63 protein-coding genes (2 of these 63 cut by a window edge) are annotated in these 54,368 nt (G+C 68.2%); 29 read left to right on the top strand and 34 right to left on the bottom strand.

Going from position 1 to position 54,368, the window contains the following annotated elements:
* The 3 genes in view from ASF51_RS18090 to ASF51_RS18100 are tightly spaced (each overlapping or abutting the next) and all read left to right on the top strand, a layout consistent with a single transcriptional unit that may run on beyond the window.
* Nucleotides 1–580, top strand: the final stretch of a protein-coding gene (locus ASF51_RS18090; RefSeq protein WP_055933641.1) for a TIGR03364 family FAD-dependent oxidoreductase. The gene continues 587 nt to the left of window position 1, outside the view; the window shows 580 of its 1,167 coding nt (coding positions 588–1,167); the start codon falls outside the window, past its left edge; it ends in the stop codon at nt 578–580.
* Nucleotides 577–1,299: a phosphonatase-like hydrolase gene (locus tag ASF51_RS18095; protein ID WP_055933316.1), complete on the top strand. Its 723-nt coding sequence runs from the start codon at nt 577–579 to the stop codon at nt 1,297–1,299. Before ASF51_RS18090 ends, ASF51_RS18095 begins: the two co-directional genes overlap by 4 nt.
* Nucleotides 1,296–2,498: an alcohol dehydrogenase catalytic domain-containing protein gene (locus ASF51_RS18100; protein WP_055933319.1), complete on the top strand. Its 1,203-nt coding sequence runs from the start codon at nt 1,296–1,298 to the stop codon at nt 2,496–2,498. The genes ASF51_RS18095 and ASF51_RS18100 overlap by 4 nt, the downstream gene beginning before the upstream one ends.
* Here the strand turns inward: ASF51_RS18100 and ASF51_RS18105 are convergent.
* Together ASF51_RS18105 and ASF51_RS18110 are read right to left on the bottom strand one after the other, a co-directional pair.
* Nucleotides 2,495–3,235 carry a GntR family transcriptional regulator gene (locus tag ASF51_RS18105; protein WP_235497322.1) on the bottom strand — a complete coding sequence of 247 codons (741 nt, stop codon included), beginning with the start codon at nt 3,233–3,235 and terminating at the stop codon, nt 2,495–2,497. The two genes, ASF51_RS18100 and ASF51_RS18105, sit on opposite strands and share 4 nt — an antisense overlap.
* Nucleotides 3,236–3,353: 118 nt before the next feature.
* Complete coding sequence (locus tag ASF51_RS18110) at nt 3,354–4,790, bottom strand: MFS transporter (RefSeq protein ID WP_255354456.1); 1,437 nt, start codon at nt 4,788–4,790, stop codon at nt 3,354–3,356.
* A 207-nt stretch (nt 4,791–4,997) separates the two neighbouring features.
* Here ASF51_RS18110 and ASF51_RS18115 point away from each other — a divergent pair, with 207 nt between their 5' ends.
* Nucleotides 4,998–5,474: a hypothetical protein gene (locus ASF51_RS18115; protein WP_055933325.1), complete on the top strand. Its 477-nt coding sequence runs from the start codon at nt 4,998–5,000 to the stop codon at nt 5,472–5,474.
* A complete protein-coding gene (locus tag ASF51_RS18120) occupies nt 5,471–5,983 on the top strand; it encodes a hypothetical protein (protein WP_055933328.1) in 513 nt (170 codons plus the stop codon). Before ASF51_RS18115 ends, ASF51_RS18120 begins: the two co-directional genes overlap by 4 nt.
* 24 nt (nt 5,984–6,007) lie before the next feature.
* Here ASF51_RS18120 and ASF51_RS18125 read toward each other — a convergent pair whose 3' ends face one another.
* The 7 genes from ASF51_RS18125 to ASF51_RS18155 form a co-directional block, all read right to left on the bottom strand.
* Complete coding sequence (locus ASF51_RS18125) at nt 6,008–7,048, bottom strand: Lrp/AsnC family transcriptional regulator (protein ID WP_235497314.1); 1,041 nt, start codon at nt 7,046–7,048, stop codon at nt 6,008–6,010.
* Nucleotides 7,045–7,959 (bottom strand): alpha/beta fold hydrolase, encoded by a 915-nt coding sequence (locus ASF51_RS18130; protein WP_055933331.1) that lies wholly within the window; start codon nt 7,957–7,959, stop codon nt 7,045–7,047. Before ASF51_RS18130 ends, ASF51_RS18125 begins: the two co-directional genes overlap by 4 nt.
* Before the next feature lie 65 nt (nt 7,960–8,024).
* Entirely contained in the window at nt 8,025–9,245 is a 1,221-nt protein-coding gene (locus ASF51_RS18135; protein ID WP_082480583.1) for a Xaa-Pro peptidase family protein, read from the bottom strand.
* A 13-nt stretch (nt 9,246–9,258) separates the two neighbouring features.
* The gene (locus ASF51_RS18140; protein WP_055933334.1) at nt 9,259–10,182 is read right to left on the bottom strand and encodes an ABC transporter permease; all 924 of its coding nucleotides are present in this window, start codon (nt 10,180–10,182) and stop codon (nt 9,259–9,261) included.
* Nucleotides 10,179–11,141, bottom strand: a complete 963-nt coding sequence (locus ASF51_RS18145) for an ABC transporter permease (protein ID WP_055933336.1) — start codon at nt 11,139–11,141, stop codon at nt 10,179–10,181. Before ASF51_RS18145 ends, ASF51_RS18140 begins: the two co-directional genes overlap by 4 nt.
* A 21-nt stretch (nt 11,142–11,162) precedes the next feature.
* The gene (locus ASF51_RS18150) at nt 11,163–12,770 is read right to left on the bottom strand and encodes an ABC transporter substrate-binding protein (protein ID WP_055933339.1); all 1,608 of its coding nucleotides are present in this window, start codon (nt 12,768–12,770) and stop codon (nt 11,163–11,165) included.
* Between the two features lie 56 nt (nt 12,771–12,826).
* The gene (locus ASF51_RS18155; RefSeq protein WP_055933342.1) at nt 12,827–14,035 is read right to left on the bottom strand and encodes a dipeptidase; all 1,209 of its coding nucleotides are present in this window, start codon (nt 14,033–14,035) and stop codon (nt 12,827–12,829) included.
* 199 nt (nt 14,036–14,234) lie between these two features.
* On the opposite strand from ASF51_RS18155, the gene ASF51_RS18160 reads away from it, so the two are divergent.
* The 3 genes from ASF51_RS18160 to ASF51_RS18170 are packed head-to-tail and all read left to right on the top strand — an operon-like array spanning nt 14,235 to nt 16,977.
* Complete coding sequence (locus ASF51_RS18160) at nt 14,235–15,251, top strand: ABC transporter ATP-binding protein (protein ID WP_235497315.1); 1,017 nt, start codon at nt 14,235–14,237, stop codon at nt 15,249–15,251.
* On the top strand, nt 15,235–16,335 hold the full coding sequence (locus tag ASF51_RS18165; protein ID WP_082480589.1) for an ABC transporter ATP-binding protein: 1,101 nt from the start codon (nt 15,235–15,237) through the stop codon (nt 16,333–16,335). Before ASF51_RS18160 ends, ASF51_RS18165 begins: the two co-directional genes overlap by 17 nt.
* A gap of 51 nt (nt 16,336–16,386) precedes the next feature.
* Nucleotides 16,387–16,977: an LppP/LprE family lipoprotein gene (locus tag ASF51_RS18170; RefSeq protein ID WP_055933345.1), complete on the top strand. Its 591-nt coding sequence runs from the start codon at nt 16,387–16,389 to the stop codon at nt 16,975–16,977.
* A 98-nt stretch (nt 16,978–17,075) separates the two neighbouring features.
* Here the strand turns inward: ASF51_RS18170 and ASF51_RS18175 are convergent, their stop codons facing one another.
* A complete protein-coding gene (locus tag ASF51_RS18175; RefSeq protein ID WP_235497316.1) occupies nt 17,076–17,591 on the bottom strand; it encodes an N-acetyltransferase in 516 nt (171 codons plus the stop codon).
* A 120-nt stretch (nt 17,592–17,711) separates the two neighbouring features.
* On the opposite strand from ASF51_RS18175, the gene ASF51_RS18180 reads away from it, so the two are divergent.
* Complete coding sequence (locus tag ASF51_RS18180; protein ID WP_055933349.1) at nt 17,712–18,548, top strand: alpha/beta fold hydrolase; 837 nt, start codon at nt 17,712–17,714, stop codon at nt 18,546–18,548.
* 81 nt (nt 18,549–18,629) lie between these two features.
* On the opposite strand, the gene ASF51_RS18185 is transcribed toward ASF51_RS18180, so the two are convergent.
* Both ASF51_RS18185 and ASF51_RS18190 read right to left on the bottom strand, forming a co-directional pair.
* On the bottom strand, nt 18,630–18,899 hold the full coding sequence (locus tag ASF51_RS18185) for a DUF3253 domain-containing protein (protein WP_055933352.1): 270 nt from the start codon (nt 18,897–18,899) through the stop codon (nt 18,630–18,632).
* Between the two features lie 44 nt (nt 18,900–18,943).
* Nucleotides 18,944–19,543, bottom strand: coding sequence for a TetR/AcrR family transcriptional regulator (locus ASF51_RS18190; RefSeq protein ID WP_055933355.1), 600 nt, complete (start codon nt 19,541–19,543; stop codon nt 18,944–18,946).
* 148 nt (nt 19,544–19,691) lie between these two features.
* Here ASF51_RS18190 and ASF51_RS18195 point away from each other — a divergent pair, with 148 nt between their 5' ends.
* The 8 genes from ASF51_RS18195 to ASF51_RS18230 all read left to right on the top strand — a co-directional run bounded on the left by ASF51_RS18195 (nt 19,692) and on the right by ASF51_RS18230 (nt 24,321).
* On the top strand, nt 19,692–20,621 hold the full coding sequence (locus tag ASF51_RS18195) for a metal ABC transporter solute-binding protein, Zn/Mn family (RefSeq protein WP_055933358.1): 930 nt from the start codon (nt 19,692–19,694) through the stop codon (nt 20,619–20,621).
* A 91-nt stretch (nt 20,622–20,712) separates the two neighbouring features.
* Nucleotides 20,713–21,549, top strand: coding sequence for a metal ABC transporter ATP-binding protein (locus ASF51_RS18200; RefSeq protein ID WP_200926170.1), 837 nt, complete (start codon nt 20,713–20,715; stop codon nt 21,547–21,549).
* Nucleotides 21,546–22,436 (top strand): metal ABC transporter permease, encoded by an 891-nt coding sequence (locus ASF51_RS18205; RefSeq protein ID WP_055933360.1) that lies wholly within the window; start codon nt 21,546–21,548, stop codon nt 22,434–22,436. The genes ASF51_RS18200 and ASF51_RS18205 overlap by 4 nt, the downstream gene beginning before the upstream one ends.
* A gap of 66 nt (nt 22,437–22,502) precedes the next feature.
* The gene (locus ASF51_RS18210; protein WP_055933363.1) at nt 22,503–22,901 is read left to right on the top strand and encodes a Fur family transcriptional regulator; all 399 of its coding nucleotides are present in this window, start codon (nt 22,503–22,505) and stop codon (nt 22,899–22,901) included.
* Between the two features lie 187 nt (nt 22,902–23,088).
* Entirely contained in the window at nt 23,089–23,325 is a 237-nt protein-coding gene (rpmB, locus tag ASF51_RS18215; RefSeq protein WP_055782318.1) for a 50S ribosomal protein L28, read from the top strand.
* Entirely contained in the window at nt 23,325–23,492 is a 168-nt protein-coding gene (rpmG, locus tag ASF51_RS18220; RefSeq protein ID WP_055782315.1) for a 50S ribosomal protein L33, read from the top strand. Before rpmB ends, rpmG begins: the two co-directional genes overlap by 1 nt.
* A 3-nt stretch (nt 23,493–23,495) precedes the next feature.
* Complete coding sequence (gene rpsN, locus ASF51_RS18225) at nt 23,496–23,801, top strand: 30S ribosomal protein S14 (RefSeq protein ID WP_044443722.1); 306 nt, start codon at nt 23,496–23,498, stop codon at nt 23,799–23,801.
* Nucleotides 23,802–24,033: 232 nt separating this feature from the next.
* Nucleotides 24,034–24,321, top strand: coding sequence for an HU family DNA-binding protein (locus tag ASF51_RS18230; protein ID WP_044443721.1), 288 nt, complete (start codon nt 24,034–24,036; stop codon nt 24,319–24,321).
* A gap of 352 nt (nt 24,322–24,673) precedes the next feature.
* Here the strand turns inward: ASF51_RS18230 and ASF51_RS18235 are convergent, their stop codons facing one another.
* Nucleotides 24,674–25,423, bottom strand: coding sequence for a TetR/AcrR family transcriptional regulator (locus tag ASF51_RS18235; RefSeq protein WP_235497317.1), 750 nt, complete (start codon nt 25,421–25,423; stop codon nt 24,674–24,676).
* A 168-nt stretch (nt 25,424–25,591) separates the two neighbouring features.
* Here ASF51_RS18235 and ASF51_RS18240 point away from each other — a divergent pair, with 168 nt between their 5' ends.
* Nucleotides 25,592–27,493, top strand: coding sequence for a cytochrome c oxidase assembly protein (locus tag ASF51_RS18240; protein WP_055933663.1), 1,902 nt, complete (start codon nt 25,592–25,594; stop codon nt 27,491–27,493).
* Nucleotides 27,494–27,562: 69 nt separating this feature from the next.
* Here ASF51_RS18240 and ASF51_RS18245 read toward each other — a convergent pair whose 3' ends face one another.
* Complete coding sequence (locus ASF51_RS18245) at nt 27,563–28,606, bottom strand: hypothetical protein (RefSeq protein WP_055933366.1); 1,044 nt, start codon at nt 28,604–28,606, stop codon at nt 27,563–27,565.
* 101 nt (nt 28,607–28,707) lie between these two features.
* Here ASF51_RS18245 and ASF51_RS18250 point away from each other — a divergent pair, with 101 nt between their 5' ends.
* Nucleotides 28,708–29,979, top strand: coding sequence for an ATP-dependent RecD-like DNA helicase (locus tag ASF51_RS18250; protein WP_055933369.1), 1,272 nt, complete (start codon nt 28,708–28,710; stop codon nt 29,977–29,979).
* A 97-nt stretch (nt 29,980–30,076) separates the two neighbouring features.
* On the opposite strand, the gene ASF51_RS18255 is transcribed toward ASF51_RS18250, so the two are convergent.
* The 10 genes from ASF51_RS18255 to ASF51_RS18300 form a co-directional block, all read right to left on the bottom strand.
* Nucleotides 30,077–30,772 (bottom strand): alpha/beta fold hydrolase, encoded by a 696-nt coding sequence (locus ASF51_RS18255; RefSeq protein ID WP_055933666.1) that lies wholly within the window; start codon nt 30,770–30,772, stop codon nt 30,077–30,079.
* 200 nt (nt 30,773–30,972) lie between these two features.
* Complete coding sequence (locus ASF51_RS18260; protein ID WP_055933669.1) at nt 30,973–32,112, bottom strand: cysteine desulfurase family protein; 1,140 nt, start codon at nt 32,110–32,112, stop codon at nt 30,973–30,975.
* 91 nt (nt 32,113–32,203) lie between these two features.
* Nucleotides 32,204–33,061 carry a carboxylating nicotinate-nucleotide diphosphorylase gene (gene nadC, locus ASF51_RS18265; protein ID WP_055933373.1) on the bottom strand — a complete coding sequence of 286 codons (858 nt, stop codon included), beginning with the start codon at nt 33,059–33,061 and terminating at the stop codon, nt 32,204–32,206.
* Between the two features lie 2 nt (nt 33,062–33,063).
* The gene (gene nadB, locus ASF51_RS18270) at nt 33,064–34,743 is read right to left on the bottom strand and encodes an L-aspartate oxidase (protein ID WP_055933376.1); all 1,680 of its coding nucleotides are present in this window, start codon (nt 34,741–34,743) and stop codon (nt 33,064–33,066) included.
* A gap of 1 nt (nt 34,744) precedes the next feature.
* A complete protein-coding gene (gene nadA, locus ASF51_RS18275; RefSeq protein ID WP_055933379.1) occupies nt 34,745–36,061 on the bottom strand; it encodes a quinolinate synthase NadA in 1,317 nt (438 codons plus the stop codon).
* A 77-nt stretch (nt 36,062–36,138) separates the two neighbouring features.
* Complete coding sequence (locus ASF51_RS18280) at nt 36,139–36,816, bottom strand: NUDIX domain-containing protein (RefSeq protein ID WP_055933382.1); 678 nt, start codon at nt 36,814–36,816, stop codon at nt 36,139–36,141.
* A gap of 178 nt (nt 36,817–36,994) precedes the next feature.
* Nucleotides 36,995–37,321: a PRC-barrel domain-containing protein gene (locus ASF51_RS18285; protein WP_055933385.1), complete on the bottom strand. Its 327-nt coding sequence runs from the start codon at nt 37,319–37,321 to the stop codon at nt 36,995–36,997.
* Between the two features lie 59 nt (nt 37,322–37,380).
* Entirely contained in the window at nt 37,381–38,184 is an 804-nt protein-coding gene (locus tag ASF51_RS18290) for a hypothetical protein (RefSeq protein ID WP_157412225.1), read from the bottom strand.
* 165 nt (nt 38,185–38,349) lie between these two features.
* Nucleotides 38,350–39,003 (bottom strand): heme oxygenase (biliverdin-producing), encoded by a 654-nt coding sequence (locus ASF51_RS18295; RefSeq protein WP_055933388.1) that lies wholly within the window; start codon nt 39,001–39,003, stop codon nt 38,350–38,352.
* Nucleotides 39,004–39,082: 79 nt separating this feature from the next.
* Nucleotides 39,083–39,382 carry a DUF2470 domain-containing protein gene (locus ASF51_RS18300; protein ID WP_055933391.1) on the bottom strand — a complete coding sequence of 100 codons (300 nt, stop codon included), beginning with the start codon at nt 39,380–39,382 and terminating at the stop codon, nt 39,083–39,085.
* A 99-nt stretch (nt 39,383–39,481) separates the two neighbouring features.
* Between ASF51_RS18300 and ASF51_RS18305 the strand changes: the two genes are divergently transcribed.
* From ASF51_RS18305 to ASF51_RS18315, 3 genes are all read left to right on the top strand, one after another.
* Nucleotides 39,482–40,003, top strand: a complete 522-nt coding sequence (locus tag ASF51_RS18305; protein ID WP_055933394.1) for a DinB family protein — start codon at nt 39,482–39,484, stop codon at nt 40,001–40,003.
* Between the two features lie 71 nt (nt 40,004–40,074).
* The gene (locus tag ASF51_RS18310) at nt 40,075–40,314 is read left to right on the top strand and encodes a CopG family transcriptional regulator (protein WP_082480621.1); all 240 of its coding nucleotides are present in this window, start codon (nt 40,075–40,077) and stop codon (nt 40,312–40,314) included.
* The gene (locus ASF51_RS18315) at nt 40,311–40,628 is read left to right on the top strand and encodes a type II toxin-antitoxin system RelE/ParE family toxin (RefSeq protein WP_055933400.1); all 318 of its coding nucleotides are present in this window, start codon (nt 40,311–40,313) and stop codon (nt 40,626–40,628) included. Before ASF51_RS18310 ends, ASF51_RS18315 begins: the two co-directional genes overlap by 4 nt.
* A 35-nt stretch (nt 40,629–40,663) precedes the next feature.
* On the opposite strand, the gene ASF51_RS18320 is transcribed toward ASF51_RS18315, so the two are convergent.
* Nucleotides 40,664–41,311, bottom strand: a complete 648-nt coding sequence (locus ASF51_RS18320; RefSeq protein WP_055933403.1) for a dienelactone hydrolase family protein — start codon at nt 41,309–41,311, stop codon at nt 40,664–40,666.
* A gap of 271 nt (nt 41,312–41,582) precedes the next feature.
* Here ASF51_RS18320 and ASF51_RS18325 point away from each other — a divergent pair, with 271 nt between their 5' ends.
* Nucleotides 41,583–42,071 (top strand): SRPBCC family protein, encoded by a 489-nt coding sequence (locus ASF51_RS18325; RefSeq protein WP_055933407.1) that lies wholly within the window; start codon nt 41,583–41,585, stop codon nt 42,069–42,071.
* 113 nt (nt 42,072–42,184) lie between these two features.
* Here ASF51_RS18325 and ASF51_RS18330 read toward each other — a convergent pair whose 3' ends face one another.
* Together ASF51_RS18330 and ASF51_RS18335 are read right to left on the bottom strand one after the other, a co-directional pair.
* Nucleotides 42,185–43,777, bottom strand: a complete 1,593-nt coding sequence (locus ASF51_RS18330) for a chaplin family protein (protein ID WP_055933410.1) — start codon at nt 43,775–43,777, stop codon at nt 42,185–42,187.
* Nucleotides 43,778–43,890: 113 nt separating this feature from the next.
* Complete coding sequence (locus ASF51_RS18335) at nt 43,891–44,898, bottom strand: hypothetical protein (RefSeq protein WP_157412226.1); 1,008 nt, start codon at nt 44,896–44,898, stop codon at nt 43,891–43,893.
* Between the two features lie 272 nt (nt 44,899–45,170).
* Here ASF51_RS18335 and ASF51_RS18340 point away from each other — a divergent pair, with 272 nt between their 5' ends.
* Nucleotides 45,171–45,536 carry a DUF1801 domain-containing protein gene (locus ASF51_RS18340; protein ID WP_055933417.1) on the top strand — a complete coding sequence of 122 codons (366 nt, stop codon included), beginning with the start codon at nt 45,171–45,173 and terminating at the stop codon, nt 45,534–45,536.
* A 19-nt stretch (nt 45,537–45,555) separates the two neighbouring features.
* On the opposite strand, the gene ASF51_RS18345 is transcribed toward ASF51_RS18340, so the two are convergent.
* A complete protein-coding gene (locus ASF51_RS18345) occupies nt 45,556–46,155 on the bottom strand; it encodes an alpha/beta hydrolase (RefSeq protein ID WP_055933420.1) in 600 nt (199 codons plus the stop codon).
* 105 nt (nt 46,156–46,260) lie between these two features.
* Between ASF51_RS18345 and ASF51_RS18350 the strand changes: the two genes are divergently transcribed.
* Complete coding sequence (locus tag ASF51_RS18350; protein WP_055933423.1) at nt 46,261–47,328, top strand: Gfo/Idh/MocA family oxidoreductase; 1,068 nt, start codon at nt 46,261–46,263, stop codon at nt 47,326–47,328.
* Nucleotides 47,329–47,354: 26 nt separating this feature from the next.
* Here the strand turns inward: ASF51_RS18350 and ASF51_RS18355 are convergent, their stop codons facing one another.
* Complete coding sequence (locus tag ASF51_RS18355; protein ID WP_055933674.1) at nt 47,355–47,672, bottom strand: DUF3072 domain-containing protein; 318 nt, start codon at nt 47,670–47,672, stop codon at nt 47,355–47,357.
* Nucleotides 47,673–47,800: 128 nt separating this feature from the next.
* Here ASF51_RS18355 and ASF51_RS18360 point away from each other — a divergent pair, with 128 nt between their 5' ends.
* Nucleotides 47,801–48,463: a TetR/AcrR family transcriptional regulator gene (locus ASF51_RS18360; RefSeq protein WP_055933427.1), complete on the top strand. Its 663-nt coding sequence runs from the start codon at nt 47,801–47,803 to the stop codon at nt 48,461–48,463.
* Nucleotides 48,464–48,511: 48 nt separating this feature from the next.
* Here ASF51_RS18360 and ASF51_RS18365 read toward each other — a convergent pair whose 3' ends face one another.
* A complete protein-coding gene (locus ASF51_RS18365; protein WP_055933430.1) occupies nt 48,512–48,718 on the bottom strand; it encodes a hypothetical protein in 207 nt (68 codons plus the stop codon).
* Between the two features lie 131 nt (nt 48,719–48,849).
* Here ASF51_RS18365 and ASF51_RS19490 point away from each other — a divergent pair, with 131 nt between their 5' ends.
* Complete coding sequence (locus ASF51_RS19490) at nt 48,850–49,023, top strand: hypothetical protein (RefSeq protein WP_200926163.1); 174 nt, start codon at nt 48,850–48,852, stop codon at nt 49,021–49,023.
* Between the two features lie 21 nt (nt 49,024–49,044).
* Here ASF51_RS19490 and ASF51_RS18370 read toward each other — a convergent pair whose 3' ends face one another.
* On the bottom strand, nt 49,045–50,730 hold the full coding sequence (locus tag ASF51_RS18370; protein ID WP_082480591.1) for a RecQ family ATP-dependent DNA helicase: 1,686 nt from the start codon (nt 50,728–50,730) through the stop codon (nt 49,045–49,047).
* Nucleotides 50,731–50,871: 141 nt separating this feature from the next.
* On the opposite strand from ASF51_RS18370, the gene ASF51_RS18375 reads away from it, so the two are divergent.
* A complete protein-coding gene (locus ASF51_RS18375; protein WP_055933433.1) occupies nt 50,872–51,912 on the top strand; it encodes an NAD(P)-dependent alcohol dehydrogenase in 1,041 nt (346 codons plus the stop codon).
* A 70-nt stretch (nt 51,913–51,982) separates the two neighbouring features.
* Here ASF51_RS18375 and ASF51_RS18380 read toward each other — a convergent pair whose 3' ends face one another.
* The 3 genes from ASF51_RS18380 to ASF51_RS18390 are packed head-to-tail and all read right to left on the bottom strand — an operon-like array spanning nt 51,983 to nt 53,954.
* Nucleotides 51,983–52,333, bottom strand: a complete 351-nt coding sequence (locus ASF51_RS18380) for a DUF2834 domain-containing protein (protein WP_369797333.1) — start codon at nt 52,331–52,333, stop codon at nt 51,983–51,985.
* Complete coding sequence (locus tag ASF51_RS18385) at nt 52,330–53,289, bottom strand: hypothetical protein (protein ID WP_235497318.1); 960 nt, start codon at nt 53,287–53,289, stop codon at nt 52,330–52,332. The genes ASF51_RS18380 and ASF51_RS18385 overlap by 4 nt, the downstream gene beginning before the upstream one ends.
* Before the next feature lie 41 nt (nt 53,290–53,330).
* Nucleotides 53,331–53,954, bottom strand: a complete 624-nt coding sequence (locus tag ASF51_RS18390) for a MerR family transcriptional regulator (RefSeq protein WP_055933442.1) — start codon at nt 53,952–53,954, stop codon at nt 53,331–53,333.
* Nucleotides 53,955–54,026: 72 nt separating this feature from the next.
* On the opposite strand from ASF51_RS18390, the gene ASF51_RS18395 reads away from it, so the two are divergent.
* Nucleotides 54,027–54,368 carry the start of a SulP family inorganic anion transporter gene (locus ASF51_RS18395; protein WP_055933446.1) on the top strand. Its footprint extends 1,158 nt past the window's final position, so only the first 342 of its 1,500 coding nucleotides appear in the window; the start codon lies at nt 54,027–54,029; its stop codon lies beyond the right edge, outside the window.

Below are 54,368 nucleotides of genomic sequence, written 5' to 3' on the forward strand. Positions count from 1 at the left end.
GGTCGCCGTGAATCACGATATCGACCAGCTGTTTCCCGACCTCGCCGAACGGCACGGCGTCGTGCGGTGCGGTCTCGACATGCTGCGCGTCACCGCAGACCTCGGGCGTGCTGTGGCCGGGCCGCTTCTCACAGGATGGTCGCTCATCAGGTACAGCGCCTTCACCGGCACGGCCGCATCGGAGGCCGTGCGCAGGCGACTCGTCGACGCGCGGCCAGATCTGGCCGCTCTCGACCTCAATCAGATGTACACGCAGCTGCCCGACGGCTCGCTGATCGTGGGAGACAGCCACTGGAAGGGCCCGACGATCTCGCCCTTCCAGCCGGAGGGCGCAGCCACGGTGTTCCTCACGGAGTTCGAGCGGCTGTTCGGGTGCAGGCCCGACGTCGTCGAGCGCTGGCAGGGCGTCTACGCGACCGGGCCTCAGGAGTTTCTCATCGACGAGGTGTCTCCGGGGGTGCTTGTCACCGTCGTGACCACCGGAATCGGCATGACCACCGGGCTGGGCCTGGCCGAGCACGTGGTGGGCGGGCATCTCGACGCCGCCGCCATCCATCTGACAGAAAGCAGGGCATCATGACCATCACCAGCCACCTCTCCGCGGCATCCGCGACGGCTGACACCGACTCGATCGAACTCGTCGTTCTCGACATGGCCGGAACCACGGTCATCGACGACGGCATCGTCGAGCAGGCGTTCGAGCGCGCCGCCCGACGGGTGGGACTCGACCGGATGCGACCGCTCGAGGAGTCGCTGCAGTACGTGCGCGACACGATGGGCCAGTCGAAGATCGAGGTATTTCGTCACCTCACGGGCGGCGACGAGATCGCAGCCCATGCCGCGAACGAGGCGTTCGAGGCCGCCTATGCCGAACTCATCGACGAGGTCGGCGTCGACGCGATCCCGGGTGCCGCCGAGACCATCGTGGCGCTCCGATCGAATGGCTACCGTGTCGCCCTGACCACCGGGTTCTCACCCGAGACGCGAGACGCGGTGCTGGCCCGACTCGGCTGGGAGGTCGACGCGGTGCTCTCTCCCGCCGACGCGGGCCGCGGACGGCCCGCCCCCGACCTCGTGCTCGCCGCGCTGATCGCGACGGGAGCCAGCTCCGTCGCATCCGTCATCGTCGTCGGCGACACCACGAGCGATGTGCGCTCGGGGCGCAACGCCGGTGCCGGCCTGGTGATCGGGGTCATGACCGGAGCGCACAGCCGTGAGCAGCTCGACGCTGCCGGCGCAGACCTCGTGCTCGACAGCGTGCGAGACCTGCTCGCCCTTCCGCAGTTGGCGGGTCGATGACACTCCAGCGCGATGCACCGATCTCCCCGGTCGTGCGCGTGCAGCTCGAGCCTGCTCCCACCGCCATGGTGTGGCTGCAGCCGGGGCAGAAGCACGAGGCCATAGCCGTTCCCTCGGTCCTGCTCGCCCCGGGAGACGCGCTCGTCGAGGTCGAGCTGGCCACGATCTGCGGCTCCGACGTGCACACCACGCTGGGGCACCGAGCGGCTCCGGCGCCGCTCGTTCTGGGCCACGAGCAGGTCGGCCGCATCGTGGCCCTGGGCGACGGTGCCGTCACATCGACGGGCCGGCAGCTGACGCTGGGGCAGCGCGTCGTGTGGTCGTTGACCGTGGGGTGCGGGCAGTGCGCCCTCTGCCGACGCGGTCTCCCGCAGAAGTGCGAGACCGTGAAGAAGTACGGGCACGAGCGGCTCGAGCCGGGGTGGGAGCTCAGCGGAGGCTTCGCCTCGCACGTGCAGGTGCGCTCCGGCACTGCGATCGTTCCTGTCTCCGAAGATCTGCCCGCCACCGTGCTCGCACCCGTCTCGTGTGGCACGGCGACGGCCGCTGCCGCGCTCGAGGCGGCCGAGGCGCTCTCACCACTCGACGGCGCCGTGGTTCTGGTATTCGGGGCCGGTCTGATCGGGCTGACAGTCAGTGCCATGGCCGCAGACAGGGGTGCCTGCGTCATCGTCGTAGACCCGGCCAAGCGCCGCCGCGCCCTTGCCGCGCGGTTCGGCGCGGCCCTCGTCGCCGATCCCGGCGCCGAGCCGGGCCATCCGGATTCGCTTGAGGCCGCGCTCGATCGCTCGGGTGACCGGCCCCTGGTCGCGCTGGATGCGTCGGGGTCGCCGCCCGCCGTCGCCTCGGCCATCGACTCGGTGGGGATCGGAGGCGTCGTCGTGCTCGTCGGCAGTGTCTCGCCGTCGGCGCCCGTCTCTCTCGACCCCGAGAGCATCGTGCGGCGTCTAGTGAGCATCCGGGGCGTGCACAACTACGCCCCGCGTCATCTCGAGGCGGCGGCACGCTTCATCGAGACGCGATCCGCCTCCTATCCGTTCGATGAGCTCGTCGGAGCCACGGTCGCGCTCGCCGACCTCGACGACGGGCTCGAGGCGGCGGCCGGGGGACGCGCGGTACGCATCGGCGTAGCGCCGGGCCTGGCGCCTGTGCTGCCCTGCAGCCGCATCGCCCACGACGTGCCCGCTCGCGAGGACTAGCTGCCGATCGACCGAATGAAGTGGCTGCCCTCGCGGGCCCGACCCGATGCAGAGACGGTGAAGCGGATGATGTCGCTGCGATAGCGGTCGTCCGACGCCTCGAAGATGCGACCGTCGGCTCCACGCGTCACACGGTGCAGTCGCAGGATGGGTGTGCCGGCCTCGACGTCGAGCAGCCGGCTGTCGAGGTCGTCGGCTGCGACCGCGTCGATCTCGTGGTCGACGTCCTGGTAGCCGTAGCCCCGTTCGTTGAGGTACTCGGTGATCGAGACGGTATCGAGGTCGACATCGAACAGCACCCGTCCGACCTCCTCGATGAACGTGAGCCGCTCGAGCATGGTCGGCCGGCCGTCGAGAAGGCGAAGGCGTACGACGTCGACGATCGGGTCGCCCTTCGCGATGCCCAGGGCGAGCGCTTTGTCGTCGTCGGCTCGTCGCAACGACACTTCCTGGGTCTGGGCCCCGGGTCGCGTGCCGATCTGTTCGGCCCAACGTGTGAACGGAATGGAGACGTCGGCAGCCTGCTGGGCCTTGCGCTCGGCGACGCGCGCAGGTCGGCCCCGTCGCGTCTCGATCAGCCCCTCAGTGCGAAGCGCTGCGAGGGCGTTGCGGATGGGCCCGCGCGAGCTGCGCCAGACCTCTGCGAGCTCGCCTTCGCTCGGAACCTCGTCACCGGGAGACAGTTCGCCGCTGGTGATCCGGCGGCGCAGGTCGTCGGCGATCTGGACGTACAACATGGCAGACACGTAGGCATACTAGTTGCCGGGGGCGAACAGTCGGCAACGCGGCCACCGCGCCCGGCCGGTGGGCCAGCAGTACCCGCAGCGGACAGTATGCCCCGGTGCGCCGGTACCTCTAGTCCGCGGCGGTCACTGCTGTCGACGCCCTTTTCAGCCCGACCGCCACGAGGGCACCCGCGAACGCTGTCAGCGTGAGCCCCGCGATCGTGACTGCGGACTCGAACTGCCCCGCCTGAGCGGCGCTCCAGTCGGTGGACGCGATGCTTCCCGTGAACAGTGCCGAGAGGATGGTGCCCGTGGCCGCGATGCCGATCGCCGTGGCGAGCTCGCTCGACGTGTCGACCAGGGCGGCGCCCATCGAGGTGCGCGATTCGGGAAGCCCCTTGAGTACGTTCGTTCCCGCGACCACGCCGACCACGCGCATCCCGACCGCGACCAGCACGAGGGCCACGAGGATCCATCCGTAGCCGAAGCGGCCGAACAGTCCGAAGACCGCCAGGCCCGCGACCACGGCCGCCGAGCTGACGAAGGCGGCACGATCGAGCCCGACCTTCTGCACGAACGGCCCGACGAGCCTGCCGCTGGCGAGCAGCACCACGACCTGCGGCAGCATCGCGACGGCGGCAGCCACCGGAGGCCAGCCCCACGCGAACTGCAGCTGCAGCGTCACCAGGTAGCTCAGCCCGGCGACCGCGAGCCCGGCCGCCGCCTTGTAGGCCAGTCCGCTCGACACGAGAGGCAGCGCGAGCAGGCGCAGCTCGAGCAGCGGAGCCAGCGCCGTGCGCTCGCGCAGAACGAAGCCGACGCCCGCGGCGACCGTCGCGGCGAGACCGGCCCACGGCATCCACGACCCGGCGCCGAGGTCGACGAACAGGGTCGGGGTGACGAGCGCGAACACGATGGTGGATGTTCCGAGCACCGCCCCCGAGACATCGATCGGGTCGTGATGACGGTCGGCCGGATCGTCGGCCGCGATGCCCGCACGGATGCCGATGAACGCGAGGGCGGCGATGGGCACGTTGATCAGCAGCAGGACCTGCCAAGGGGCAACGGCGAGGGCGAGGCCTCCCGCCGTGGGACCGACGGCGAGGCCGACGAGCCCGGCCGTGGAGATCACGGTGATGGCGCGCACGCGCAGGTCGTCGGTGCCGAAGAGGCGGAACGCCAGCGCCATCGAGCCCGGGGTGGTCATGGCGGCGGCGATTCCCATGACCGCGCGCACGGCGATGAGCTGCTCGGTCGTCGTGACGAAGGCCGTGCCCAGGCTTGCGATGCCGAGGAGCACGAGGCCCGCGAGCATCACTCGGCGGCGCCCGAAGCGGTCGGCCACGGCGCCGAACAGCAGCATCAGGCCGCCGAAGACGACCGAGTACGCGCCCGTCACCCATTGCAGGCCGGCGGTCGTCGCATCCAATTCGCGCCCGATCGTGGGCAGGGCGACGTTGAGAATCGAGTTGTCGAGCATCTCGAACAGGAACACGGCCGAGAGGCCGGCGAGGGCGATCCACGCCTCGCGCAGGGTGCGAGGCGAACGGGGGATGGTGGTGGTCAAGGCACACTCCTTCATAACGAAGAAGTGGCGACTCACTCGAGACCGCGTGTCTGCGCCGGCCGCAGGAGCGGGTGGGCGTTTTTACCTCAGATGCAAAGACGCTACACCCGGCCGGATCGCTATGACAACGTCAGGATCACGACCACGCCCGTAAGGATCTCGTGAGGACGTCACCACCGCCCGACCCATCGGCGTAGACCTGCATCTGTGACCCTCACTTCTCTTCTCCCGTCGCTCCGCTCGAGCATCCCCGACCCGTTCGTCATCGACCGTTGGCCCGAGTGGACGCACCCCACCACCACCGACGTCATCGTCTCGGGAGTCTCGCTCCTGCGCCTCGTCGACCTCTGCGACACCCCGTGCGTGCACATCGCCGCGGCCGTCGTTCCGGGCACCCACGGCCGCCCGTCAGACATCGAGCAGTCGTCGGTGATCGTCACGCGGGTCGTCGAGATACCCCGCTCGGGCGCGCTGGTTCTGGATGCCGACATCTCGCGGGTTCAGGCCCACACAGCGGAGGCACGTCTCATCGGCCGTGCGTCGACGCGGCACTCCGCGCCGTTCATACTGGGCGACGGAACACCCCTGACCCTGCCCGAGGACATCGCCGTGGGCGACCTCATCGCCATTCCGTGCCGAGGCGCGGTGTGCCGCCGCCAGCTGCGATCGGAGCGCGCGTCATGAGCCTGATGCACACGCTCACGCACTACGCCCGCGCCCGGCGGCACCCCCTCGACCGACGGTTCTGGCCGGTGGCGGCCAAGGCGGTGGCCGACGACGTTCTCGTGGTGGGGGAGTCGATGGTCGACATGGCGCGCTCTGTCGGAACACCGTGCACCCGCGTCATCGAGATCGATGACCGGGGCGAGGGCGATCCTCGCCGGTTCTGCGCGGTGATCGTCGCCGCCGTAGAGCTGGTCGTTCCCGCGGCCGACGGCGTGGGCGCCGACATCTGGCTCGACGCCGAGCTTGACGGATGCGAGCCTGTCGCCGGCTCCGTGCGGCTCCTCGGTCGGCATTCGTCGGATGCGCCGCGCGTCTTCGGCGTCAGACCCTCGCCGCGCGCGGGCGAGCTGCACGCGGTGCTGCCCATCGACATCCGGCCCGGCGACCTGCTCGCCTTCGTCGTCGAGCGCCCGGTCGCACTCCACGACATCCGCCGCCGTTCGCGACACTGGGAGCGCCTGCTCTGAGGCACTACTGCCGCCGCAGCGAGGTCAGCTCGCCGGGTAGTTCACCTGCGTGCGCCACCACGGCGTCTCGATGAAGCCGCGCTTGAGGAACAGCAGCTCCATCGAGGCGGTCCAGCCCTCGACGCCCTCGAGCCGCGAGAGCGTCTGGTTGATGAACTCGTAGAGCCTCTCGGCCGAGGGCATGATGACCTCGCAGAACAGCGAGTTCTCGTCGAGCGTGGCGGCCAGGTAGCGAACGGCCGGCTGCTGCGCGAGCTCGCGAGCCACGGCATCCATGCGCGACGGAGCGACCTTCACGGTGAGCAGCGTCTCGGCGCCCATTCCGAGCGCGGGGGCGGGCACGAGGGTGAGGATGTCGATGCACTTCGAGCTGCGCAGGCGCTCGAAGCGCCGCCGCACGCTGGACTCGTTCATGCCGAGCTTGTCGGCGATCGCCTGGAACGTCTCGCGGCCGTCGTCTCGCAGCGAGTCGAGGATCTTCCAGTCGGCGGCGTCGAAGTGCGCGGGGCTGCACACCTCGGGCTCGGCGAACTCGGTGAGCCTGCGCGTCTCGTCGCTTCCGCGTGCCGCGTCGGGCAGGGCCAGGGTCTCGGCGAACAGCTGGCGGCCCCAGTCGAACGACACCTTGTAGACGTGCATGATGAGGTCGCTGCGCCAGCGCTCCACGCCCTCGATCGACTGCAGCTCCTCGATCAGCTGGGGGTAGTGGATGGCTCCGCCCTTGACCACGAGCTCGGCGATGATGTCGTAGCCTCCCGTGACCACGGTCACGAAGCGCACGTCCGCGTGCTCGACGAGCTCCGCCGCCACGACGAGCGAGGTTCCCGGCTCACACGTGATGCGGATGAGGAACGAGTCCACCTCGCCCGTCGAGCCGAGGGCGGGCATCACGCCCACCTTGATGGTTCCCGACTGGATGAGGTTCTGACCCCGCCTCGCGACCGTCGCCGTCGACGAGCCCACGGCATCCGCTATCGCCCGCCAGCTGGCCCGACCGTCGTTCTGCATGGCGACGACGATGCGACGATCGAGCTCGTCGAGGGTGTCGAGCACCGTGAGCGTCACCGCTCGACCGGACTCTCCTCGCGGGGAAGCCGTGTGCGGGTGAGAAACTCCCGAACGGTGCTCGTCCATAGTTCGACCTCTTCGATCTGGGGGGAATGCCCGGACTTCTCGAACACCACCAGCTCTGAGTTCGGGATCAGGTCGGCGATGGTCTGGCTACACGATACCGGCGTGATCCAGTCGTGTCGCCCCACTGTAATCAAAGTGGGAACCGTGACGCTGGGAAGCTGCGGCTTGAGGTCGTACGCGGGCAGGTTCACCGAGAACGCGTAGTTGTGCGCCTCGTAGCGATAGGGGGTGGCCTGCACCTTGCGCTCCACGCTCGACGGGTCGTAGCTGAAGTCGTAGAGGGGCAGGATCTCGCGCCAGCAGTCGCGAAGGTCGTCGTTGTCTCTGACCTGCCCGACGTCGATGCGGTCGAACTTCTCCATGTCCACTTTCACGCGGTCGCTGGCGAGGGCGTTCTCGCGGGCCAGGTGCGCGTTGCCGTTGTCGGGCGAGGTGTCGCGCAGCACCATCGCGGTGACCCGCTCGGGGTAGCGGATGGCGTACTCCATCGACATGAAGCCGCCGTACGAGCCGCCCGCCATGATGATGGTCTCGACGCCCATCCAGGCGCGCAGTCCGTCGATGTCGGCCGCCCACTGCTCGTGGCTGAACGTGCCCGATCCCTCGCTCTCGCCCGAGCCGCGGGCGTCGAAGACCACAACGCGGTACTCGTCGGCGAGGCGGCCGAAGCTCGCTCGCGGTTCGGCCCGCGAGCCCAGGCCCGGAGCGCCGTGGTGCGTGATGATCACGGGTGCGCCCTCGGGGCCGAGCACCTCGACGGCCAGCTCGTTGCCGTTGATGACCACGCGCTGGGCGGTGGTCGTGGCTGCGGCGAATTCGGGGGAGACGGCGTTCTCGGTCATGGTGCTCCTTGCAGTGGTGCGGGTGGTGGGTGGTTCGTTCGTCTGGTTCGTGCGGGCCGGATGGGTCAGAGGTCGATGGTGCAGTCGTCGAGGCCCCGCGGGTACGCCGTGAGCGGCTCGGAGCCCGACGCGGTCACGAGCATGCTGTCGCTGATGCGATAGCCGGCGTGCCCCGGAATGTAGATGCCGGGCTCGTTCGACACGACCATCCCCACCTCCAGCAGGGTGTCGTCGCCCGACTCGAGCCACGGCGGCTCGTGCATGCCCAGGCCGATGCCGTGTCCCTGCCGGTGCCGCAGGTACTGTCCGAGACCGGCATCCTCGATCACGGCGAGGCAGGTCGCGTTGGCCTCGCGGCATTCCGCGCCGGGCCGGATGGCTCCGCCGCCGATCTCCTGCGCCAGGCGCACCGCCTCGTGATAGCGCCGCTGCTCGTCGCTCGGGGTGCCGAGCACGAAGGTGCGCTCGCCCTCCACGAAGCGGCCGCCCACGGCGCATCCGAGCGACAGCATGAACGTGTCGCCCGGCTGCAGGCGGTAGCCGGAGGGCAGGCCGTGGGGAAATGCGGAGTTCGCGCCGGCGTAGATCAGTCCGCCGGCGAGTGGAGACACGACCACGACGTCGTCGTGCTCGGAGTACATGGTGCTCACGCCGGCCCCCGTGACGACCGAGGTGAGCTCGGCCTCGCTGGGCAGCCGGCCGCCGGATGCGATGGCCTCGCGCAGGTGGGCGACCCCGGCCTCGAGCATCAGGTCGGTCACGCGGGCCGCCTCGCGATGCAGCGCTATCTCCTCGTCGAACTTGAGGTAGCGGGCGCGGGTGACGATCGTCGACGGAGTGAACGACGCGTCGGGCAGCTCGGTGATGACGGCCGTGAGCCGCTCGTTCGTCATGTGGGTCGTGAACGCTACGCGCATCCGGCCCGCACCGACGGCCGACGCGAGCGACGCGAACGGCGGCCGGATGCCCGGGAACTCGGCGTACGACACGATCTCGGCGCGGGCGTGCTGGCGCTCGGCGTTCTCGCGCTCGAGCTCGGGGGTCATGAGCACCGCCCGCCCGTCGGCTCCGAGCCACACGGCGACGGGGCGCTCGCACGGGTGGTGGAAGAAGCCGGTGAGGTAGGCCACGTCCTCCGGGTCGTCGGTGACGAGCGCGTCGAATCCGTCGGCGACCAGGGCGTCGCGCACGCGCTGCTGCACGCGGTAGAAGAAAGCGGGCTCGAGGCGCTGCGAGAAGCGCGTGTCGGTGGCGGTGTCGGTGGCTGCGGTGTCGGTCGGTGTCATGATCCGGATGCTCCTAGCGGGCTCGGTTGCGCGGGTTGCGCGCGTCGTTGTACGCGATCGACAGCAGCGTCGCCGAGAGCACGAGCAGCAGGATCGCGATCGACGGGAACAGCGTCAGCCACCACGCGCTCGACATGGCGCCCGACTGCTGCGCCTCGTACAGGATGCGGCCCCACGACCACGTGGTCGGGTCGCCGAGACCGAGGAACGCGAGGCCCGCGGCCGAGAGCACGGCGCGCGACGCGGTGACTACCACGGAGACGACGATCACGGGAGTGACGGCGGGAATGATGTGCCGGCCGATGATCCAGACGGGCGAGGTCGTCATGAGCCTGGCCGCATCGACGTAGGGCAGGTTGACCACGGTGAGCGCCTGCGAGCGCACGAGGCGGGTGACCTCGGGCCACGAGAACGCGGCGACGACGCCGATGATCGTGGTGGTGCTCGGCCCGATGAGGGCGGCGATGAGGATCATGAGGGGAAGCACGGGCAGCGACAACGTGAGGTCCACGATCACGCTGATGAAGACATCCAGCCGCTTGAAATAGGCGCCGATCACGGCGACCAGCGTGCCGATCGCGATGGCGATGATCGATGCGGCGACCGCCACGAGCAGGCTCTGCTGCGTTCCCCAGATCACCTCGCCCAGAACGTCGCGGCCGAGGGAGTCGGTGCCGAAGAGGTACTGCAGGCTCGGCGGCTTCAGCACGTCGCTGCCGTAGCTGGCCGGGTAGCTGGCCAGCAGGGGAGCGGCGAGCGCCACCACGACGAGGAGCAGAAGCAGGCCGAGCGAGATCACGCCGAGCGGATCGCGGCGGAACACCCGCCAGGTGGCGGCGCCGGCCCGACCGGACTCGGCCACGGGCTCGGCAGAGAGCGCCTCGGAGGAGACGGGCAGGCCGGTGGGGGTGGCGTTCACTGGATCGAGAGAGGTCATGATGTCTTCACCCGGGGGTCGAGGAATCCGTAGACGATGTCGGTGAGCATGTTGGCGACGACGACGGTGATGGCCAGGAGGAGGAAGGCGCCCTGCAGCACCGGGAAGTCGAGCTGGGTGACCGCCTCGTAGATGCCGCGGCCGATGCCGGGGTAGGCGAACACGGTCTCGGTGAGCACCGCGCCTCCGACGAGGAAGCCGAGCTGCAGGCCGATGAGTGTGGTGGTGGGCAGCAGCGCATTGCGCAGCGCGTGCTTCCACAGGATGCGCCGGTACGGCAGGCCGTTGGCCTTGGCAAGCGTCACATAGTCCTCCCCGAGCGCCTCGATGAGGGTCGAGCGCATGGTGAGAACGTAGGAGCCGAGCTGGATGAGCATGAGCGACACGGCGGGCAGAACCAGGTGGCGTGCGACGCTGGCGTACCAGTCCATGCCGTACGCATCGGTGTCGTAGGCGCCGCCGATCGGCAGCCACTTGAGCGAGAGGCCGAAGACGAAGAGCAGCAGCACGCCGATCGAGGGAACGAAGATCGACTGGCCGGTGACCCCGATCACCTGGATGATCTTGTCGAGCACCTTGCCCCGTTTGGATGCCGCCAGCACGCCGAGCGGGATGCCGACGAGCACGGTGATCACCAGGGCGGTGAAGGTGAGCAGCAGGGTCCAGGGCAGGCGCTGCAGCAGCACGTCCATCACCGGAACCGACTGGGTGAACGAGACGCCGAAGTTTCCCTGCAGCATCTGCCACATATAGAGGCCGTACTGAACGATGAGGGGCTGGTCGAGCCCGTACTGGGTGAGAAGGGCCGCCCGCGCCTCCTCTGTCATGTTCGGACTCGCCACCGCCAGGGCCGGGTCTCCGGGCAGGAGACGCAGCAGCAGGAAGGTCACGGTCACGGCGAACCAGATCGTGAACACCCCCCGGCCGAGGCGGGGAAGAACGAAGAACAGACGAGACACGCGGACGGCCCTTTCGTGCGGCTACTGAGCCGCGGTCTTGTGAGCGCTGGCCACTGAGATCGGGTTGACGATCGACAGGAGCTCGCTGGGCTTCGTCACGAAGCCCTCCCACTCTGAACTGTGCGCGAAGTAAAGGTTCTGCGTGTACATGATGTTGTCGTAGACCTCATCGTGCACGATCTTCGCGGCATCCCGCATGATCGAGATCTTCTCGTCGGAGTCGGCCGTGACGGCCGCCTTCGCGATGAGCTCGTTCAGCTCGGGATCGTCGACCAGTGTGTAGTTGATCGCCCCACCGGGGAGGTAGGAGAGCGTGAAGTTGGTGACCGGGTCATCCATGATCGCGAAGTTGCCCGCGTAGATGTCGTAGTCGCCGTCGTTCGTCTGGGCGAGGTAGGTGTTGCGCTCCGTGCCCTGAAGCTCGATCGTGATGCCGGCCTCTGCCGCCGAGTCCTTCACCAGCTGCGCCCACTGGCTCGTCACGCTGTCCTGCAGCGAGTAGATGAGCCGGAACGAGACGGGGAAGTTGCCCGAGGCGTCTGCCGTGTAACCGGCCGACTCCATGAGCTCACGCGACTTGTCGACGTCGAAGTCGTATTCCTTGATCGACTTGTCGTAGTAGTCGCTCAGAACCGGCATCAGCGGGCTGGAGCCCGTCGAGACGGCCTGGCCCTGCAGAACGACGGTGCGGATGGCGTCGTAGTCGACGGCGTGGGCGAGTGCCTGGCGCACCTCGGTCTTCGCGAGGTCGGGGTTCGTCATGTTGTAGGTCATGTGGGCGTATCCGAGCCCCACGACCTCTTCCACGGTGATCCCGTCGGTGGCCTTCAGCTGCTCGACCTGGGCCGGCGGCAGGGCGTTCGCGATCACGTCGACCTCGCCCGACTGCAGGGCGAGGATCTCGGTGTTCACGTCGGGGAAGACGCGGTAGACGACCTTCGCCGCCACCGGTGTGCCGCCCTCGACGAGCGGGTACTCGTCGACGCGATCCATCGAGTAGCTCTGACCGACCTGCACGTCGGTCAGCAGGTACGGGCCTGCCGACACCCAGCCGCCGTCGCTTCCGTCGTTGGCGAACGTCGCCACCGACTCGGCCTTCTCGAACACGTGCTGCGGAACCACGTTGCCCCAGAAGCCGATCTCCTCGACGATCGAGGTGTCGGGCGTGGCCAGGGTGATCTCGACACGGGTGTCCGAGACCGCCTCTGCCGAGACGAAGTTGGCCAGCTGGCCGTAGAAGGTGCCCGAGGGCGCGTCCTTCTTCACGGCGTTCATGGTCCACGCCACGTCTTCGGCGGTGACGGGCTCGCCGTCGCTCCACGTCATGTCGTCGCGGATCTCGTAGAAACCGGTCAGCTCGTCGACGTAGCCCCACTCGGTGGCGAGCTGCGGCTCCTTCTTTCCGTCGTCGGCGATCGACAGCAGGTGCGGGTACATGAGGTTCGTGACCCAGTAGTCGCTTCGGCTGTTTCCGATGAGCGGGTTGTAGTTCACGACGTCGGTGGTCGTCGCGATGGTGAGCGTGTCGTTGCCGGCCTCGACCGGACCCGTCGACGCCTCGGGCGCCGACGGTGCGCAGGCGCTCAAGACGAACGTGATGGCCGCGGCGGCCGTCACGAGCGTGAGCACCCTGCCCCTTCGTCGCCCTGTGCGCATGGTGCCTCTGCGCGTGCTGTGATTGTGCATCAAACCCAAACCTCCTCTAGGACCCGCAAGGTGTTTCCTCCTACGACGGCGCGGATTTCGTCGTCGGAGTAGTTGTGCTTCACAAGCCAGCCGATGATGTTGTAGAACTCCTCGGCGGGGTTCTCGACGCCGTCCACATAGGGGACCTTGTCGAAGGTGACACCGCCGTGCGCCTGTCCGAGCGACAGGTTGCCGGCGAAGGCATCGTGCAGTCCGACGTGGTCGCCGAACAGCGTGTCGGGGCCGAAGCTCACGTGCTCGAGCCCGACCAGGTCGACGCAGTACTGGAAGTGGTCCATGACCGAGTCGAGCGAGTGCAGGGGGTGGTTCGGCGAGAGCGTCGTGTGCGGTGCGGCCTCGATGCCGATGACACCTCCGCGCTTGGCGCACTCGATGATGGTCTCGTCGGTCTTCATGCGGTTCGTCGGCCACAGGCCGCGCGCTCCGGCGTGCGTGATGAAGACGGGCTTGGTGGATGCCTTGATCGTGTCGACGCAGGTGCGGTCGCCCGAGTGGGAGATGTCGATGGCGATGCCGAGCTTGTTCATGCGGGCCACGGCGCGCTCGCCGAAGTAGGTAAGGCCTCCGTCGCCGCGCTCCTTGAGGCCCGATCCGAGCATGTTTGCCTCGGAGTAGGCGATGCCCATCTGGCGCACGCCGAACCCGTAGAGAACGTCGAGGCGGTCGACCTCGTTCTCGATCATCGTCGACGCCTCGAGGGCGAACACGTGCGCGATCTTGCCGTTCTCCTTCGCGTACTGGATGTCTTTCAGCGTCTCGCCCTTGATGACGTAGTCCTGGTGGGCGAGGTCCGCCATGCGCACTCCGAGGTCGAAGAGCACATCCTGGTATTTCCATCCGGCTTCGCTCGAGATGCAGCAGGTGCCGTCCATACCATTGTCGAACACGGCGGTGAGGCCCGAGCGCGCGAGGCCTGCGTAGCCCGTGGGTTCGCGGCCGTACCGGATGCTGTCCTTCACCTCGTCCATGTTCTTGGGGAAGACCTGCACGTGGTCGTGCAGCGAGATGACGGTCTCCTCGCGCAGCAGCGTGGTGGTGCGTTCCTTCTCGGCGTCACTCAGGTCGAGTCCGGCATAGGCCGGAACGCGGCCGATCTGCTCGGCATACTCGAAGGTGTGGTAATCCTTGCCGGCCTCCAGGTAGTCGTAGGCGGTGTAACCGGTGTAGCCCTCTGCGGGATCAAGCACTCGCGATCTCCTTCACGTCGTGGTTCTGTTCGGGATCGCGCGCTTTTGTCATGATTTCGAGGTCATGGTGCGACAACAAGGCGTCCCGAATGCCAATATGGGCGATATCCGGCTTGGATGTCAATCCAAGTGAGCGGATTCGGCATAGATTTATTACGCTTGAAACATTCCGGTAACGATGGCGGGTGAGGATGGGTTCGTGGACATACGAGAAACGACAGCAGTCGGTGAGGTTGCGGCCCTGCGCGTGCGCGACCTGTCCGTCACCTTCACGGGCGGCGGCCGCGAGGTGCGGGCGGTGCGGGGCATCGACCTCGACGTGGCGAAGGGCGAGTTCGTCGCCCTGCTCGGAGAGTCGGGCTCCGGCAAATCCGTGACCGCGCGGGCCATCATGGGACTCACCGACGAATTCACCCGCGTCGACGCGGCCGAACTGCGGGTGTCGGGCGTCGACATCCAGGCCCTCGGCGAGAACGAGCGCCGCATGATGCGCGGCGAGCGCATGAGCCTCGTGCTGCAGGACGCCCTGTCGGCGCTGAACCCCGTGATGACGATCGGCAACCAGATCGGCGAGCTGTTCCGGGTGCACCGCGGCTCGACGCGCAAGCAGGCCAGGGCGAGCGCGGTCGAGCTGCTCGGCCTCGTCGGAATCCCGGCTCCCTCGAAGAGGGTCGACGACTACCCGCACCAGTTCTCGGGGGGAATGCGCCAGCGCATCCTCATCGCCATGGCGATCGCCCTCGAACCCGAGATGCTGATCGCCGACGAGCCGACCACCGCGCTCGACGTGACCGTGCAGGCCCAGATCCTCGACCTGCTCGGCTCGCTGCGCGACCAGCTCGGCATGGGCATCCTGCTCATCACCCACGACCTCGGCGTCGTGATGGAGGTGGCCGACCGGCTCGCCGTGATGTACGCCGGGCGCATCGTCGAGCGGGGCGACGCCGACACCGTGCTCGACCACCCCGCTCACCCCTACACCGAGGCGTTGCTGCGGTCGGTGCCCGAGGCGGGAATCCGGGGTCGCGACCTCATGACCATTCCCGGCTCGCCACCGTCGCCCGCGCAGACCCCGCCGGGCTGCTCGTTCAACCCGCGCTGCCACATGGCGATCGACATCTGCCGCACCGTGCGCCCGCCGCTCGTCGACGTCGCCGAGGGCCGCGCATCCGCCTGCCACCGATCAGAGGAACTGCTTCATGCCCTCGTCAGTTGAGCCCGTTCTCGACCCGCTCTTCTCCACGCCCATCACCGAGCGCAAGCTCGTGCTCGAGGCGCGTGACCTGCGCCGCACGTTCACGAGCGGATCGCGGCTCAACCCCACGAAGGTCTCGGCCGTCGACGGCGTGAGCCTGCAGCTGCACGCGGGCGAGACCCTCGGCATCGTGGGCGAATCGGGCTGTGGAAAGTCGACGCTGGCCCGCATGCTCGTCGGCCTCGAGCGCCCCGACGGCGGCACGCTCACCTACCACGGCACCGACGTGACCCGCGCGAGGCGCAGCGACCGGCGCCTGCTGCGCACCGGCGTGCAGATGATCTTCCAAGACCCCTACACGTCGCTCGACCCCCGGATGTCGGTGGGCGACATCATCGCGGAGCCCATGGCGGCGACACGGTCGGCTTCTCCCGCCGCGCGCCGCGAACGGGTCGCCGAACTGCTCGGCCTCGTGGGCCTCGCGCCCGACATGATGTCGCGCTATCCGCACCAGTTCTCGGGAGGGCAGCGCCAGCGCATCGGCATCGCCCGGGCGCTGGCGCTCGACCCCGACGTGCTCGTGTGCGACGAGGCGGTCTCGGCGCTCGACGTCTCGGTGCAGGCCCAGGTCATCAACCTGCTGGGCGAGCTGCAGCGCCGACTCGGCGTGGCCATCATGTTCATCGCGCACGACCTCTCGGTAGTGCGGCACATCGCCGACAACGTCGCCGTCATGTACCTCGGCCGCATAGCGGAGCAGGGCGACACGGATACGGTCTACGGCTCGCCCGCGCACCCGTACACCCAGGCGCTGCTCTCGGCCACGCCGTCGCACAGCCGTGCCGATCGCGGCAAGCTCGCGCGCCGTCGCATCCTGTCTGGCGAGCCGCCGTCGCCGGTGAACCCGCCCACGGGCTGCCGGTTCAACCCGCGCTGCTGGCTGGCGACCGATGAGTGCCGCACCACGCAGCCCCCGCTCCGCGAGGTCGCGGCGACGTCTGCGACCGCCGCAGCGGATCTGGGCCTGCGCCCGGTGGGCGAGTCGCGAGTGGTGGCCTGCCACCACGCGGAGAAGGCGCTGCAGGAAGCCGCCCTCGCCGGCTAGTGATTCCGATCGTGACGAGACCTGACGTTTCATCGTGAGTAGCTTTGTCATATGAGAACGCTCAAAATCGCTTCCACAGTCGCGTTGAGTCTTGCTCTCGCGACCTCGTTTGTCGGATGCGCAGCCGAGGGATCGTCCCCCACGCCCTCCAGCGCCGGCAGTTCGTCGCCGGGCGAAAGCCAGGGCAGCGCTTCGGCGACCGGCGCGCCCACACCGACTGCCACCGAGCCCGCGTGCGACACGATCGACTCCAACGCCGTCGTTCTGGCCGCGGTCAGGACCTTGCCCGCCCCCGAGGGACTCGAGAGTGCCAAGTGGGACGAATCGAATGTCGACACGACCGGTTTCGATCCGTGTGCGGAGCTCTCCTGGGCCGTCGTCTCGCTCGAGATGGCGACCGTCAGCTCACCGACCGCGGTATTGCTCTTCCACGATGGTTCGTATCTCGGAACGACGACCTCGGAGGAGTACGGCTTCACGCCCCGCGTGGAACGCACTGCACCCGGCGCGATCAGCGTGACCTACCCCTTCGTGCAGGGCAACGAGTCGAACGCGGAGGCCAGCGGTCGCGCAACCGCGAGCTACACGTGGAACGACGCCACGCAGAGCGTCGACATGGCCGGCGAAACGCCTCCCGCCTAGGGAAGGCGGTCGAGAGAGGACGCCCGAGCGCGCCTCGTCCGGGCGAACGCGCGCGTAGAGACGGCGCGCTCGCCCGAAAACGGCGCGCTCGCGGCCGGTCAGCCGAGCGGGAGCGCCATCTCCAGCTCGTTCTGCGTGCGGTCGAGGGGGTAGGGGATCGTCCTGCCCGTGGTCACGTATCCGCGTCGGGCGTAGAAGGCCTGCGCGCGCGGATTCTGCTCGTGCACGTGCAGCAGCAGCCTGCCCTCGGGGACCGCGGCGCGCACCCATGCCTCCACGCCGTCGAGCAGCGCATCCGTGAGGCCCTTCGCCGGACCTCGCCAGGCGGGAGTCACGTAGACGCTGACCAGCATCGCATCGCCCTTGCCGTCGAGGTAGGCGCCCATGGTTCCGAGCCAGGCGCCTGTCGACGGGTCGACGGCGGCCAGGCCGAGGCTGCCTTCGCGCGTGGTGCGCGCCGCCCGGAAGCGCCACTCCTGTTCGGGCTCACGCCGCGCGTTCTCCAGGGTCTCGAGAAATGCCAAGGGGGTGTCGGCGAGCATCTCGAGCCGGAGTTCGCGCATGCGCGGCCAGTCGTCCTCGGCGATGCGCACGATATCGAAGCCTGATTCCACCGGGCGAGAGTAGCGGGCCGGCCCGCGGTGCGCAACCGGGTCGCCGCCTCCCATCCGATGACAGAGGGCGTCCGAATCACCCTCCGAGACGCCCGACGATGGGCGCGGAAAGGCACCACCATGACAGAGATCACTGCTCACCACGGACTCCTGAACGACACGAAGCTGCACGTCGACGACACCGGCGGATCGGGCCGACCCGTCGTGCTCATCCACGGCTGGCCGCTCAGCGGCGAATCGTGGAAGTACCAGGTCGGCGCGCTCCAGGCCGCGGGCTACCGCGTCGTCACCTACGACCGACGAGGCTTCGGACGCAGCGACAAGCCGCTCACCGGCTACGACTACAACACCCTCACCGACGACCTGCAGGCGGTGCTCGAAGCACTCGACCTGAGCGACGTCACTCTCGTGGGCTTCTCGATGGGCGGCGGCGAGGCTGCGCGCTGCTTCACGAAGTTCGGGGCGGAGCGCATCCACAGCGTCGTCTTCGCGTCGGCCGTGCCGCCGTACCTGCTGCAGACACCCGGCAACCCGGATGGACCCCTCACCGCCGCGCTCGCCGCGAAGATGACGGCAGGCCTCACCGCGAACCAGGAGTCGTTCTACGAGGACTTCACGACGCAGTTCTTCTCGGTCGACGAGAAACTGGTCGTGACCGAGGAGCAGCGCCAGGAGGCCCTGGCGCTCGCGCTGCAGTCGTCGAAGGTCGCCGCGCTCGAGGCGATGGCGTCGTTCGCGAGCACCGACTTCCGCGACGACCTGCCGAACGTCACGGTGCCCGCGCTGGTCATCCACGGCGACGGCGACGCAACGGTTCCGTTCGAGGGGTCGGGCGAGCGCACGCACGCCGCGCTCGCGAACTCCGAGCTGCACGTGGTCGCGGGCGGCCCCCACGGAGTGAACGTGAGTCACGCCGACGAGTGGAACCGGGTCGTCATCGACTTCCTGGCGAAGTAGCGCCGCTCGCTCGAACGCGGGTGTTCTCGCCCCGCGCGCCGGTTCTGCCGCCGCGCAGCGCGGGACCACCCGCGTTTGGCGTCACGGGCGAAGGCGACGGATGCGGATGGGTCCGCGCGCGGCAGCCAGGTCGACCGGCTCGCCGCCCTGGGTGATCTCGACCTCGCCGCGGGCGACCAGCCTCGAGGCTGCGCTGCGCGACGCATCCATCAGCCCGCGCCAGTCGTCGTCGCCGACGGCCCGTGCGGCATCCGACGGGCAGATCGTCGAGGTGGGCGCGCGCTTCTCGAGCAGCTCGAGGATCTTCGCCTCGAGGCGCTCGTCGATGTCTGGGGTCTGATATGCGGGCATGCGTCCAGTCTGCGCGTGTGCGTCTGGAGGCGTAGGGGGGTTGCTCAGGCCGGCAGCGGCCACCACGACGGCAGGAACACGCGGTAGGCCGACATGAAGGCGGCGGTGCTGCGCGGTATCGGGGTCGACAACCACACGTCGAGCGCGCCCACCGTGCCGTCGGCGATGAAGCGGGCCGCGGCATCCGCCACGAAGCCCGCGGGCAGGATGCTCGACGACTGGGGCACGGTGAGCGCGTGCCGTTCGAGGAGCAGCTCGATCGATCCGGCGAAGTGCTGGCTCAGCAGCGGCTGCAGGCTCGCCGATCCGCTGCCCTCGCCCAGCCCCCGGGTGTAGATGGCATCGTGCGAGTCGACGTGCTCGAGAACCGCGATGGTCACCCGCTCGATGGCCTCGGATGCCTGCGGCCCGGTATCGAAGTCGGCCTCGCCGAGATAGTGGTCGCGGATCTCGTCGAGTTCGTCGCGAAGCACCCCCTCGAGCAGGCCGACGGGCGACGTGGCGTGCTGGTAGAAGGTGGACCGGTTGATCCCCGCGGCTTTGGCGATCTCCGATGCGGTGATCTCGCTTGCCGGCCGCTCCGACGCCAGCGCCAGCACGACGGAGGCGAGCTTGGCGCGGGTCTTGATCTGGCGGGAGTCCATGCAGTGATCATAGGAGCGGATTCGCGCTGCCGACCGGTCGGCGACGAGACCGGGCGTCTCATGACTATCTGTTTTGACAATCATTATCAATAAGGCTACTTTCGAGAAGACCCGAATCGCATCCGACTTAGAACGGCTCACCCTTCCCGTGAAGAAACTCCTCACCCTCACCACCCTCGCCGCGGCCACCGCACTGGCGCTCTCCGGCTGCGCGTCCGCATCCACAGATGCCGGAGCGACCGACGACCCGACGAACGAGTCGGGCGTGCGCATCGTCGCCTCGACCAACGTCTACGGCGACATCGCGGAGCAGATCGGCGGAGACCGAGTGAGCGTCACGTCGATCATCGATAGCCCCGATAAGGACCCGCACGAGTACGAGGCCGACGCCCGCACCCAGCTCTCCCTCTCGAAGGCGCAGCTCGTGATAGAGAACGGCGGCGGCTACGACGACTTCGTCGACACCATGCTCTCGGCTGCCGATAACAAGATCGCCCCCGTGCTGAACGCGGCCGACATCTCGGGCTACGACGAGGAGCCCGCCGAGGGCGAGTTCAACGAGCACATGTGGTACGACTTCCCCACCGTGCAGAAGCTCTCCGACGAGCTCGTGAACCAGCTCAGCGCGATCGACCCCGAGGGTGCCGAGACCTACGAGAAGAACGCCGAGACGTTCGACTCGCAGCTCGCCGCGCTCGAGCAGCAGGAGAAGGACATCAAGGCCTCGTTCGACCAGACCGGCGTCGCGATCACCGAGCCCGTGCCGCTCTACATGCTCGAGGCCGCCGGCCTCGTGAACAAGACGCCGGATGCCTTCAGTGAGGCGATCGAAGAGGGTACAGACGTTCCCGCCGACGTTCTCAAGCAGACCCAGGAGCTGTTCTCCTCGGGTGCGGTGAAGGCACTGGTCTACAACGAGCAGACCTCGGGGGCCCAGACCGAGCTCGTGCTGAAAGCGGCGAAGGACGCGGGGGTGCCGGTCGTTCCCGTCACCGAGACCCTTCCCGACGGCACCGACTACATCAGCTGGATGACGACGAACCTCAACGCGCTTCAGGGCGCGCTCAGCGGCAAGTAGTCTTCACCGAGTGAAGATCTTCGGGGCGAAGTCGGCGCGAGCCGGCTTAGACAAGGCCCCCTCGCCCCGCAACGCGCCACGCCATGTCGTGCTGCGCGTTCGCGGCGGCGCGCTTCAATTCGGCGAGCGGCGCCTGTGGCACGACCTCGACTTCGACGTGCGCGCGGGCGAGTTCATCGCCGTGCTCGGGGCCAACGGGTCGGGCAAGTCGAGCCTGCTGAAGGTCATCCTCGGCCAGCAGCAGCTCAGCGCCGGAACCATGGCGTTCGAGGGGTCCCCGGTCACCCGGGGCAACCGCCGCATCGGATACATTCCGCAGCAGAAGCTCGCCGACGAGGGGGCCCCGCTCCGCGGACGCGACCTGGTCGCCCTCGGCGTCGACGGCCACCGCTTCGGGCTTCCGCTGCCCCGGGCCGCGCGCCGCCGCGAGGTCGACGTCCTGCTCGAATCGGTCGGCGCATCCGAGTTCGCGAATGTAGCCGTTTCGACCCTGTCGGGCGGCGAGCAGCAGCGTCTGCGTGTGGGGCAGGCGCTCGCGGGCGACCCCCGGCTGCTGCTCTGCGACGAGCCCCTGCTCTCGCTCGACCTCGCCCACCAGCGCGCCGTCTCCGAGCTCATCGACACGCACCGCCGGCAGCGCGACCTCGGCGTGCTGTTCGTGACCCACGACATCAACCCGGTCCTCGACATGGTCGACCGAGTGCTCTACCTGGCGGGCGGCTCCTTCCGCATCGGCACACCCGATGAGGTGCTGCGCAGCGAGGTGCTCTCCGAGCTCTACGGCTCGCCCGTCGACGTCATCCGCACGCGCGGCCGCGTGATCGTGGTCGGGGTTCCGGATGCGCACCACGGCCACGACGGGCACGTGCACCACGACGGCGACCACGTGCCGGATGCGCCCGGCTCGGGCGATGGGGTGCGGCGATGAGCGACATCGACTGGGCCGACCTCTGGTCGCAGGTCTTCAACTTCACCGACTACGGCGAACTGCTCGTTCTGCTGCAGAACTCGATCATCGCCGGCGCCGTGCTCGGCATCGTCGGGGGACTCATCGGCGTGTTCGTGATGTCGAGGGACATGGCGTTCGCCGTGCACGGCATCAGCGAGCTGTCGTTCGCGGGCGCGTCCGCCGGCCTGCTTTTCGGAGTCGGCGTCGTCGAGGGCTCTCTCGTGGGGTCGATCGTGGCCGCTCTGATCATCGGCTTCCTCGGCGCGAAGTCGCGCGATCGCAACTCGATCATCGCCGTGCTGATGCCCTTCGGGCTCGGCCTCGGCATCCTGTGCCTCGCCCTCTATCCGGGTCGCAGCGCCAACAAGTTCGGGCTGCTCACCGGCCAGATCGTCGCGGTCGACGACCCCCGGCTGAACTCGCTCATCGCCATCTCGATCGTCGTCGTGATCGGCCTGCTCGTCGTGTGGCGCCCGCTCACCTTCGCCAGCGTCGACGCCGATGTGGCCTCGGCGCGGGGGGTGCCGGTGCGCACGCTCTCCATCGTCTTCATGCTGCTGCTCGGCCTTGCGGTCGCCGTGTCGGTTCAGGTCGTCGGCTCGCTGCTGGTGCTGTCGATCCTGGTCACGCCCGCCGCCGCCGCCCTGCGGGTGTCGTCGTCGCCGATCGTCGTTCCCCTCCTCAGCATGCTCTTCGCCGTGCTCTCGCTCGTGGGCGGAATCATGCTCGCGCTCGGCGGATCGGTGCCGATCAGTCCCTACGTCACCACCATCTCGTTCGCCATCTACGTGGTCTGCCGCATCATCGCGGCGTCGCGTGCGCGACGGGGCGTCTCGGGTCGACGGCTGGTGGCTCTGGATGCCTAGGCGAAGCACAGCGACACCGGTTACGGTTGAGGGGATTTCGGCCGCACATGGCCTCGGAGGTAGATCATGGTCGTGAAGCGCAACACCTGGCAGCGCGAGGCGGTGCGTGCTGCACTCGGCACCCAGATCGGCTTCGTCAGTGCACAGGGGCTCCACTCCAATCTGCATTCCAGCGGATCGCACATCGGACTGGCCACGGTCTATCGCGCGCTCGCCGACCTGGCCAATGAGGGCGAAGCCGATTCGCTGCAGTCACCCGACGGCGAGAGCCTCTACCGGGCATGCAGCACCGGGCACCACCATCACCTCATCTGTCGGAGCTGCGGCCTCACGGTCGAGATCGAGGCCGACGAGGTCGAGTCGTGGGCTCGAAAGACCGCAGCGCTGCACGGCTTCTCACGCCCCGAGCACGTGGTCGACATCTTCGGCTTCTGCAACTCGTGCGTTCCCACGCCCGCCGGCTGAACCCGCGCACCCGCGTACTTGCGCGCATCCGGCCGGTCGCCTAAACTCGGTAGCTGGTCGAGTGGCATCTCCACTCGCATGTACACAAACCCCCACTGATTCATTCGGGGGCGTCGTGTGCCGACAAGCAATCTTGGGTAGAACGCGCGGGCAACTGCGTTTTTCTACGGTAACTATGGAGGAAATCATGGCAGCAACCTGCCAGGTGACCGGCGCCATTCCCGGCTTCGGACACAACATCTCGCACTCGCACCGTCGCACCAAGCGTCGGTTCGACCCGAACATCCAGAAGAAGACGTACTACGTTCCGTCGCTTCGTCGCAACGTGACCCTGCAGCTCAGCACCAAGGGCATCAAGGTCATCGACGCACGCGGCATCGAGAGCGTTGTCAAGGATCTTCTCGCCCGTGGGGAGAAAATCTAATGGCCAAGTCACAGGACGTTCGTCCGATCATCAAGCTGCGTTCGACGGCAGGCACGGGTTACACCTATGTCACCAAGAAGAACCGCCGCAACAACCCCGACCGCCTCGTGCTCAAGAAGTACGACCCGGTCATCCGCCAGCACGTCGATTTCCGGGAGGAGAGGTAACACATGGCCAAGAAGAGCATGATCGCAAAGAACGAGCAGCGTAAAGTCATCGTCGCTCGCTACAACACCAAGCGCCTTGAGCTGAAGAAGGCCCTCGTCAGCCCGACGTCGACCGACGCCGAGCGCGAGGCCGCCCGCCTCGGCCTGCAGAAGCTGCCCAAGAACGCCTCACCGGTGCGCGTGCGCAGCCGTGACGCGGTCGACGGCCGCCCCCGTGGTGTGCTCACGAAGTTCGGCATCAGCCGTGTTCGCTTCCGTGACATGGCTCACCGCGGCGAGCTGCCCGGCATCACGAAGAGCTCCTGGTAGTCCGGCAGTTCTGATCTGAGCATCCAGAAAAGGATGCCGACCCACGGGTCGGCATCCTTTTTTGCGTTTCAGGGGTGCCGGATGCCCCGCGAGGCGCGGTAATCCGCGAAATCCCGGCGATCTCTGATACATTCGTCACGGTCGAACAGACCAGACGTGTGGCCTACTCAAGGTTTCCACCGTTTCGTTTCTAGAGCTGCTTCGCGCAGCACAAGGTCCGAGGAGGACACCCATGGCTGATAAGTCACTCAACAAGACCGAGCTCGTCGCTCAGGTCGCCGCTGCATCCGGCCAGACGCAGTCCGCTGTCAACGAGGTTCTCGACGCTCTCTTCGCGACGCTCGCGGAGTCGGTCGGCAACGACGTCAAGGTCACGATCCCGGGATGGCTCGCTGTCGAGCGCACCTCGCGTGCAGCCCGCGCCGGCCGCAACCCGCAGACGGGTGAGGCCATCCAGATCGCCGCCGGTCACTCGGTCAAGATCTCCGCTGGCTCGAAGCTCAAGGCTGCCGCCAAGTAGTCTTTTCGAATCTTCATCCTCAGGGGTGTCCGCGCTACGCGGGCGCCCCTGAGGCGTTTAACGGCGGCCCCGTTCCCTGAGCTTGTCGAAGGGGCCGACCGCGACTCGGCGGAGAAGCACCTTTGATCACTCGGGAGGATGCGTTTGCGCCGACTCGATAGGACGTGAGGAATCCACTCGACGCGAAGGCGTCCATACTCTGTCAGATGGGTGCTTTCGCGCCGACTGGATCGGGCACGCGACAGGCTCGACGAACGGACACCCCGTTCCCTGAGCTTGTCGAAGGGGCTCCGTCTCGACAGGCTCGACGAACGGCACAGGCTCGACGGGCGGGCCGGCTCGACGAGCGGGGTCAGCGGGCGAGCGGGCGGCGCGGGCGCAGCGGCGTGCGGGGTGCAGACGTGGATGCGGCACCGGATGCCCGGGCCGGCGACGCGGGCGTGCGCCGGACCGGGTCGGCCGCGTCGACCGCCGCCTCCTGCGGCGCGAAGCTCTCGACGCGCGCGAGCGCCGCATCGAGCGCCGCCTCGAGCGGGGTCGTCTCCTCGTGGACCCGCGAGATGAGCAGCCCTCCCTGGAGCGCGGCGAGCAGGCCGGCGGCGAGGGAGTCGGGATCGGCGTCCGATCGCAGCGCACCGGATGCGCGCATCGCCACCAGGCCCGCTCGAACCGGGGCGAGCCAGAGCCCGAATCCGTCGACGAGCCCGGCACGGGCATCCGGATCGGTGTCGACGAGCTCGCTGGCGAGCGACCCGAGCGGCGACCAGCCGTGGAACCCCCGCGTGCCCGCATGCTCGACCACCCCGTCGCGCCAGGCGTGCAGCGACTCGATGCTGTCGAGCGCCGCGAGCTGCGGCTGCTGCTCGACAGCGACGGCCGCCTCGTGCGCCACGACTGCGCGCATCAGCTCGTTCTTGTCTGAGAAGTAGTGATACAGCTGCGAGGCGCTGACCTGGGCCTCGGCCCTGACCTCGTCGATGCTGGTGCGCGCGGCGCCGCGCTGCCGAACGAGGGCGGCGGCGGCCTCCACGATGCGGGCGCGGGTCGCTGCTCCCTTCGCGGTGAGTGCGGGGCGTCGGGCGGGCATCGTCGCAGTGCTCATGGGCGCTGAGTCTAGGTCGAGTGGAATAGGGCCTCCAGTTCCCACGCCGAGGTGTGCCCGACCGAGCGCAGACCGGGCCGTGCGCTCAGGAATGCCGCGTAAAGTTGACGGGTGCCGAGAGTTGTTCGAACCGTAGGTCCCGCCGTTCTCCTGGCGGTCGCTTTCGTGATGCTTCTCGTCGGTCTGCGCATCGCCGGTGGGGCGGATGCGCAACTCCTGCAGGATCCCGGCCCCGTGGTGCGCTACGGCATCCCGGTCACCAAGATGATCGTGAACCTCGGTGCCGCCGGCGTTCTCGGCGCCCTCGTTCTGGCGGTCTTCGCCCTGCGCTCGGACAAGCCCGAGTTCACCCGCGCGCTCGACGTCGCGGCAGGCTCGGCCGCCGTGCTCACCGTGGCGTCCGCGGCCACGGGCTTCCTCACGTTCCTGCAGCTCACCGTCAAGTCGGTGCGGTTCGACAACTCCTACGGCGAGCTGCTCGGGCAGTTCCTGACCCAGGTCGAGATCGGGCAGGCCTGGCTGATCACCACCCTCATCGCGGCCGCCGTCACGGTGCTCTGCTTCGCGGTGCGCAATGTCACCGCCCTGGTCTTCGTCGGCGTGCTCGCCGTGGTGATGCTCGTGCCCATGGCGCAGCAGGGCCACGCCGCCGGAACGACCGGCCACGACGCCGCCATCACCGCGCTCGGGCTGCACCTGGTCTTCGCAGCGGTCTGGCTCGGCGGACTGCTCGTGCTTGTGATCATCTCGCCCCAGCTCGACAACGACCGCATGCTCTCGGTCATCTCGCGATACTCGACCGTCGCGCTCGTCTGCTTCATCGTGGTCGCGGCATCCGGCTACGTCAGCGCCGAGCTGCGCATCGGAAGCCTCGACAGGCTGCTCACGCCTTACGGCCTGCTCGTACTGGTGAAGGTCGGAGCCCTGATCGCGCTGGGCGTCTTCGGCGCGGCCTACCGGCGGTCGCTCATCCGTCGTCTTGCCGAGACGAGCCGTCGCTACTTCTTCTGGAAGATCGCGGTCGTCGAGCTCGCGTTCATGGGAATCGCGTCGGGTGCCGCCGCCGCACTCGGTCGCTCGGCCCCGCCGGTCGACGATGCCATCCCGGCGGTGCAGACGCCCGCGCAGATCCTCACCGGCGAGCAGCTTCCGCCCGAGCTCGAGCTCTCCCGCTACTTCACCGAGTGGAACTTCGACCTGCTCTGGATTCTGCTGTGCGGCTTCGGCATCGTCTTCTACCTCGCCGGCGTGCGTCGCCTGCGCAAGCGCGGAGACAAGTGGCCCATCCACCGCAGCGTGCTCTGGGTGGCGGGCATGCTGCTGCTGTTCTATGTGACCAACGGCGGCATCAACGTCTACGAGAAGTACCTCTTCAGCATGCACATGCTCGGGCACATGACCCTGAGCATGATGGTGCCGCTGCTGCTCGTGCCCGCTGCTCCGATCACGCTCATCATGCGCGCCGTCGCCAAGCGCCAAGACGGAACGCGGGGCGGTCGCGAGTGGGTGCTGCTCGCGGTGCACTCGAAGATCGGGTCGTTCCTCGCCAATCCCATCGTGGCCGCACTGCTGTTCGCCGGCAGCCTCTGGGTCTTCTACTACTCGCCGCTGTTCCGCTGGGCGACCGTCGACCACATCGGCCACGAGTGGATGATCGCTCACTTCCTCATCACCGGCTACCTGCTCGTGCAGGCGCTCATCGGCGTCGACCCCGTGCCCTACCGCTTCCCCTACCCGTTCCGACTCCTGCTGCTGCTCGCGGTCATGGCGTTCCACGCCTTCTTCGGGCTCGCCATGATGACCGGCAACGGGCTGCTGCTCGCCGACTGGTACGGCGCGATGGGCCGCCCGTGGGGCGTGAGCGCCATCGAGGACCAGCAGGCCGGAGGCGGAATCGCCTGGAGCGTCGGCGAGATCCCCACGGTGATCCTTGCGATCGCCGTCGCCATCCAGTGGAGTAAGCAGGACAAGAAGGAGACCACGCGGCGCGACCGCACGGCCGACCGCACGAACGAGGCGGAGCTCGGCGAGTACAACGCGATGCTCGAGCGCCTCAACGCCCGCCGCTGACGCGCGGCTCCGTTCCCTGAGCCTGTCGAAGGGCCCTGTCGAAGGGCCCTGTCGAAGGGCCGGGCGCTGCTACGTGCGCGCCGCGAAGGTGATCGCGCCCGCGTCGTCGAGCGAGATCGCGTAGTCGAGAGAGAACGGGATGTCCTCGCTCAGGGCCGACACCGTTCCATCGAAGAGCGACTTCACCTGAACGTCGATGTGTGCGATCCCGGCGTTGGCTGCCAGCAGCCACGACGACGGGCCCGCCACGACCTTGACCTGCGGATACTCCACGATCGACCAGCTCGGATCTCCCTCGATGCGGTCGGTGATGCCCTTCGAGAACGGGCAGCCCACGGGATACAGCACCTTCTGAGTGGCGCACTCGTCGAGAAACGAGGTGAGGCGGTCTGCGACGACCTGGGAGAAGAGCTCATTGGGCACGGCCTTGACGATGCCGCTCTCTGTTTCGCCGGGCGACGGGAGGGAAACCGCGACGGTGTCGCTCGTGAGGTAGTGGGAGTCGTGCGAGAGAACCACAAGCGACGGCACGAGCACGGTGTACCGGGCCCCCGCGCCGAAGGCGCCCTTTCCGGCCCCGAGATCGGATGCGTCTAGCTCGCCGGTTCCGACCGTCACGCTGGTCGTGTTGGTCACCGCGAGCGAGAGCGTGGCGACGGGGGATTCCTTGAAACGCCACTGGCTGAAGACGCCGTAGCTCGTTCCGCCGCGCTCGACCACGAACTCGCTCTGGGTGCGTGCCGACTGCCGGTCCGCGCCCTGCAGCGTATAGCTCACGGTGACCCGGTGAACACCGGACCCCAGATCGCTGTCGTCGGTGACGCGAATGTCGCTGATCGTCGAGAGGGTGTTGCGCTTCAGCAGCGCCGCACCCGCCGAGTCGGGGGTGAGGTCGTCGGGCAGCTCGACTCCGGGCATGCCGAGGGCGCCGTCGACGTCGCGGGCGCCGAGCGTCTGCAGGTAGGTGATGACGAATCCGCTCGAGCCGAACACCGTGAGATTGAGCGCCAGCACGCCGGCGGCGAACACCCCGACGAGCAGCAGCACCGCGCCGCACCAGGCCAACGCGACCTGCGCGGGAGACGTGCGTCTCTTCTGCACACGCACATCCATGGGGTCAGTCTAGGCAATGCCGCCGGGCGCCGGCCGTGCCGGGTGACGCGCCCGGTAGATTGGATGCGCCCCTCGTCGCCGTGCACAGAAAGTCCTCCCGCGTGTCCCTTCCCGAACTCTCCGCCGAGCAGAGGCGCGTCTTCGACCTCATCGAGTCGACGAAGAAGCACGTGTTCGTCACGGGCCGGGCGGGAACGGGAAAGTCGACGCTGCTCAACCACCTGAGCTGGAACACCGAGAAGCAGCTCGTGATCTCGGCGCCCACGGGCGTCGCGGCCTTGAATGTCGGCGGGCAGACCATCCACTCGCTGTTCCGACTGCCGATCGGGGTCATCGCCGACTCCGACATCGAGCAGAACGGCGATGTGCGCAAGATGCTCAACACCATCGACACCCTGGTCATCGACGAGGTCTCGATGGTCAACGCCGACCTCATGGATGCGATCGACCGCTCTCTGCGCAAGGCTCGGCACAAGCCGACGGTGCCGTTCGGCGGGGTTCAAGTCGTTCTGTTCGGAGACCCGTACCAGCTGGCCCCCGTTCCGGGCGACTCCGACGAGCGGGCCTACTTCACCGACCACTACCGGTCGATGTGGTTCTTCGACGCGAAGGTCTGGAGCGAGGTGTCGCTCACCGTGGTCGAGCTCACCGAGATCCACCGGCAGCACGACGACGACTTCAAGTTCATGCTGAACGCGGTGCGGCACGGGCAGGTCACGAAAGAGATAGCGGATGCGCTCAACGGCGCCGGCGCCCGAACTCCTCCCAGCGACGGCACGATCACCCTGGCCACCCGCAACGACGCCGTCAACCGCATCAATGCCGAGGCGCTCAAGCGGCTGCCGGGCACGGTACGCACGGCGAACGCCGAGGTCTCGGGCGACTTCGGCGGCCGCAACTTTCCCGCCGAAGAGGCGCTCGAGCTCAAGGTGGGGGCGCAGGTCATGTTCCTGCGCAACGACTCGGAGCAGCGGTGGGTGAACGGTTCGGTCGGGGTGGTCTCGAAGATCAGCAAGGCCGGCTCGATCTGGGTCGAGATCGACGGCGAGGTGCACGAGGTCGACCCCGTGAGCTGGGAAAAGCACCGCTACTCGTACTCGGCCGACGACAAGAAGCTCACGAAGAACGTCATCGGCGAGTTCACCCAGTTCCCCCTGCGCCTCGCGTGGGCCGTCACCATTCACAAGAGCCAAGGCAAGACCTACGACCAGGCGATCGTCGACCTCGGCCAGCGCGTGTTCAGCGCGGGGCAGACGTACGTGGCCCTCTCGCGCCTCACCTCGCTCGAGGGGCTCTACCTCACCAGGCCGCTGCGCCCCGCAGACATCTCGGTCGATCCGGCAGTGCGACGCTTCATGTCACGGGGACAGTAGCCCGCGGTCTCGCTGCGGTATCCGCGCCCGTTCGGCGCATCCGCCCCCGATCGACCGGGCGCGGATGCACCGAGCGGACGCGTTTGCGTGCGGGGAGCTAGCGGATGGCGGCGACGATCACGTTGGCGAGGTCGCGCGGGCGCGAGAACTGGGGCCAGTGGCCGGTGGGCAGCTCCACGATTCCCACCTCGTGGATGCGCGGCAGCTCCGCGAAGTAGGGCACTCCTGCGCCCATGCCGCGGCGCATCTCCTCGGCACTGTACGTGCACGTGATCACGGTGACGGGAACCTCGTAGCGTGCCTCGTTCGTCAGCACCTGGGGGTCGCGAGCGACCCGGGTCGGCGTGGGCACGGCGCGGGCACGGAAGTTCTCGAGGTCGGCCTCGTCGAGTCCGGTGAGCTCGAGGTCGTCGAAGAAGTCCCAGGCGGGCAGGGGGAGTTCGCCGTCGACCTCGGGAATGTTGGCGTTGATCTCCATGCCGTCGGGCGTGGGGCCGCTGTCGACGTAGACGGCGTGCCGGATGCGGCCGGGGTGTCGGTCGACCACGGCGTGGATCACCGAGCCGCCTCCGCTGTGGCCCACGAGGACGATGTCGCCGTCGAGGTCGGCGATGTACTCCTCGACGAAGCGGATGTGGTCGTCGAGGGTGATGCCCCTCCGGTCTGCCTTGAGCGATTCCATGCCGGGGAGGCTGAGCGGGTGCGGCGTGTGACCGGCCGCTTCGACGGCCGCGGTCACGGGTGCCCACGACCACGCGCCGAGCCAGAATCCGGGAACGAGAACAATGTGCATGCGGGCCACGATACGCCGAACCACCGTTCCCTGAGCTTGCCGAAGGGGGCTTGTCGAAGGGAGCCCCTTCGACAGGCTCAGGGAACGGAGGGGTGTGCTCGAGGTTCCCTTCGACAGGCTCAGGGAACGGAGGGGTGTGCTCGAGGTTCCCTTCGACAAGCTCAGGGAACGGCAGGGAACGGGTCGGGAACGGGGCGGGCTCAGCGCAGCTGGGTCAGCGCGCGCACGGCCTCCGCTGCGGCGCTCGCGGCGGCCTCGACGTCGGCGGCGGTCGTCGCCGTCGAGAGGCTGAAGCGAACGGCGGTCTGCGCATCCACGGGGTCGACGCCCAACGCCAGCAGGACCGGCGACGGATCGTCGCTGCCGGCCGCGCAGGCCGAGCCGCTCGACGACACGACACCGCGCTCCTCGAGTCCGAGCAGCACGCCCTCGCCGCTGGTTCCGGGGAACAGGAACGACGCGATCGACGGCAGCCGGTGCTCGCGCGATCCCGTGAGCCGCGCGATCGGCACGGCCGCCTCGACCCGCGCGATCAGGTCGTCGCGCAGCGCGGCCACACGACCGGATGCCTCGGCGCGGCCCACCGACGACAGTCGCGCCGCGACGGCGAGACCGACGGCGGCGGCCACGTTCTCAGTGCCCGAGCGCCGTCCGCGCTCCTGACCGCCGCCGTGGAGCAGGGGCTCGATCACCAGCCGAGAGCGGGCAGCCAGCGCTCCGACGCCTTTCGGCGCGCCGAGCTTGTGACCCGAGATCGACACGGCATCGGCACCGAGAGCATCCAGGCTCACGTCGAGCCAGCCGGCGGCCTGCACGGCGTCGACGTGCAGCACCGAGCCGGCGGCGTGCACGAGAGCGCCGATCGCCACCGTGTCTTGAACGGTGCCGATCTCGTTGTTGGCCGCCATCACGCTGACCAGCGTCGTGTCGCTGCGCACCAGCCCGGCGAGGGCGTCGAGATCGACCCGGCCAACGGCATCCACCGGCACGGTCGACACCTCGAAGTCGTGCACCCGCCGTAGGAAGTCGATCGACTCGAGCGTGGCCTCGTGCTCGATCGGGGTCGTCACGATGTGCCGGCCTCGAGGCTGGCCGAGCGCGATGCCCTTGATGGCGAGGTTGATTGCCTCAGTGCCGCCCGACGTGAACGTGACCTCGGCGGGCCGGGCGCCGAACCACTCCGCGAGCTGCGCGCGAGCCGAGGCCAGCGAGCGAGCCGCCGCGTCGCCCAGGGCATGGTGGCTCGACGGATTGCCGAAGTCGCCGGTGAGGAACGGCCACATCGCCTCGAGAACCTCGCGCCGCACGGGCGTGGTGGCCGCGTGGTCGAGGTAGATCACGGGCGAGACCTGACGAGTGTTGCCCGGGGCGACGGATGTTGCCGGGCGACCGGGCGCATCCGTCGCGCCGGGCAACAGGCGCGGGGGAGGCTCATGCCTCGACCTGGAGATCGAGGCCCAGGTCGAGGGCTCGGGCGCTGTGGGTGAGGGCGCCCACCGAGATGATGTCGACTCCGGTCTCGGCGATGGCGCGCACCGTGTCGAGGTTCACGCCGCCGCTGGCCTCGATCAGCGCGCGACCCGCCACGATCGCGACGCCTCGACGCAGCTCGTCGAGCGAGAAGTTGTCGAGCATGATCGTGTCGACGCCGCCCGCGAGCACGGGCTCGATCTGGTCGATGCGGTCGACCTCGACCTCGAGGTGGGTGGTGTGCGAGATGCGGGCCCGGGCGCGCAATATCGCCTCGGTGAGCGAGATTCCGGATGCGGTGAGCACGGCCAGGTGGTTGTCTTTTGCGAGCACGGCGTCGCTCAGCGAGAAGCGGTGGTTGCCGCCGCCGCCGCTTCGAACGGCGTGCCGTTCGAGGGCGCGCAACCCCGGGGTGGTCTTGCGGGTGTCGACGATGCGCGCCCCCGTTCCCTCGACCGCGGCCACGTAGCTCGCGGTGGCGGTGGCGATGCCGCTCATGCGCTGCACGAGGTTGAGTGCGACCCGCTCGCCGAGCAGCACGCCGGCAGCGGGACCCGTGACCGTGGCAAGCACCTCGCCCGGAACGAAGAGGTCTCCGTCGTTCAACTCGAGCGTCGTCACGGTGGCGGAGTGCGCAGCCGACATGGCGCGCGCGAAGACCTCGCCTCCCGAGAGGATGCCGGGCTCCCGGGCAACCAGCCGGGCCGTGGCCGTGGCGCCCTCGGGCAGGAACGCGTCGGATGTCGCGTCGCCCCAGGGAGCGTCTTCGGCGAGGGCGGCGGTGACGACCCGGTCGATCGCCTGCGGGGTGAGAAGCATGGTCAGAGTCCCTGTGTCTGGAGCGTACGGGTCGCCTCGCGCGTGGCGATGGCGTCGGTCTGCGGATGGTCGGTTCGAGAGTGCGCGCCCCGCGATTCGCGTCGCGCCTGGGCTGCGGCGACGAGGGCGCGGGCCACCGTGAGCAGGTTGTCGGTCTCGATGCGCTCGCGGTCGGCTGTTCGGTCGTCGCGGGCTCCGGATGCCTCGGCCCAGACCCGCAGGCGGGCTGCGGCCGTGGCGAGGCCGACACCCGAGCGCGTCAGCCCTGCGTAGTGCCACATAAGCGCCTGCAGTTCGGAACGGTCGACACCCGTTCCGCTCGTTCCCTGAGTCTGTCGAAGGGGGTCCTCCATCCCTTCGACAGGCTCAGGGAACGGAGTTCTGGAGGCCTCGTCCATCCCTTCGACAGGCTCAGGGAACGGGTCGTGCCCCAGCGCCGCCGCCACGCGTCGGCCGAAGACGGCGCCCTCGAGCAGGCTGTTCGAGGCGAGGCGGTTGGCCCCGTGAACTCCGGTGCAGGCGGCCTCGCCCACGGCGAAGAGCCCCGCGTGCGAGGTCCTCCCGTCGAGATCGGTCGCGATGCCGCCCATGTAGTAGTGCGCTGCCGGCACCACAGGAACAAGACCGTCGGCCAGGTCGAACCCTGCCGCCGCGCACGCCGCCATTATTGTGGGGAAGCGGGTCGCGACGGTCTCGCGGTCGATACCCCGGGCATCCAGATTCACGGGCACGCCGTTCTGCTTTGCCATCTCGGCGGCGATCGCCCGCGCGACGACATCGCGCGGGGCGAGCTCGGCGTCGGGGTGCACTCCGACCATGAAACGTTCGCCGCGCTCGTTGCGCAGCACCGCGCCCTCGCCCCTCACCGCCTCGGAAACGAGGAAGTTTCCGGGTGCCGCGAGCGTGGTGGGGTGGAACTGGTAGAACTCCAGGTCTGCGGTGGCGATTCCCGCCCTCAGCGCGGCGGCGAGGCCGTCGCCCGTCGCGATCGCGGGATTCGTGGTGTGCGAGTAGAGCTGCCCGGCCCCTCCGGTGGCGAGCACGACCGCGTCGGCGAGCAGCACTTCGCGCCCTCCGTCGGCACGCAGCACCTCGATGCCGACGACGCGGCTCGACCCGTCGGTATCCGCACCCCCTGGGTGCATCGGCGTCTGGTCGGCCGGCAGCGGATGCGCCGAACGGGCGCGGATGCCGGACGCGTCCGCTAGCACGAGGTCGGTGAGCATGGTGTGCTCGCGGATGGCGACGCCGCTCGCCCGCACGGCCGTGACCAGTGCGGCCTCGATCGCCGCGCCCGTGGCGTCTCCGCCCGCGTGCAGCACTCGCGGCCGCGAGTGGGCGGCTTCGAGCGCGCGATCGGGCTCAGAGCTGCCCGGTCGGTGATCGAACAGCACGCCCCAGGCGATCAGGCTCCGGATGGCCGCCGCTCCTTCGTCGGCCAGCACGCGCGCGGCCGTCTCGTCGGTCAGCCCCGCTCCCGCACGGATCGTGTCCTGCGCGTGCAGGATGGCGCTGTCGTCGAGCGCGGTCGCCGCCGCGATGCCGCCTTGCGCGTAGCGGGTGTTGCTCTCGGCGAGCGCGCCCTTAGTCACCACGGTGACGTCGTGCGCGTGCAGCTGCGAGGCATGCAGCGCGGTGGTCAGCCCGGCGATGCCACTGCCGACGATCAAGACGCGGGCCATGTCAGTTCACGGCCTGCGGGGCGGGGGCCGACACGGGCGGCCGGGCCGCGAGCATCCGTTCGAGGGCGACCGTCGAGTCGGCGATCACGTCGTCGGCGACCTGGATGCGGTTGAGCACCACCCCGTCGACGAGCCCCTCGAGCACCCAGGCCAGGTAGCCGGGGTGGATGCGGTACATCGTGGAGCAGGGGCAGATCACGTCGTCGAGGCAGAAGATGGTGTGCTGCGGGTACTCGGCGGCGAGGCGGTTCACGAGGTTGATCTCGGTTCCGATGGCGAAGGTCGAGCCGGCCGGCGCGGCCTGGATCGCTTTGACGATGAAGTCGGTCGAGCCCGCGGAATCGGCGGCGTCGACGACGGCCATGGGGCACTCGGGGTGCACGATCACCTGAACGCCCGGGTACTCGGCGCGGGCCTTGGCGATCTGCGCCGGGGTGAAGCGCTTGTGCACCGAGCAGAACCCGTGCCAGAGCACGACCTTCGCGTCGACGAGCTCATCGGCCGAGTTGCCGCCGAGGGGCTTGCGCGGATTCCACATGGGCATGAGCTCCACCGGGATTCCCATGGCCTTCGCCGTGTTGCGGCCGAGGTGCTGGTCGGGAAAGAAGAGCACCCGCTGCCCGCGTTCGAAGGCCCACTCGAGCACCGTCGCCGCATTCGACGACGTGCAGACGATGCCGCCGTTGCGGCCGCAGAACGCCTTGAGCGCGGCCGAGCTGTTCATGTAAGTGACCGGAATGACGGGAACCCGGCCATCGGCATCCGGTGCCGTGCCGTAGATCTCGGTGAGCTGCGCCCACGCGTCTTCGACCGAATCGATGTCGGCCATGTCGGCCATCGAGCATCCGGCAGCGAGGTTCGGCAGGATGACCGCCTGCGACGGCTGCGACAGGATGTCTGCTGTCTCGGCCATGAAGTGCACGCCGCAGAAGACGATGGCCTCGGCGTCGGGCTTGGCCTTGGCCGCGTTCGCGAGCTGGAACGAGTCGCCCACGAAGTCCGCGTACTGCACGACCTCGTCGCGCTGGTAGAAGTGGCCCAGCACCACGACCCGCTCGCCGAGCGTCGCCTTCGCGGCCCGGATGCGCGCATCCAGTTCGTCGGCGCTCGCCGTCGTGTACTCGGCGGGCAGGCGACCCTGCACCGGCGACCCGGTGGGAATGACGTCGGTCATGGATGCGCCGGGGCCGTAGTTCGGCAGGCCCGCGTCGAAGGTCCACGGCTCGAGTGCGAGGTCGGGTGTGCAGGTGCTGCCGGAGACCGCGCCTACTGCCTCATCGCGGGTGAGCAGCTGGATGGTGGTGTCGACGGATGTCATGGTCGTCTTCTTCGTTCGCTGGGCCTGTCGAAGCGGGTTGACCGTTCCCTTCGACAGGCTCAGGGAACGGACGGTTTCTATCGGAGGGGGCCGCGGTCGGCGAGGTCGATCGACCCGTCGTAGCGGTAGAGGCGCGCGGGGCGATGCCGGGCGCCGGTGACGAAGTCGCCCGTGGGGACGACGGTCTTGCTGGACTCGATCATGCGCCGGAAGTTCGCGGGGTCGAGAGGCTTCTGCCTGACGGCCTCGTGCACCTCACGCAGTTGGGCGAGGGTGAACGTGTCGCCGAGAAAGGCGTGCGCGATGCGGGAGTACTCCATCTTGGTGCGCAGGCGCCAGAGCGCGTAGTCGACGATCAGGTTGTGATCGAAGGCGAGCTCGGGCAGCTCATCGGTCGAGAGCCAGGTCACGTTCTCGCCCACGGTGGCCCGGGCCGCTTCGTCGCTTTCGACGAGGGCCCAGTACACGATCGAGACGACTCGCTGGCCGGGGGAGCGACCGACGTCGCCGAAGGCGTAGAGCTGTTCGAGGTACTTGGGCGTGAGGGCGGTGGTCTCGACCAGGTGGTTTCGGGCCGCCGCCTCGAGGTTGTCGTCGATGCGAAGCGGGCCTCCGGGGAGTGCCCATCTGCCCTCGTGGGGCTCGCGAATGCGACGGACGACCGGTATCCACACCGTGCTGACGCCGGTGGTCGGATCGCTGCGCAGGGCGAAGATCACGGTGGATACCGCGATGCTCGCCTGCTGCTGGCTCATGGCCGTGCCGATCGTGTCTGGACTTAAGGTATCGATGACTCTAAGTGCTGTAATCAGCTTAGTGTCATGATGACCCGAACGCAAACACGCCGAAAAAAGTCCGTTCCCTGAGCTTGTCGAAGGGGATGCCCTTCGACGGGCTCAGGGAACGGACTCGAGGAACGGTCTCAGCGAGATGTCAGGAGGTCGGACCCGCGTCGGCCTCGTAGTGACGGCGCAGCAGCTCCTGTTCGGCCGGGCTCAACGCTTCTCCGATCGAGAACCGTGGCGAGTCCTTGAGCTGGTCCTTCGAATACGGCAGGCGCAGGTGCTCCCTGTCCCATTCCGCGCGGTCCAGCGGAACGAACGCGTCGGAGCCGGAGAACAGGCCTGGATTCACGGTCGCCCACTGGGGCCGCCCGGTCTCGGCGTCGACCAGCACCTGCGTGACGGTTCCGACTTTCTGCCCGTCGGGGCCGGTGGCTGGCGCGCCGACGATGCCTCCGATGTCGCGTGACTCGATCATGGGTGTCTCCTCGGCTCGTTCAGTGGGTGTTCGGGTGCTCGGCTGTTCCGTGCGGTGGGTCAGCGGCCGAGGCCGGCGCGGTCGACCTTGCGGTGGAAACGCATTCCACCGAGGCCGCCGAGGATGGCGCCGATCAGGCTGATGACGGCCACGGCGATGGCGGTGATCACGCTGGCCGTGGTGAGGTCGCCTTCGTCGATCGGAATCCGCGGGAAGCTGTTGAGGTTGCCCAGCACGTTGTACTGGCTGCCGGCGATCGCGGTGATGATGGCGACGACGATGGCGATGACGACCGCCCACAGCCAGACGAAGACGCCCTGCTTCATGCCGTTGAAGCGGGCCATGCGGCCGGCCACGTATCCGCCGCAGTAGTAGGCGACGAAGATCACGACGAGCAGCGCGATGGCTCCCGCGATCCCCACGGTGTCGGCGTTGGCGACGCCTTGGTCGGCGGCCTCATCGGCGTCGCCGGTGATTCCCAGTCCGATGGCGGCACCGGTGGCGGCGACCAAAGCGGTGAGGATCACGGCGGTGCCTGTCGCAGTCAGCCATCCGAAGAATGCCGAGCCGATCTTCACGCCCCCGAACTCCTCCTTCTCGCGCTCGAGGACCTCCTGGCGCAGGGATGCCTGAGGCGCGGCGGGCACGGCGGCGCCCGGTTCGAGCCCGCCCGTGGTCGTCACGCCCGTGGTCGGCGTGCCCGCGGGCGTCGAGCCGGTGGTCGCGGATACGCGCGGTTCTGCAGAAGGCGGCGTTGCCGCCACGGGTGCCGGGGTAGTGGAGCGGACGTCGGGATCGTTGGCCCCGTCGTAGCCGCCCTGGGGCGGGACGCTGGAGTTCTGGGGGTGCTCGCGGTCGCTCATGATGTGCCTTCGCCTCGTTCGCGACGCCTCCGTGCTCCGCGTTGGCGCGGTCACTCCTGGACGCCGCTTACACGGACAGTACGCGCTCCACGCCCGCGTGATGATGGGCTTGACACCGTCCCTGACGTTCAGGGACCGACCGGAGGTGCAGGTTTCCGCTGCCGACTACGCGACGGCAGAGGCCTTCGCGTTCGCCAGGTCGACGAACAGCTCGGTGTTGAAGCGGTAGGCCACGAGAACCTCGTCGATCACACGATCGCGCTCGGCGTCGTCCCAGCCGGTGGCGTCGAGCTGGGCGCGGTACGTCTCCTTGAACTCCTTCGGCTTCGCGATGTCGCCGAACAGGTAGAAGCCCACGCCGTTGGTCTCGAATCCGAACTGGCGCTGCATCAGGGTGCGGATGATCTGGCCGCCCGACAGGTCGCCGAGGTAGCGCGTGTAGTGGTGGGCGATGAAGCCCCCGTTCCAGGTCGCCGCGACCTCGTTGATGCGTGCCACGTAGCGAGCCGTCGTCGGCAGAGGAACGATCTGCTCGCGCCAGTCTTCGCCGATCAAGAAGCGGAGGTCTTCTTCGATGGCCGGAAGCCGGGTGAGCTTCGAGGTGATGAACGGCGCCGCGACCGGGTCGTTCTTCATGCGATCGGCGGCCGCCTCGATGGCCTCGTAGATGAAGAAGTGCTGTGCGACGAGCGCGATGTAGTCGTCGCGCGTGCCCTTGCCGCTCATGAGGTCACCCATGAAGCTCGCGCCTTCGCTCTCGCTGTGGCTGGTCCAGGTGCGCTCGCGCAGGGCCTGCGAGAATGGGATGACGTTGGTCACGATGACGACTCCAAAAATGAGGGGTTCTCTAACCGTGAGGTTAGCCTGCCCTTACTTTATAGGAGGAGCCGTGCCACGGCTAGTGCGGGCGCGGCTCGATGCCCAGCTTGACGCAGGCGGCGTCGTAGAGCGCGACGACCTCGCGGCGAACCTCGGCACGCTCGGTGATCGGACCGGCCGGCCAGGCGATGCGCACCTCGCTCGTGGCTCCGTCGACGGTCGCATCCCACGTCGCGACCGATCCGTCGAAGCCCGTCATGACCGCGGAGCGTGCCGCCGGGTTCGCGAACGCCCGCACGATGAGGAGGTTGTCGTCGGTGTGATCGCCGTTCATGTGCTTCAGGATGGCGGACACGACGTCGGGGCTGAAGGTGCTCATCCATCGAGCGTATACGTCGGACGCAGGTCGGCACGAAGTCGTCGACGAGTGGCGCAAATGACTTGGTGCGGCCGCTCGGTCGCTCCGTAAACTCGGCCCATGCCTATCGTTCCCGAGACCAAGAGCTGGACCTGGGTGCTCGAAAAGCCGTGCCCCGAGTGCGGTTTCGACGCATCCACCACCGACGCCCGGGAGGTCGCCGACCTCACCCGCCAGAACGCCGCCGCCTGGCCCGCCGTGCTGCAGCGGGCCGATGTGCGAGAGCGACCGGATGACGACACGTGGTCGCCGCTCGAGTACGCGGCGCACGTGCGCGACGTGTTCACGACCATGCGGGGCCGCCTCGAGCTGATGCTGGCCGAGAACGACCCGCTGTTCGCCAACTGGGATCAGGATGCGACCGCCGTCGAGGAGCGTTACAACGAGCAGGACCCGGCGGCCGTCTCGGCGCAGCTGGTCGAGGCCGGCCACGCGATCGCCGACGCCTTCGATGCTGTGCCCCCGGATGCCTGGGGCCGGTCGGGCAGGCGGGGAGACGGTGCCAGCTTCTCGGTCGAAACGCTGGCGCAGTACTTCATCCACGATCCCGTGCATCACCTGCGCGACGTGTCGAAGGGGTAGTGGTTTCGGTTCCAGCACGTTGGAGCAATGACAATCTTTGTCATCGCTGATAGTCTCGAATAATGGCGACGATGAACGTTTCTCTCACCGATTCCCTCAAGCAATTCGTCGAGTCTCAGGTCGGCGACAACGCACGGTATGGCAATGTCAGCGAGTTCATGCGCGACCTCATCCGACGTGAGCAGGCTCGCATCGAGTTCCATGCACTCGTCGCCGAAGGCGTACGCTCGGGCGACGGGTCGGAATTGAATGACGCCTACTTCGATCGACTGCACGATCGCATCAGTGCCGCGCGCACGACCGCCCAGTGACCAAGAGGGTAGTCACTACCCGGCAGGCCGATCTCGATATCGATGAGGCAGTCGACTATGACCTCTCGCAGGCCGCATTCGACGCTGCTACACGCTTCGTCGATCGTCTCGACGCCACGAAAAGCGTGATTGCTGAGCACCCGTCGCTGGGGTCGGCGAGATATGCGGATGACGCGAGGATTCCGAGTCTGCAGAGTGTCACGCTGCCGGACTTCCCGTACATCATCTTCTATACAGACGATGCCGACGCCGTTCGCATCCACCGTGTTCTGAACACAAGCAGAGATCTTTTCGCTGTTCTCGGCAAGGGCTGACCGCCAGTCGTTCGCGACGGGACTACGGCGCCCGCTCAGTCGAGCAGCTGTCCCTGCATGAAGTAGGTCGATCGGGCGAAGGCCAGCGCGGCGGCGTTCTTGTCGAGTGCGGCGGAGATGGTCGCATTCGCGAAATAGGTCGACGTGCCGATGTAGTTGTGCCGGGTCACGGGGGTGCCGACCTCTTTGAGCCGACTGACGAACAGGTCGGCGGTGAGCCCGGAGCCCCAGTCGTCGTATTCGGAGAAGTGCAGGGCGACGGGACAGGGAACGATGCCGCCCTCGCTCTCGGCCAGTCCGGCGTAGTACGCCACGACTGCGTCGACGGCACCCTCCTGGGCGCTGCGCAGGGCGAGCCAACCGCCCACTCCCATGCCGATGATCCCCACGCGTGCCGCACCCGAACTGCGACCCAGCGCGATCGCATCCGCAAGGGTCGCGATGGCGAAGCCCTCGTCGAGTCGCGAGCGAAGCAGGGCGACGCCCTCGGGGTCTACGGCGGCCACGCCGTTGAAGAGGTCGGGAACCACGACGAAGAATCCCTGCTTCGACAGGGCGGTGGCGTAGGCCTCCAAGTAGGGGAGGCGACCGTAGTCGTCGTGCACGAGCACGACCGCCGGCTGGCCCTCGGTGCCGAACATCAGCGGCCATCCGGGCGAGGGGATATCGACGAGCTCTGTCACGTGGAGTCCTCCTTCGGCCGCTGTCGAAGTCTATCGAGCGCTGCCTCGGTCGCAGGCGGCCTACTCGACCAGTGAAACGGGAGGAGATGAACACATCCGACGCAAATACTGCGTCGGTTTGGCGTATCTCCTCCCATTCGCCAGGTTGGGCGGAGATTCCGAGCTATCGGCCGCCTCTGCGTCCCGGTATGCCGGAATCTCCGCCCGGGGTGGCCTCGATGCGGACGCAGGCGGCCTACTCGTGGGGCGCAGGCGCGTGACAGGATGAAGCATGCCCGTCGTCGAGTCCCGTTGCGTCGTTCCGGTCGATGTCGAGACGGCATTCGCGATCTCCCAGACGACCGGCGAGATTCGAAAGCGGTGGGATCCGTTCATCAGAAGGCAGTACTTCATGCACGGCGCGACGTCGCCGGCCAAAGGGGTGCACACCTATACCGTGCAGCGCTTCGGCTTCCGGATGGAGAGCGAGTACGTGTCGTACAAGCCGCCCTCGAACGTCGGTATGAAGATGACGAAGGGGTCGTGGTTCTTCGAGAGGCTGGGCGGCGGCTGGCGATTCGACGCCGTCGATGACCGACCCGGTCACACGCTCGCCGTCTGGCGCTACAACTTCTCGTGCAAGCCGAAGTGGCTCGCGCCGATCGCGGAACGCATCGGCGCAGTGGTTCTTCAGCACGATATCGACCGACGCATCCGCGGTTTTGCGAGAGGATGCGAAGACCCGATCGTGCTGGCCGCGGTAGTCGATCCCCGACCCTGACGTCAGCGATCATCGACCTCGAGAATCATCGGCCTCGCCGGGCGCGGACACGCCCGTACCGGGCACCACACGGGGGTGGCGGTGCCCGGCACGGGTCTGTTCGGACGTGATCGTCAGATACGAGCGCCCTTCTTGCGCGAGGTGATCATCAGAGCAAGTCCGGCCAGCAGCAGGAGCGCGATGGCTCCCGCGATCGGTGCCGCCGAGACGCCGGTGAGGGCAAGGCCCGAGGCGTCTGTTCCGGCGGTGTAGCCCGAAGCCGAGGAGCCTCCAGCGGTGACGCTACCGGCGGTCACCACAGTGGTGGTGGTGGTCGGCGTGCCAGGGGTGACCGGTTCCGTCGGGTCCGTCGGGTCGGTCGGGTCCGTGGGGTCCGTCGGGTCCGTGGGATCGGTCGGGTCGGTCGGATCCGTGGGATCTGTCGGGTCCGTGGGGTCGGTCGGGTCGGTCGGGTCGGTCGGGGTGACCGTCGGGTCGCCGATCACGGTGATGGCGTTGCCGCCCAGGTCGATCGGAAGGTTGATCACCGGAATGATCTGGGTCCCTCCTCCGATGCTGCCCTCGCCGTCGGTCGTGTTCTCCGTCGATCCGCCGGTGGTTCCGCCGGTGACGGTCGATCCCGATGTCGTCGGGTCGCCGATCACSGTGATGGCGTTGCCGCCKGCGGTGATGGGGGCTCCGATGACGGGAACGATCTGGGTTCCGCCGAGGATTCCGTCTTCACCCGAGGTCGATGCGCCGGTGCCGGTCGTGCCGGTTCCGGTTCCKCCGGTGGTTCCGCCGGTGGTGCTGGAGTCGGTGGACTCGGCGTCGCCGATCACCGTGATGGCGTTGCCGCCAACCGTGACGGGGGCTCCGATGTCGCCCACGACCTGCGTTCCGCCGAGCACCGAATCGGTGCCGCCGGTGGATGCGCCGGTGCCGGTCGTGCCGGTTCCGCCGGTGGTTCCKCCGGTGGTGCTGGAGTCGGTGGACTCGGCGTCGCCGATCACCGTGATGGCGTTGCCGCCGGCGGTGATGGGGGCTCCGAYGACGGGAACGAYCTGSGTTCCGCCGAGGATTCCGTCTTCACCCGAGGTGGATGCGCCGGTGCCGGCAGGGGTGCCGGACGGTTCGGACGATTCGCCCGTCGTGCTCGTGCTGCCCGAGCTGCTCGAGTCGCCGATCACCGTGATGGCGTTGCCGCCGACGGTGACCGGGATGTCGACATCGACCAGTCCCTGCGTTCCGCCGAGAAGCGAATCGCTCCCGGTGGTGGTGGCTGCCGGGGCGGCCTCCGTCGGGGCCTCCGAAGCAGGTGCGGACTCCACCGCGCCCGACTGCTCCGAGTCGCCGACAACGCTGATCGCGTTGCCCGACACGTCGATCGGAACGTCGACGTCGACGATGGCCTGCGTGCCGGATGCGACCCCGTCTTCGCCGGAGGTCGTCGCCTCGGCGACGGGCTCAGGTGCCGGCTCAGCGGCCGGTGCCGGCTCGGCGGCGGGAGCCGCCTCGGGTGCCGTGGCCGTCGCATCCCCGAGGATGCTGATCGCGTTGCCCGAGAGGTCGACCGGAACCTCGAGGCCGATCACGGCCTGGGTTCCCGACACCAGGCCGTCTTCGTCCGATGTGGTGTCCGCAGCGTTCGCTGCGGCGACGCCGAGGCACGAGAGGCCTCCGACGAAGAGGGTGAAGTACAGCCCTCTCTGAATGAATTTCTTCATGATGGTTCAACTCCAAGAAAGATTGTTGTGACTGATGAGCTCCAGCCGCGCGACCGCGCGGGGGAGGTGGTTCGCATCGTCTGCCCCTGAACTCCAGGCAGGTGCGGACTCAGTCAGTCAGGAGTCGAACCGAGGTCGAATGTCGGCGAAGCAGGAAGAGCGTCGTCGGATTCGAGTGCGCGCAGCGTGATTGCGGCATGCGCGAAGAGTGAGCCGGAGAGGGCGTCGAGCGAGGCGACCCCGCCGGAACCGGCCCCGCCGCCCGTTCCCGCGCCGCCACTGCCAGACGGAGTGGGCAAGACCACGGGAGAACCCTCAGGATGCCCGGCGGGCGCAGGGGCGCCCGGCACCGGAGGCGTTGAAGAACTGGCGGAGCCGGCCTGTCCCGGGGCGGGGAGACCAGAAGATGAAACGGATTCGGCAGAGGCGCCCGCAGTCGCCGGCAGGGCACCGCCTGCCAACCCCTCGAGGGAGGCGACCGCAGGGCCCGATGCCTGGAGGACATCGCCTGCGTGAGCGGGAGAAACGGCTGAGGAACCGGGAAGATCCAGACCCGGGATCGGCGGGATGATTCCGCCGGGGCCGATCGGTCCGGATGCTCCGGGAAGCGCGGGTGCGACCGTCACGACGGTCGTCGTCACCTGCCCGACAGTGGAGTCGGCGAGGTCGACGACCGGCGCCGTGACGCTTGCCGTCGGCGTGGATCCGAGGATGTCTCCGACCACCGGAACGGCCGCGACGACAGGGTCCACCACGTCGGTGACGGGCTGCACGATCTCGGCTACGGGCGCGTCGGGCACAGCCTCGACGACGGGAATGACGACCTCGTCGACGACCGGTTCCACCACCGGCTGCACGACCTCTGCAACTGGCTCGGGCACCACGGAGCTCACGTCCTCGACCACGGGAACAGCGGTGTCGACGACCGAGTCGACGATCTCGGAGACCGGCTGGGTCACCCCGGAAACGACGCCTCCGACGCCGCCGAGGAGGCCATCGTCGGCATGCGCCGAGGTCGGCGAGAGCAGAATTCCCCCGACGACGAACCCGGCTCCGACGAGCCCTCCGAGCAAAAGAAGCCGCAGTCGACTGACGGGTCGGTGCTCTTCGATGGCATCCACGTCAATCACCCCCAACGGCTGATTACCCCCAAACCTAGGCACGTCGGATTCGCCGGGTAAAGGAGCTCGAATATTTCGGGACGAGGTGACAACGTGATGAATCGACTCGTTTTCGGCCGCTGCTTATGATGCAGCCTGCATCGGTAAAACGCTTCAATCCCCGGATCTGCTGGGCCTTCCCTGAGCGCCGACTCTTTATCTCGCGACAGGAACTATCTCCCGGAGATTTTTCAGTCCGGCGGGAGTGAACGACCGGCCACTAGCCTGTCGCCATGCCGAAGAAGCAGCTCTCCGTCGATGCCGGGCTCGACCTGCGCGCCCATCCTCTGCGCGATCAGATCGATCGTCTGCGCGACATCACCCTCGCGATCGACCCCGCGATCGTCGAGGAATGGAAGTGGAACGCTCCGAGCTATCGGATCGCGAACGACTACCTCTACACCTTCATGCTGCGTCCCGACGAGTACCTGCACCTCGTCTTCCATCACCCGGGTGCGCCGTCGATCGACAGTGAGCTGCTCGAGGGCGACTACGCCGACGGCCGCCGCATGGTCTACCTGCGCGGCGCCGACGACGTCACGGCGAAGCTGCCCGAACTCATGGGCGTGCTGAACCAACTGGTGCGGCGCTCGCAGTGATGCAGGCCTCGTCGCATCCTCAGGCCTCGCGGCTCCGGATGCGCGTGGCCGGGTCGACGCACCACTCCAACAGCGATGGCCACTCTCCGTAGCCGGAGTCCGGCGTGAAGTGGCCCTGGCCCGGCAGAACGATGGTCGGAAGCGAGAGCGGTCGGCCGAACGAGGACTCGGCGCCGTCGGGGTTGAACGGGTCGTCGTCGCTCGCCACAAGGATCGTGCGCCCGGCATCGATCGGTGACACGGCGAGGGGCAGCGCGGCGAAGGCCGCGATCTCGGCGAAACCGGCGGCCACCTCCACGGAGGGCGGGGCCACCAGAAGCACCCTCGAGATCTCGACGGGCGAATCCGGCCTCGCCCCCAGCCACAGCAGAACCGACAGGCTGTGTGCGATCACGACCACGTCGTCGACTCGGCCCGTGTCATGCAGCCGACCCAGCGCATCCAGAACCGACGCCGACCACTCGGAGACGCCAGGGGAGTGCGGCGAGGGCAGCTGCGGGTACTCCACCAGCGCGCCGCGGTCGCGCAGGGCGCGCGCGGTTCGGTGCTGCCAGTGCTCGGGCGGTCGCTCGTTCTGCCAGCCGTGCAGGAGGAGGAACCCGGAGCGCTGTGCGGTCATGCAGACGATTCTCGTGCCGCCGCGAACTGCAGTACAGCGAAACATGCCGTCGTTTCCGCCGATGAGCTATCGATTACCGCCAGCGCATCCCGATAGCCTCGAAGCATGCCTTCAGCCACTCCCTTCTCTCGTCCCATCCGCACCGGAATCATCGGATTCGGACTCTCCGGTCGGGTGTTCCACGCGCCCTTCCTCGCAACGAATCCCGACTTCGAGGTGTCGGTGATCGTCACCGCGAACGCCGAGCGCGCCGCGGAGGCCGCCCGCCTGCATCCGGCCGCCGTCATCGTCGACAGCGTCGACGAACTGTTCGAGCGCGCGACGCGGGGGCAGCTCGACCTCGTGGTGATCGGCTCTCCGTCGGGCACGCACGCCGCACTGGCCGACAGGGCGTTGGATGCCGGGGTCGCCGTCGTCGTCGACAAGCCGTTCGCCGTCACCAGCGCCGAGGGCCTGGCGCTCATCGAGAAGGCCGAGCGGCTCGGCCTCCCGTTCACGGTCTTCCAGAACCGCCGATGGGATGGCGACTTCCTGACCCTGGCCTCGTTGCTCGAGGCCGGCCAGCTCGGCGAGGTGCGACGCTTCGAGTCGCGCTTCGAATGGTGGAAGCCGGTGCAGGCGAAGTCGTGGAAGGCGGAGGCCACCGCCTCGGAAGGCGGCGGCATTCTCTACGACCTGGGTGTGCACCTGCTCGACCAGGCCCTGCAGCTCTTCGGAGACGTCGAGGAGATCCACGCCGAAGTGATCACCCGCCGAGAAGACGGCGTCGCCGACGACGACACCACGGTTCTGCTCAGGCATTCATCGGGCGTGCGCACCCAGCTCTGGATGAACGGCATGGCCGCGCAGGTCGGCCCCCGGTTCCACGTGCTCGGCTCGACCTCGGCTTACACGAGCTGGGGCCTCGACCCGCAGGAGCCGCAGCTGCGCGACGGCGCTCTGCCCACCGACGACGGATTCGGCGTCTACGGCGAAGACCGCTGGGGCCTTCTCGGTGTCGACGGCGATGTGGTCGCCCTGCCCACCCAGGCGGGCAAGTACTCTGCCTTCTACGAACTGCTCGCCGAGGCGCTGCTGCGCGGCGGCCCCCTGCCCGTCGACCCGCGCGAGTCGCTGCGGTCGCTCGAGATCATCGAGCAGATCCACAGCGCCGCGGGCTCGTACGACGCATAGGCGACGGCCTCCGCGAGCGTTCGCTTCTACTGGCCGCGGCCGGTGACCTTCTGCAGCCGGTCGATGTGCTCAGACGCCTCGGCCTTCGTGAGCGAGGCCGGAAGCTCCTCGCCGGCCTCGCGGGCGAGCGTGTCGAGGTAGCTCTTCTGCGGGCCGGTCATCGGCTCGTCGCCGGTGACCCAGTCTTCGGGATCTTTGGCGGCAGACGAGGTGTCGCCGTCTGGGCGTGGAGCGCCCAGCGTCTCTTCTTCATTGGTAGCGGAGTCGGCGGCTGCGGAATCGTTCTGGGTGACCGACGGAGTCGCCGGTTCGACCGACGCGTCGTTGTTCTGGATGTCTGACATGCCTCCCACGCTACGGCCGACGGCCGACACGGCGGCGGGGGTGGCGCATCCGGTCTCTGCGGAGTAGCGGATTCGCGAGCGTCCCACCCCTGTTCGAGGGTCAGGAACAACAAGTAGTGTTGGGACTCATGTCCACCAATGAACTCGTCGACGTCGTGCCGCGCGCAGCCCTGCGCCGCAGCCCGCGCCAGGATCGCAGCACACAGCGCATCGAACTCATCCTCGATACGACTGCGGCTCTGATCGACGAGGTCGGCTACGGCAGCCTGTCACCCACGCTTATCGCCAAGCGGGTCGGCATGTCCGGACCGGGCATCTACCGGTACTTCGACGGCATGCCCGCCATCGCCGCCGCGCTCGCGACACGTAACCTCACCCGTCTGATGCAGACGTCGCAGGCGGCGCTCGAAAGCCGGGACGCCGAGTGGCAGGAGCTGCTCGGCCGGGTCATCATGGCCTACTGCGGGCTCTTCCGCACCGAGCCCGGCTTCCGCTGGCTGCGCCTCGGAGACGCGATCGACCGCAATCTGATCGACAACACCGACAGCAACCGCACCGTGCTCGCACATCAGGTGGGTGAACTCTTCTTCGAGCGATTCGAAGTCTCGCGCGACCGACCCGATCTGCTCAAGCACGTCGAGGTGGTAGTCGAGATCGTCGACACGCTCACCGCGAAGGCGTTCGAGACCGATCCATCGGGCGATCAGTTCTTCATCGACGAGTGCACGCGCATCGCCACCGAATACCTCGAGAAGTTCCTCGAACGCACCCAGAGCTACGTCGTCGAGTAGCGGGCGGGCCGCCGGCTCCCCGCCGACCGCCGGCTCCCCGCCGACCGCCTAGTCCGCTTCTGTCGACCCGGCCCCCGGTGAGCGCAGATCGAGGTCGTCGTCGCCGACGCCGTCTGTGGGCAGCTGCTCCTCGACGGTGCCGAACGAGTGCGACACGGCCTCGGCGGCCGCGTTGCCCTCGGTCTCGACACCGGGAATGATCTGCTCGCCCTTGTCGACCTCTTTTTCGTCGAATTCGCTCTGCTGGTCGCTCATGCTTCGTCCTCTCTCACTGCGTGGCCGGATGGCACGACAAGGCAAGCATGTCGGGCGGGAACGCGCCACCCCCTGACCATTCAGCATCGATCGCGCTTGACTGAAGGCGACCACCGAAGCGAAGGAGCGACATGTCAGACAACATCCCCACCGAGGGCGAGAAGCTCGGAAAAGACGGCACCATCCCGAACTCCGACGACGGAATCGCGCTGGGACACGGCGAGGCGTCTCACTTCAACGTCGAAGAGGACGAGCATGCCGGCGACAGCGCGGAGAAGGACCTCGACGACCCCGCGCAGAACTGACGGCGGGCCAGGGGCGGTCGGTCAGGTGGGCAGCAGAGTGAGCAGTCGATGCTGCTGCACCACCTCGATCGACAGCACCTTGTAGCCCTCGTCGTCGAAGAACACGGTAATCCTGTCTTCTTCGACACGCATCACAACACCCTCGCCCCACTTCGCGTGGCGTACCCGGGTGTCGAGCGGATAGGCGACCGCCCCGTCGCCTTCGTGCGGGGCCATCGTGTGCTCGCGGGCGAACTCCTCCTGGGCGCTGCCCGAGGAGCAGGTGTCGCAGTTGCCGCAGGGGGCACCCAGACTCTCGCCGAAGTATCCGAGCAGAAAGATGCGTCGGCATTCGAGGGTCTCCGCGTAGCCCCGAACCATCTGCACGCGCGACTTCTCCACGCGGTGCAGCGCCGCCGCCTTCTCGGACGCGATGCGCGCCGCCACGGTCGGCGATCGCCGGTCGATCGTGCTGAGACCCGAGGCCGTCGAGGTCACCAGCTCGGACTCCTCGAGAAGGTTGACGAGCGCCCGGGCTGACCGCGCAGAGACGTCGAGCGCATCTGCCAGCTGCGGCAGCGAGAGTCCCGGTGACGTCTTGATCGCGGCGAAGGCCAGCGAGATGGACTCGCGCGACGGAACGCCCGATGCGAAGAACGTGCGCAGTCCGAGGTCTTCGGCCCTGTAGTGCAAGGTCGCCAGGGCGACTGCGCCGTCTCGGCCGGCCCTGCCGACCTCCTGGTAGTAGCTGTCGATGGAGTCCGTGACCGCCTCGTGCACCACGAATCGCACGTCGGGCTTGTCGATCCCCATGCCGAACGCGCTCGTGGCCACGACGACGTCGGTGCGGCCGTCGATGAATCGCTCGTGCACGTCTTCGCGGTGGGCGTCGGGAAGGCCCGCGTGATAGGCGGCGGCGGGGATGCCTCTGGCCTGAAGGGCGTCGGCGTATCGTTCCGCATCGGCGCGGGTCGCGACGTACACGAGACCGGGACCGACAGCATCCACGACCTGCTGCACGACGGCCCGGCGCTTGTCGTCGTCGCTCTCGTGCCGCACCACCTCGAGCCTGATGTTCGGCCGGTCGAAGCCCCGCGCGAGAACGAGCGCGTCGCGCAGGCCGAGCCTGTCGACGATGTCGTCGCGCACCGGGCCGGAGCCGGTGGCGGTGAGCGCGACGACGGGAGGGTGGCCGAGCCGGTCGATCACCTCGCCGAGGCCGAGATAGTCGGGTCTGAAGTCGTGGCCCCACGCTGAGACGCAGTGCGCCTCGTCGACAGTGAAGAGCGAGACGCCCCGGGCGAGCAGTCGCGCGACGACGGACTCCTTCGCGAGCTGCTCCGGAGAGAGGAAGACGAAGCAGGGCTCGCCGCTCTCGACATCGGCCCAGGCCTGATGGTTTTCGGAATCGGACTGGGACGAGTTGATCGCGGCGGCCACGAGACCGTGCTTCTCGCGCAGCGACCGCACCTGGTCGTCTTGCAGGGCGATGAGCGGAGAGACCACCACGGTGACGCCACCACGAATCGATCCCGCGAGCTGGTAGACGGCCGACTTGCCATAGCCGGTGGGCATGACGGCGAGCACGTCTCTGCCGGAGACCGAGGCGCGCACCGCTTCGAGCTGGCCCTCGCGCAGGGTCGCCCAGCCGAACACGTCGCGTGCGGCCAGGGCGATGGCGGCATCGCTCGTCGCGTCGGACGAAGGAGAGGTGGGTGAGTCGGTCACGACCTCGACGCTAGCGGCAACCACCGAGCCTGCCCAGTGAGGGATGAAAACAGACAACTGTCGGTTTGTCGGAGTACGCTGGAATCGCGGACGGTTCACCGCATTCAGGACATCTCGCCGCCCGCGGATTGGTCAGACATCATGAAGGCGCTCCAGTACACGACCATCGGCAAGGCCCCCGAGGTCGTCGACATCCCGATTCCCACGCCCGGCCCCGGCCAGGTTCTGCTGAAGGTCACCGCCGCCGGCGTCTGTCACTCCGACGAGTTCATCATGGGCCTGCCCGAAGACCAGTACGTATACGGCCTGCCACTCACCCTCGGCCATGAGGGCGCGGGAATCGTGCACGAGCTCGGCGAGGGAGTCGAGCACCTGGCCGTGGGCGACGCCGTGGCGGTCTACGGACCGTGGGGCTGCGGTCGTTGCCACAACTGCTCCCAGGGCAAAGAGAACTACTGCACCAACGCTCAGGCCGAGGGCATCATGCCTCCCGGGCTCGGCTCGCCCGGTTCGATGGCCGAGTACATGCTGATCGACGACCCGCGGCACCTGGTTCCGCTCGGAGACCTCGACCCCGTGAAGAACGTCTCGCTCACCGATGCAGGTCTCACGCCGTACCACGCCATCAAGCGCTCGCTTCCGAAGCTCGGCGCCGGAACCTTCGCCGTCGTGATCGGAACCGGCGGACTCGGCCACGTCGGCATCCAGATTCTGCGAGCCCTCTCGGGAGCGACCGTCATCGCCCTCGACGTGAACGATGAGAAGCTCGCGCTGGCGAAGAAGGTCGGAGCCCACCACGCTCTGCTCAGCGACAAGAACGCGGTCGACGCGATCAAGGAGCTCACCGGCGGACTCGGAGCGAACGCCGTCTTCGACTTCGTCGGCGTTCAGCCCACCGTCGAGATCGCGGGCGCATCGGTGGCGATCGAGGGCGACGTCACCATCGTGGGCATCGGGGGCGGGATGCTGCCGGTCGGCTTCGGCGCGATCGCCTACGACGCCGCCGTGCGCACCCCCTACTGGGGTTCGCGGGCAGAACTGATCGAGGTGCTCGACATGGCCCGGGCGGGCCAGATCGAGGTCGAGGTCGAGACCTTCGGCATCGACGAGGGTCCTGCAGCCTACGAGCGCCTGCACTCGGGCTCGATCCGCGGCCGCGCGGTCATCCTGCCCAACGGCTGAGCCTCAGCCATTCGCTGAGGTGCAGGAAACGGCCGCTTCACCGTGCATCGAAGCGGCCGTTTCCTGCACCTCAGCGCTCTGCAGGCCTCTGACGAGTGAGGTGGCGCTCGCGGGCGCACAGGAACAACGGGAACGCGAACGCGAGCGCCACCAGGGGCACGAGCACGACGTAGAGCACGATCCCGCGCATGCGCAGCCGCCGCGCCTCCGCCACCATCAGCACGATCGCGGCGACGGCAACGATCGCGAGGTCGACGCCGAGCGAGTTCACCGACGGGCCGCTGCCGAACCACTCGCCCAGAAAGTCGCGTTTCTCAACGATGGCCGTGATGTTGAAGGTCCACGTTCCGACGAGTCCGACGACAGCCAGCACGAGGTAGATCACGGCCGGCGCGCTCCAGTCGCGACGCAGGCGGCTCACGACTGCACTGTCTCGGCCGGGGCGTCGAGGGGGTCGACGCGAGCCGGTGCGGTCGGCGGCGCGGCAGGAGGCTCAGGATGCCTGGCCGCGCCGACGAGAACGGCAACGGTCGCCGCCAGGGCTGCGCCCAGAACGCTCCAGCCGGCCACGAGAATTCCGCCGTCGGGCCGAACGATCGACTGCCCCACCAGCGCCTGCGCCGTCAGCACGAGCAGCGCGGCCCCGAATGCCGACGTGGCCACGATCACGAGCCGGGTGCGCACGCGATCGTCGGCGAGAATCCGGAGGCGCGGGGCCAGCAGATCGAGGGCGATCGCGAACAGCGGGATCAGCTGCAGGGCGTGCATGCCGACGAAGTGTGGAATGCGCAGGTCTCCCGCCACGGTGCTCCAGCCCAGGATGGGCAGGCCCGGGCCGCCGTCGGCGACTCCCACGGTGTGCGCTCCGACGATTCCCTGGTAGTCGTCGAGCTGCTGCGCGGTCGGCCCCGTCATGAGGAAGGCGAGTCCGAGGCCGACGAGTGCGAGGGCCGCGCCGGCGCGAACGGCCACCGTCAGCGAGACCGTGGGAAGCGGCATCCAGAACAGCATGATCGTGGTGACGAACGTGGCGACGTAGAGCACCGTGATCGACACGGCCATGATTCCCCAGAGCGCCGTCGAGACGGGGGTGGAGACGTTGAAGTGGCTCGTCGTTCCGGATGCGGCGGCCGCAACGATCGCGATCTGCTCCACGGCGAGGGCGACCGCGATCACCGTGCCCGCGGTGTGAGCCGCCTTTCGGAACCGGGGCAGATGCGCGATCAGCCAGGCCCAGGTGACCGAGTAGATCAGGATCGACAGCGAGAATTTCAGCGGCTTGAGCCAGACCTCGGCCCCTCCCACCTGCCTCGGGTCGGCGGCGACGCCGATCAGGCACACCGCCGCGCACAGCAGCATGAGTGCGGCGACGGACATGAGCGGACGGTGCCAAGCGAAGGCGCGGTTCAGTGCGGGCATCACAGATTCCTATCGGCTGTACGGGCGGCCTGGGCAATGCGCCTCAGGCCGACTGAGAGGGCGTCGCCGAGCACCGTGCCGACGACCATGAGTTCGGTTCGCTCGGAGTCGTCGGCGATCGCACCGACGGCATCGAGGTCGGCGTCGGCCACGAGGCCGGCGGCGGCCGCGTAGCGATCGAGGTACTCGTCTGTCGGGGGATGCCCCGCCTTGGCGAACCCGTCGATGGTCTGCGCCAGGATTCGGCGACCCACGTTGTCGCCGCAGTGCAGCCATCCAGCGCGCTCGACGACGGCGTCGGCGCGCGCGATGCTCTCGGGCGACGGCTCGCTCACGTCGGCCACGGCATCGCGGGCGAGCGCGTTCTGCGCGACCTCGAAGGTCTCGGCGATCGGCTTCGACGTGTCATCGAGGGCGGCAAGAACGGCGGCCGTCGACGTGACCGAGAGTCTGCCCACTTCGAGCATGGCCCGGATGAGCCGGAGCCGCTCGACATGGGACTCGTCGTAGCTGGTGCGGTTCTCGCCGTGCCGAGTGCCGGCGTGCAGCAGCCCGGCGCGCACGTAGTACTTGATCGTGGCGGCGGGAGTGCCGGAGAGCTGCGAAACCTGCGAGATGAGCATGTGCTGATAGTAGCACTACCGATAGTGTCGCTACCGGCAACGGCGAAAAGTCATTCCACGTAGGCTGTCCCGGTGCCCGCGCTCCCCGGATCCCTCGCTCCCCAGGCCGAAGTGACGACGCTCCAGGCGCTCCGCTCGCCCCGACTGCTCAGCCGGGAGGTGCTCGCCGGAATCGTGACGACGCTGGCCCTCATCCCGGAGGTCATCTCCTTCTCGGTGATCGCCGGTGTCGATCCCAAGGTCAGCCTCGTCGCATCCATCGTTCTCGCCATCACCATGTCGATCCTCGGCGGGCGGCCCGCGATGGTCACGGCTGCGGCAGGTTCCGTGGCGCTCGTCGTCGCACCCCTGGTCAAGGATCACGGAGTCGAGTACCTGCTGCCGGCGATCATCCTCGCCGGCATCGTGCAGATC

Source organism: Agreia sp. Leaf283, assembly GCF_001422485.1.
GTDB lineage: Bacteria > Actinomycetota > Actinomycetes > Actinomycetales > Microbacteriaceae > Agreia.

Excerpts from the sequence above, each read along its gene's own strand:
- ASF51_RS18235 (WP_235497317.1), bottom strand. The coding sequence starts at position 25,423 with ATGAGCACTGCGACGATGCCCGCCCGACGCCCCGCACTCACCGCGAAG.
- ASF51_RS18340 (WP_055933417.1), top strand. The coding sequence starts at position 45,171 with ATGCCGAAGAAGCAGCTCTCCGTCGATGCCGGGCTCGACCTGCGCGCC.
- ASF51_RS18255 (WP_055933666.1), bottom strand. The coding sequence starts at position 30,772 with ATGCACATTGTTCTCGTTCCCGGATTCTGGCTCGGCGCGTGGTCGTGG.
- ASF51_RS18095 (WP_055933316.1), top strand. The coding sequence starts at position 577 with ATGACCATCACCAGCCACCTCTCCGCGGCATCCGCGACGGCTGACACC.
- ASF51_RS18385 (WP_235497318.1), bottom strand. The coding sequence starts at position 53,289 with ATGTCCGTCGCCGCACTCATGCTGCTGTGCGCGGCGGTGTGCCTGATC.
- ASF51_RS18105 (WP_235497322.1), bottom strand. The coding sequence starts at position 3,235 with ATGTTGTACGTCCAGATCGCCGACGACCTGCGCCGCCGGATCACCAGC.
- ASF51_RS18355 (WP_055933674.1), bottom strand. The coding sequence starts at position 47,672 with ATGTCAGACATCCAGAACAACGACGCGTCGGTCGAACCGGCGACTCCG.
- rpsN (WP_044443722.1), top strand. The coding sequence starts at position 23,496 with ATGGCCAAGAAGAGCATGATCGCAAAGAACGAGCAGCGTAAAGTCATC.
- ASF51_RS18135 (WP_082480583.1), bottom strand. The coding sequence starts at position 9,245 with ATGACACCGACCGACACCGCAGCCACCGACACCGCCACCGACACGCGC.
- ASF51_RS18205 (WP_055933360.1), top strand. The coding sequence starts at position 21,546 with ATGAGCGACATCGACTGGGCCGACCTCTGGTCGCAGGTCTTCAACTTC.
- ASF51_RS18185 (WP_055933352.1), bottom strand. The coding sequence starts at position 18,899 with ATGCCCGCATATCAGACCCCAGACATCGACGAGCGCCTCGAGGCGAAG.
- ASF51_RS18180 (WP_055933349.1), top strand. The coding sequence starts at position 17,712 with ATGACAGAGATCACTGCTCACCACGGACTCCTGAACGACACGAAGCTG.
- ASF51_RS18300 (WP_055933391.1), bottom strand. The coding sequence starts at position 39,382 with ATGAGCACCTTCAGCCCCGACGTCGTGTCCGCCATCCTGAAGCACATG.
- ASF51_RS18230 (WP_044443721.1), top strand. The coding sequence starts at position 24,034 with ATGGCTGATAAGTCACTCAACAAGACCGAGCTCGTCGCTCAGGTCGCC.
- ASF51_RS18360 (WP_055933427.1), top strand. The coding sequence starts at position 47,801 with ATGTCCACCAATGAACTCGTCGACGTCGTGCCGCGCGCAGCCCTGCGC.
- ASF51_RS18100 (WP_055933319.1), top strand. The coding sequence starts at position 1,296 with ATGACACTCCAGCGCGATGCACCGATCTCCCCGGTCGTGCGCGTGCAG.
- ASF51_RS18245 (WP_055933366.1), bottom strand. The coding sequence starts at position 28,606 with ATGGATGTGCGTGTGCAGAAGAGACGCACGTCTCCCGCGCAGGTCGCG.
- ASF51_RS18120 (WP_055933328.1), top strand. The coding sequence starts at position 5,471 with ATGAGCCTGATGCACACGCTCACGCACTACGCCCGCGCCCGGCGGCAC.
- nadC (WP_055933373.1), bottom strand. The coding sequence starts at position 33,061 with ATGCTTCTCACCCCGCAGGCGATCGACCGGGTCGTCACCGCCGCCCTC.
- ASF51_RS18305 (WP_055933394.1), top strand. The coding sequence starts at position 39,482 with ATGCCTATCGTTCCCGAGACCAAGAGCTGGACCTGGGTGCTCGAAAAG.
- rpmG (WP_055782315.1), top strand. The coding sequence starts at position 23,325 with ATGGCCAAGTCACAGGACGTTCGTCCGATCATCAAGCTGCGTTCGACG.
- ASF51_RS18140 (WP_055933334.1), bottom strand. The coding sequence starts at position 10,182 with ATGACCTCTCTCGATCCAGTGAACGCCACCCCCACCGGCCTGCCCGTC.
- ASF51_RS18375 (WP_055933433.1), top strand. The coding sequence starts at position 50,872 with ATGAAGGCGCTCCAGTACACGACCATCGGCAAGGCCCCCGAGGTCGTC.
- ASF51_RS18130 (WP_055933331.1), bottom strand. The coding sequence starts at position 7,959 with ATGACCGAGAACGCCGTCTCCCCCGAATTCGCCGCAGCCACGACCACC.
- ASF51_RS18290 (WP_157412225.1), bottom strand. The coding sequence starts at position 38,184 with ATGAGCGACCGCGAGCACCCCCAGAACTCCAGCGTCCCGCCCCAGGGC.
- ASF51_RS18165 (WP_082480589.1), top strand. The coding sequence starts at position 15,235 with ATGCCCTCGTCAGTTGAGCCCGTTCTCGACCCGCTCTTCTCCACGCCC.
- ASF51_RS18285 (WP_055933385.1), bottom strand. The coding sequence starts at position 37,321 with ATGATCGAGTCACGCGACATCGGAGGCATCGTCGGCGCGCCAGCCACC.
- nadB (WP_055933376.1), bottom strand. The coding sequence starts at position 34,743 with ATGGCCCGCGTCTTGATCGTCGGCAGTGGCATCGCCGGGCTGACCACC.
- ASF51_RS18350 (WP_055933423.1), top strand. The coding sequence starts at position 46,261 with ATGCCTTCAGCCACTCCCTTCTCTCGTCCCATCCGCACCGGAATCATC.
- ASF51_RS18210 (WP_055933363.1), top strand. The coding sequence starts at position 22,503 with ATGGTCGTGAAGCGCAACACCTGGCAGCGCGAGGCGGTGCGTGCTGCA.
- ASF51_RS18325 (WP_055933407.1), top strand. The coding sequence starts at position 41,583 with ATGCCCGTCGTCGAGTCCCGTTGCGTCGTTCCGGTCGATGTCGAGACG.
- ASF51_RS18170 (WP_055933345.1), top strand. The coding sequence starts at position 16,387 with ATGAGAACGCTCAAAATCGCTTCCACAGTCGCGTTGAGTCTTGCTCTC.
- rpmB (WP_055782318.1), top strand. The coding sequence starts at position 23,089 with ATGGCAGCAACCTGCCAGGTGACCGGCGCCATTCCCGGCTTCGGACAC.
- ASF51_RS18190 (WP_055933355.1), bottom strand. The coding sequence starts at position 19,543 with ATGGACTCCCGCCAGATCAAGACCCGCGCCAAGCTCGCCTCCGTCGTG.
- ASF51_RS18240 (WP_055933663.1), top strand. The coding sequence starts at position 25,592 with ATGCTTCTCGTCGGTCTGCGCATCGCCGGTGGGGCGGATGCGCAACTC.
- ASF51_RS18345 (WP_055933420.1), bottom strand. The coding sequence starts at position 46,155 with ATGACCGCACAGCGCTCCGGGTTCCTCCTCCTGCACGGCTGGCAGAAC.
- ASF51_RS18390 (WP_055933442.1), bottom strand. The coding sequence starts at position 53,954 with ATGCTCATCTCGCAGGTTTCGCAGCTCTCCGGCACTCCCGCCGCCACG.
- ASF51_RS18280 (WP_055933382.1), bottom strand. The coding sequence starts at position 36,816 with ATGAGCCAGCAGCAGGCGAGCATCGCGGTATCCACCGTGATCTTCGCC.
- ASF51_RS19490 (WP_200926163.1), top strand. The coding sequence starts at position 48,850 with ATGTCAGACAACATCCCCACCGAGGGCGAGAAGCTCGGAAAAGACGGC.
- ASF51_RS18310 (WP_082480621.1), top strand. The coding sequence starts at position 40,075 with ATGAACGTTTCTCTCACCGATTCCCTCAAGCAATTCGTCGAGTCTCAG.
- nadA (WP_055933379.1), bottom strand. The coding sequence starts at position 36,061 with ATGACATCCGTCGACACCACCATCCAGCTGCTCACCCGCGATGAGGCA.
- ASF51_RS18365 (WP_055933430.1), bottom strand. The coding sequence starts at position 48,718 with ATGAGCGACCAGCAGAGCGAATTCGACGAAAAAGAGGTCGACAAGGGC.